Raw genomic sequence first — 57,671 nt, forward strand, 5'->3', positions numbered from 1 at the left:
GGCGCGGGCGCACGAGCTGGCCATGGGGGGCTTCCCCACGCCACGAGCACGGCGAGAGTGTGAGACGAGATGACCAACGCCAACACCGGCCGCGGCAGGAAATCCTCGGGGCGCCTGGACCCGCAGATCTTCTTCTGGCAGCCGGAGACGGGCGCGCGGCACGCCATCACCGGGACGCACGCCGACTACGAACTGGGCGAGATCGGGCAGTCGCTGTGCGGGCAGCCCGTGCGCATCCGCCCGGCCCCCGAGTCGGAGTGGATCGCCTTCCCCACCTGCGACAAGTGTTGGCAGGCGGCGAAGTCGCTGCTCGGTGAGCTCAAGAGCGTCCGCCCCCGCCTCTGGTAGCGGACGCCCCCGCAACCGCCCACGCCCCGATACCCCGGGGCGTTTTTCTTTGCCCGGCCTACCCGCCGCTGCCCGGGTTGGTGCGTCTTCAAGACCCGCGAACCCCCGCCCCAGCGGTCGCTAACCGCGTCCAACCTGCGGGGGGTTGGGGGCGGTTAGCGACGCTTTTGGCGGGGGTGGGGCGTACTTGAAGACCGGCGAACCGCGTCAGCCTACGTGGGTGGCGTCGCGGACCGTGCCGACGTACTCCTCGACGAGGTCCTCCATCGCGACGATGCCCAGGACCTCTCCGGTCGAGGAGACGGCCGTCGCCAGGTGGCTCTGCGCGCGGCGCAGCGCGGCCAGCGCCTCGTCCAGGCCCGCGTCGGCCGGGATGGCGGGCAGGCCGCGGACGCGGTTGACCGGGACCGGGGTCTCCGGGGTCGCGCCCGCCTGGTCCAGGACGTCCTTCACGTGCAGGTAGCCGCGCATCGCCCCGTCCGAGGTGCGCACGGGGAAACGGGAGTACCCGGTGCTCGTCACCGCCTGCTCGACGTCGCCGAGCGTGGGGTTCTCCGGCAGCGTGGTCAGCCGTTCCGTCGGGACGAGCACATCGGCCACGGTGCGCTCCGTCGAGGACAGCGTCTTCGCCAGCCTGCGGTGCTCCGAGGCGTCGAGCAGGCCCTCCCTGCGGGACTCCGCGATCAGGGCTGAGAGCTCGTCGGAGGTGTAGGCGGTGTCCAGCTCGTCCTTGGGCTCCACCCGCATCAGCCGCAGCGTGCCGTTGGCCGCCACGTTGAACAGCTGGATCAGCGGGTTCACCAGCCGGACGAACGCCACGTGCACCGGGACCAGCAGGATCGCCGAGCGCTCCGGGCCCGCGATCGCGATGTTCTTCGGCACCATCTCGCCGAGGACGATGTGCAGCACCACCACGATCGCCATCGCCAGCACGAACGCGAGCGGGTCCAGCACCGCCTGCGGCACGCCGAGCGGGCCCAGCAGCGCCTCCAGCTGGTCGGCGACGGCGGGCTTGCCCAGGTTGCCGAGCACCAGCGAGCAGATCGTGATGCCCAGCTGCGCGCCCGCCAGCATCAGCGAGACCTGCTCGGAGGCCCTGATCACGGTGCGCGCGCCCGCGACGCCCTGCTGGGCGAGGGATTCCAGCCGGTCGCGCCGCGCGCTGATCAGCGAGAACTCCGCGGCCACGAAGAAAGCGTTGGCCAGCAACAACAACAGCGAGATGAACACGGCGAGCGAGTTGCTCATCGGGCCGCCTCCCGCTGTGCGTCCACAGTGGACTCCTGCTCGGGGGCGCGGGAGACCCGCAGCTCGGCGATCCGGTGCCGGTCCATCCGCAGCACGGTCAGCCGCCAGCCGTCGTAGCGCACCTCGTCGTTCACCGTGGGGATGCGGCCCAGCCGGGAGAGCACGAAGCCCGCGATCGTCTCGTAGTAGTCGTCATCGGGGACGCGCAGGCCCGTCGCCTCGTCCACCTCGTCCAGCCGGAGCAGGCCGGAGACCACCCAGCTGAGCTTGCCGAGCGGGCGCACCGGCGCGATCTCGTTGCGGTCGTGCTCGTCGCGGACGTCGCCGACGATCTCCTCGACCAGGTCCTCCAGCGTCACCAGGCCCGCCGTGCCGCCGTACTCGTCGACGACCACCGCGGTCTGCAAACCGGAGCCGCGGAGCCGGTCCAGCAGCGCGTCGCCCTCCAGCGTCTCCGGCACCGTGGGCACCGGGCGGCACAGCGCGACGACCCTGGTGGTCGCGCGTTCCTCGCGGGGGACGCCGAACGCCTGCTTGACGTGCACGACGCCCTGGATCTCGTCCAGATCGCCGGTGTGCACCGGGAAACGGGAGAAACCGGTCCGCCGCGCCACCTCGACCAGGTCGAGCACGGTCGCGTCCGCGCGCAGGGCCTCCACCCGCACGCGCGGGGTCATCAGCTCCTCCGCGTTGCGCTCGCCGAAGCGCAGCGAGCGGTCCAGCAGCGTCGCCGTGCCCTGGTCGATGGTGCCGCCCGCCGCGCTGGAGCGGACCAGCGAGCCCAGCTCGTGCGGGGAGCGGGCCGACCGCAGCTCCTCGGCGGGCTCGACGCCGAAGCGGCGGACTATCCAGTTCGCCGAGCCGTTCAGCGCGGTGATCAGCCAGCGGAAGGCCGAGGAGAACCCGGCCTGCAGGCCCGCGACCATCCTGGCGGTGCCCAGCGGGCGGGCGATGGCCAGGTTCTTCGGCACCAGCTCGCCGAAGATCATCGACAGCGAGGTGGCCAGCAGCAGCGCGATCGCCAGCGAGATGCCCGCGGCCGCGGGCTCGCCGAGGCCGAGGCCGACCAGGCCGGGGGTGATCAGCGCGGCCAGCGCGGGTTCGGCGAGGTAGCCGGTGACCAGGGTGGTGATCGTGATCCCCAGCTGCGCGCCGGAGAGCTGGAAGGACAGCGTGCGGTGGGCCTTCTGCACGGTGTGCGCCCTGCGGTCCTTCACCTGGTGGACGTGGCTGTCGACCTGGCTGCGCTCCAGCGCGGTGAGGGAGAACTCGGCCGCGACGAAGACCGCGGTGCCGAGGGTGAGCAGGACGACGAGGGCCAGTCCGAGCACGCTGAGCACGGGGCCGCTCACGAGGTGCCCCGCAGGGATGGGGCCGGGAACAGATGACAGCCGGGGCTTTCCCCCGGCTCGCTACTACAGGGCTCGCCGCACGGTTCCGAGGAACCGCTCGCGGGTTCGAGCATCCGCTTGGATTGCGGATCTGGCACGGGGGTAGTCACTCCCTTGGTTGAACGGTTACCGACCAGTGTAAGTGCTCGTCAGGCTGCTTGTCGCCGGTCAGCCGGGAATGCCGGTGCTGTCCCGGAGCACGACCTTCGCGGCGACCTCGACCGTGCGCGGTTCCGGCGGCGCCTCGCCCTCCAGCGCCAGCCGGGCGGCCCGCTCGCCGATCTCCTCCAGCGGCAGCCGCACCGTGGTCAGCGCGGGCACTAGGTCGCTCAGCGTGGGGATGTCCCCGAATCCGGCGACCGCCACGTCGTCCGGGGAACGCAGGCCGCGCTCGCGCATCGCGGCCATCGCGCCGACCGCCATGACGTCGTTCACGGCGAACACGCACCGCGCCCCGGTGCCGCGGTCGAGCAGCTCGTGCATGGCGGCGTGGCCGCCGTCCCGGGTGAAGGCGCCGTGCACGATGTTGTGCCCGGCCAGCTCGACGCCGTGCGCGGCCAGTCCCGCGCGGAAGCCGTCGAGCCGGTCGCGCGCGGCGAGCAGCCGTTCCGGACCGGCGAGGACGGCGAACTCGCGGTGGCCCTGCCCGGCGAGGCTGGCGGCCAGGTCGTGCGCGCCCGGGGTGTTGGCGGGCACCACGGTGTCGGCGGGCAGGTGTGCCTGGGACACGCACGCCACCCGGCCGCCCTGGGCCTGGAACGCCTCGATCTCGGCGGCGAGCCTGCGCGTCGCGGCCTCGTCGGTGGTCCTGGTGCCGACCAGCACGACGGCGCGGGCCCGGTGCGCGCGCAGCGTGGAGAGCAGGGCCAGTTCGCGCTCCGGCTCGCGGGTGGTGGTGCCCAGCACCACGATCAGCCCGGCCTCCTCGGCGACCCTGGTCACCCCGGCGGCGATGGAGGAGAAGTACGGGTCGGCGATGTCGTGCACGACCAGCCCGACCAGCGAGCTGGTGTTGCGGGCCAGCGCCTGGGCCGAGGCATTGGGCAGGTAGCCCAGCTCGCGCGCCGTGGCCAGCACCCGGTCCCGCAGCTCCGCGCTGACCTGGCGCGTGCTGCCGTTGAGCACCCTGGACGCCGTGGCCAAGGACACCTTCGCGTGCTTGGCCACCTCGGCCAGCGTCACCTGCCGATGTGTCACCCGCCACCTCCGTACCGGTCGACGGCGCAGCGTATCGGTCCGAACGGCGGACCGGCGCGTTCCCCACCGCGCGTCCTGCCGGAAAGGCGTCGCGAAGTTGTCTCACGTCACATGGATTTGAGTCCTTCCGACTCTCGACGGAAACCGGGACCGAGTCGCTATGGTCCAGACAACAACGGCATCGGGGCCGTCCGGTTCGGCGTGTCCCGAGGCGACCTGCCAGAGGGAGGACGTCGAAGGTGACGGCCACGGAATCCACGAAGCCCGCGCGACAGAAGGGCTTCTTCGGCCACCCGTGGGGGTTGGCCACCCTGTTCTTCACCGAGATGTGGGAACGCTTCTCCTACTACGGGATGCGCGTCCTGCTGATCTTCTTCCTGACCGCCTCGGTCGCCCAGGGCGGCCTCGGGATGGAGAAGGGGCTCGCCTCCTCGCTGGTCAGCGCCTACGGTGCGGCGATCTACATGTCCGCGCTGGCCGGTGGCTGGATCGCCGACCGGCTGCTCGGCGGCCAGCGGTCGGTGCTCTACGGCGGTGTGCTGATCATGGCCGGGCACATCTGCATGGCGATCCCCGCGGGCAGCACGACGATCTTCCTCGGGCTCGCGCTGGTCATCCTCGGGACGAGCCTGCTCAAGCCGAACATCTCCACCCTGGTCGGTGGCCTCTACCCGGAGCACGACGCCCGCAGGGACGCCGGTTTCACCGTCTTCTACATGGGCGTCAACCTGGGCAGCTTCGCCGGGATCACCATCTCCGGCTGGCTCGGCCAGCAGGTCGACTTCCACCTCGGCTTCGGCGCCGCGGCCGTGGGCATGGCGCTCGGCCTGATCCAGTACGTGCTGGGCAAGGGCAACCTGGGTGTGGCGACGGCGGCCCCGGTGAACCCGCTGACCGCCGACGAGCGCGGCAAGGTCTTCGGCCGCATCGGCGCCGGGCTGGCCGCGCTGGTCCTGGTGATCGCGATCTTCTGGTCGATGGACATGCTGGACCTCCAGCTGGTCATCAACGGCATCAGCCTGATGTCGATCCTGCTGCCGATCGGGTACTTCGCGGTGCTGCTGCGCAGCCCGCTGGTCGACGACGACGAGCGCTCCCGGGTCAAGGGCTACATCCCGCTGTTCCTCGCCTCGGTGATGTTCTTCCTGATCTTCGAGCAGGCCGCGAACGTGCTGAACCTCTACGCCAGCGAGAAGGTGCAGAACACCGTGCTGGGCATGGAGTTCCCGGCGTCGTGGTTCCAGTCGGTCAACCCCGTCTTCATCCTGCTGTTCGCGCCCCTGGTGGCCGCGATCTGGATGAGGATGGGCGAGCGGCAGCCCTCGACCGGGCGCAAGTTCGCGATCGCGCTGGTGCTGATCGGCGCGTCCTTCGGGGTGATCGTGCTCGCCGACGCGACCAGCGCGGGTGGCCTGGTCAGCCCGTTGTGGCTGCTGGGGGTCTACGCGGTGCAGACCCTCGGTGAGCTGCTGCTGTCCCCGATCGGCCTCTCCGTGACCTCGAAGGCGGCGCCGAAGGCGTTCGTCTCGCAGATGATGGCGCTGTGGTTCCTGTCCATCGCGGCGGGCCAGGGCATCGCGGCGCAGCTGGTGCCGCTGTACGGCAGCGTTTCGGACGCGGTGTACTTCGGCATGTTCGCCGGTGCGGCGGTCGTGCTCGCGGTGCTGCTGTGGATCAGCGCTCCGAAGATCCGCGTGATGATGCGCGGCGCGGAGTAGCGCTCCTGCCACCGAGCGGCCGCCGTCCACTGTGGATGGCGGCCGTTTGGTTTCGGTTGAACGGTGGTTCCGCAGTTGGCCCGTTCGTACTACGTTGCGCCGCCATGTCGATGAGAACGATCATGGCAGCGGTGGCGTCGCTGGTGCTCGTGGCGGTCGGTGCGGTGCCGGTCACGGGGGCGGTTCAGCAGCGGTGCGCGGACCTGGTGCCGCCGGACCAGAGCGCGGAGAACCCCACCTGGTACGACTTCGTGAACACCTACCGGTCCCGGTGCGCCGCGCAGGACAACCACGGCCGCGAGCTCGGGGACGTCACGCTGTCGGTGCCGCACGGGAAGGTCGAGGTGTCCGTGACGACGTCGACCGCGCTGGCGGGCGCGATCGGCTCGCTGAAGGTCGGCGGCAGGGAGTTCATCGACAGCGGCGGCCACGGAGCGGCGCTGCAGTACGCCTTCCACGCCTGGAAGCGGGGAGCCGAGCCGTCGGAGTGCTACAACCCGACCCAGGCCGGGGCGCGGGTGGACGACGACAAGGCCAGGGCCCCGTTCCACGAGTCGAGCACGAGCAAGGTGACTTCCGTTTCCCCGCAAGGGAAATCGGTCACCTACACCTCGCAGCCCGCGATGTTCGTCACCCGCGGCGACCCGAAGCCGGGCTTCGGCGGCTGCAGGGGCAAGGACCTCCAGCCCGGCGCCGCGCCCTTCACCTCCGGCCTGTCGAAGGCGACCCTCACGTCGTCCGTCCACATGGGACCCGACAACGGATTGTCCGGCCTGGACAACGTGATCCGGCTCGCCGCGACCTACGAGACCAACGACGCGGCCTACGAGAAGTTCGACGGCCTGCTCATCGCCTACCTGCAGAAGGACTTCACCGCGAAGTACACCTACACCGGCGGGGAGCTGACGGAGCGCAAGCAGGACGCGTCGACCGATCCCTCGGTGCGGTGCACCGCGGCCGGGGAGTACTGCCTCGGAATGCACGTCCGGCCGAAGCTCATGTCCGGCGCCTACTACTACACGCTGGACCGGAAGACGCCGGGAACCTTCTCCGAGCAGGCCACCCAGGTCACGTGGGCCGCGGATGACGTTGCCGCCAACGCGAAACTGTCTTACGAGGTCTACCTCGCGGTGGGAGACAAGGCCCTGGTCGCGAAGACCCTCGGAGAACTGTCCCGGCAGCTGCCCTGAAGCTAAGCCAGAGGACGCAGCAACGCGGTCGCGCACCACGTAAACTGTGCCCGTGCACACCACGCGCCCCCAGACCCCACCCAAGGCGCGCGCGAACTAGAGAACCCCGTTTCGTACTCATAACGGGAAAAAGAGCGCTCCAAAAACCCGTTAAGAGTACGAAACGGGTTTTTGGGCTGCGTTGGTGATGTTGAGGGGGACGAGGAACGAGGGTGGGCGCACGATCGGGGTTGGTCTCGTAGGGGATGTGGACGGGGTTACAGCACGGTCGTGCGGCGGCGTACCAGGGAGACCGGGATGCTCTCCAGGGTGGGCAGCAGGCGTGCGTGGTTGCGCTTGACCTGGCCGTCCAGGCGCAGTGCCGGGAAGCGGCGGAACAGCTCGCGCAGCGCGATCTCGCCCTCCATCCTGGCGAGTCCCGCGCCGACGCAGAAGTGCACGCCGCCCGCGAACGCCAGGTGTTCCCTGGCGTTGCGCCGCATGATGTCGAAGCGGTCGGGGTTGCGGAAGACCTTGGGATCGCGGTTGGCGGCGGCCAGCAGCACCGCGACGTGGTCGCCGGGCTTGAGCGTGGTCCCGGCGACCTCGACCGGCTCCAGCGCCGCGCGGACGGTGAAGTGCACGGGCGGGCTGTGCCGCAGCGTCTCCTCGACCACGTTGGCGGCGAGGCTGAAGTCGGCGAGCAGGCGCTCGCGCGCGTCGCGGTTGACCAGCAGCGCCAGCGCGCCGTTGCCGATCAGGTTGAGGGTGGTGCCGAAACCGGCGAGCAGCAGCAGGCCCGCGGTGGCGAGCAGGTCCCTGTCCGCGACCGGCGCTCCGTCCACTTCGGAGTGAACCAGCTGGCTCAGCAGGTCCTCGCCGGGGGAGCGCCTGCGGTAGGCGATCAGCTCGCCGAAGAACGTGTGCAGCTCGGCGATCACCGAGTCCAGCCGCTTCTGCTCGGCCAGCGAGTGCACGCCGTCCAGGGCCGGGCCGACCTGGCGGGCCCACGCGCTGAACCGCTCGTGGTCCGGGGCGGGCACGCCGAGCATGTCGCTGATGACCTGGATCGGCACGCGGTCGGCGAAGTGCGGCACCAGGTCGAACTGGGGCCGCGTGGACAGCTCGTCCAGGTAGCCGGAGACCGTGCGCTCGATCTGCTCGTAGCGGGCGCGCACCGCGCGGGGGGTGAACCACGGCGCGACCAGTTTGCGCAGCCGCGTGTGGTCCGGCGGGTCCATGCTGAGGAAGGAGTCCTCGATGGGGTGCACGGGCTCGGGAGGGCGCGGCGGCAGCGGGATGAGCATGCCCTCGCTCGCCGAGACCTGGCTGACGCCGAACCGCGGATCGCGCAGGATCTGGGTGGCCCACCGGTGCGAGGGCGTGATGTAGAGCTGGAGCTTGCTGCGCACCAGGTCGCCGTCGCGGCGGATGCGCTCGTAGAGCGGGTAGGGGCTGTGCGAACCCCGGCGCAGCAGTTTGGCGCCGTGGTCCCCCCGCGATGAGTAGATGCTCAGAGCCGCGCGTTCCACCAGAAAAGACACCGTCCGCCGTACATCCTCGTTGATGCCCATGGCGAGTCCCTCCCGGGTCGGGCCGCGTCCCGCGAAGAAGTATCGTCCCGGCCTGGCCGGCGCGGGGACTGCCGCCGGGCCCGGATCGGGACGCGGACACATGTTACTCGAAGGTAGCCCCCGTACGACCGAGCTTGACCGACTTTTTTCCGAACTGAAGAATCTTGGTTAACAAGAGGATGGGGGACCGGATGACTCCGGAAGACGGTTCGGCGCTCGTGCGGCGGATTTCCGACGCGGACCGGGAGAACGCCGCGGTCGTGCTGAACCGCGCGGTCGCCGACGGCAGGCTCACGTGGACCGAGCACGCCGAGCGGCTTGAGCAGGTGTACGCGGCGCGCACCGCGGGCGAGCTGAGCCCGCTGCTCGCGGACCTGCACCAGCCCGTGCCGGTCGACCGCGCCCCCAAGCGGCTCAGCGCCGTGTTCAGCAAGGTCATCCGCGCGCCCGAGGGCACGAGTCCGCTGCGCGTGCGCGCGGTGTTCGGCGCGGCCGTCATCGATCTGCGCTCGGCGCGGCCCGGAGAGGAGATCGACCTCGTGGCTTCGTCGATGTTCGGCAAGGTCGTGCTGACCGTGCCCGAGGACGCGACGGTGATCGACGAGGGCGGAGCCGTGTTCGGCAAGCGCCATGTGGCCGCGGGCACGAGTGGTGGTTCCGGCGCGGTGATCCGGCTTTCCGGGCGCAGCGTTTTCGGCAAGCTCGTCGTGCACCGAGGCTAGAATCACCTCGTGCGCCTTGCCCTCCGCCCCCGCTCATCCTCGGCCGAAGCCGTCTAGAGATCTCCCGTTTCGTACTCATAGCGGGAAAAAGAGCGCTCCCATAGGCGGCTATGAGTACGAAACGGGAGAAGCGGGCTCAGGGGCGGTTGCGGTGGCGGCGCACGGTTTCCTCGACGACGTCGAGTACGGGGCCGAGGTCGTCGGCGGGCAGGCCCATCGCCAGGTGTGAGACGAGTCCTTCGAGGACCAGTTCCAGGAACGCGGTCAGGACCTTCACGTCGACGTCGTCGCGGAGGTTGCCGGCGTCGCGCTGTCGCTGCAATCGCGCAGTGGTGGCCTCGGTGAGCTGTTGCGAGCGCTCGGCCCAGCGGGCGCGGAAGTCGGGGTCGGTGCGCAGGCGCCGCGTCACCTCCAGGCGCGTGGCCAGCGAGTGCACCGGGTGCTCGCCGCCGATGTCCTGCGGGGTCGACAGCAGGTCGCGCATCACCTGCACCAGGCCCTGTTCGGCGACGACCTCGGCCATCCGGAGCGCGTCCTCCTCGGCCAGCGCGAGGAACAGCGACTCCTTGTCCCGGAAGTGGTGGAAGATCGCGCCCCGGGACAGTCCGGTGGCTTCTTCCAGCCTGCGCACGGTCGCGCCCTCGTAGCCGTGGCGGGCGAAACAGCTCCGCGCGCCGTCCAGGATCTGGCGGCGGCGGGCGTCGAGGTGGTCCTGGCTGACCCTGGGCACGCCGCAGATGGTGGCAGCCGGTGTGCGTCCAGTGCAATCCGTACGTACGTTTTGGGCGGGACCTCACGCGACGGGGCGAACGGTACCGCCGCTCGCCCCGGATGGCCGAATCCGTTCGGAGGATTTGCGGGAAGCGCTTACCGCGCGCTCTTGTGCGCCGCGCGGGCGCGGTGGTGAGATCTGGCAAGTCTCCTTACTTTTTCACCGGACCGCCGCCGCACCCCTGTAAGCCCTCATCATCTGGAGGCATCGTGGCTGTCCAGTTCAGGTGGCCCGTGGCGTTGGCCGCAGCATTAGTCGCAACGATCATCCCCGTGACCGCGCACGCGGCGCCGACCGACTACGAGGCCGAGGACGCACAGATCTCCCAAGGTGCGGTCGAGTCCAACCACGCCGGGTTCTCCGGGCGGGGATTCGTCAACTACACCAACGTCGCGGGCAGCTACGTCGAGTGGACGGTCTCCGCCGCGCAGGCGGGGACGTACGCGCTGACCCTGCGCTACGCCAACGGAACCGAGGTGAACCGCCCGGTCGACATCCGCGTCAACGGCGCGATCTCCGCGAGCGCGGTGGCCTTCCCTGGGACCGGCGCGTGGACGACCTGGCAGACGAAGACGGTCACCGCGACGCTCGCCGCGGGGCAGAACAAGATCCGCGCGACGGCCACGACGGCTGAGGGCGGGCCGAACGCGGACAAGCTGACCGTGGACGGCGCCGACACCGAAAAGCCGACCGCACCAACGAATCTGCGCTCGAACGGAGCGGCGACACCGACCACGGTCGCGCTCGCGTGGGATGCGGCGCGCGACAACGTCGGCGTTGTCGGCTACGACGTTTACCAGCACGGCCAGCACATGAAGTCGGTTACTGGGCTGTCGACGACGATCGACGGGCTCACGCCGAACACCGAGTACCAGTGGACGGTCTTCGCTAAGGACGCGGCGGGCAATGTCTCCGCGGCAAGCAACGAGGTGGTCATCAAGACACCGCCCGCGCAGCAGGACACCGAGGCGCCTTCGGCTCCGACGAACCTCGCGCGCGGCACGGTCGGCCCGAACAGTGTTGGGCTGCAATGGAGTCCTTCGCAGGACAACGTCGGCGTGACGGGCTACGAGATCCTGCGTGACGGTCAGGTGGCTGCCACCGCAACGGGAACCGCGGGCGAGGTCGGCGGTCTCAGCCCGAGCACGGCCTACAAGTTCACGGTTCGTGCGCGTGACGCTGTGGGCAATCGCTCCGCGAACAGCAACGAGATCACCGTGACGACCGCTCCGCCCGGCGGTGGGGGCGGGGTCGAGCCCGGCCGCGTGACCACGATCGCGTCCAATGTGGACGTTCCGTGGGGTGTGGCGTTCCTGCCCGAGGGATCGGCGTTGGTCAGCGAGCGCAACAACTTCAACGTCTTCAAGCTCACGCAGGGCGGTCAGCGCACCCCGGCGGGCAAGGTGCCCAACGCGGTCACCACGGGCGGCGAGGGCGGCTTGCTCGGGCTTGAGGTGTCGCCGAACTTCGCCTCGGACAAGTGGGTCTACATCTACCACTCGTCCAACCAGGGCAACCGCGTCGTGCGGATGAAGTACGAGAACAACGCGCTCGTCCAGTCCAGCTACCAGGTTCTGCTCGGCAACATCCCGCAGAGCCGGTTCCACAACGGCGGGCGGCTGCGCTTCGGTCCGGACGGCATGCTGTACGTGGCCACCGGCGACGCGCAGGCGCACCAGAACGCGCAGGACCTCGGCTCCACCGCGGGCAAGATCCTGCGGATCACGCCGGACGGCAAGGTTCCCGCGGACAACCCGTTCGCCGGGAATCCCGTGTGGAGCTACGGGCACCGTAACGTGCAGGGTCTCGGGTTCGACTCGCGCGGCCGCCTGTGGGCGACGGAGTTCGGCAACAGCCAGATGGACGAGCTGAACCTGATCGTCAAGGGCGGCAACTACGGTTGGTCCGACTGCGAGGGCACCGCGACCGGGCTCGGCGGCGGTGGCTGCGACAAGCCCGGATTCCGCCGTCCCGCGCGCACTTTCGCTCCTACCGGGTCGAACTCGCCGAGCGGGCTGACCATCGTCAACGACCACATCTTCGTCGCGCAGACCACCGGCGAGCGCGTGTACCGCATGAAGATCAACGGTGACGGCGTCGACACGCCCAAGGCGTACTTCCAGGGCGCGTACGGGCGCCTGCGCACCGTGGAGAAGTCACCGTCCGGCGGACTCTGGTTGACAACAACCACCGACAAGGACGGAACTGCCAACAATGACCGGATCTTCCACATCGAACTGACCGGAGCGAACCCGCGGCCCGGCCAGTTCAAGCTCACGAGTTCGGCGTTCGCGGACAACGCGATGCTCCCGGCGAAGTACACCGGCGCGGGCGATGGCAAGGCGGGACAGGACATTTCGCCGCCGCTGAGCTGGGCGCCCGGAGCCGCGGGCGCGAAGAGCTACGCCATCGTCCTCGCCGACCGCGTCAACAACGGCAACAAGCGGCACTGGGCGATCTGGGACGTCCCGATCCAGAACGCCGTGGTGGCCAACAGTTCCGCGAACGTCGTGCTCAACGGCAGGTCCAACGCGTCCACCCAGTAGCGGCAGTCCCGTTGCGGCATTGGTTGCGCCTGGCGCGACCGGTGCCGCAACGGGATCGGTGCAGAGCGGGGGTGCGGCGGTGCGGGTGACTCGGGGCTGAACGGGTGATGTTGCGCTGGTGAAGGCCGGTTTTCGAGTCGTTCCCCGGGCGGCGGCGGCACGGTCGACGGGGTGCGACTGTCAGAGGGCGTGTGTAGCTTCGGGATGACCCGAGTCACCAGGAGTGATCATCTTGACCACACGCACCGCACCGCCGAGCGCGCAGGTCGTCAGCACCAGGGCGCACGCGGAGGCTTACATCGCCTCGATCTGTTTCAAGACAGGGCCTCCGTGTCTGGTGGGCGTCGAGCTGGAGTGGACCGTCCACCACGCCGACGACCCGCGAAGACCGCTGGAGTACGACCAGCTCGTCGCCGCGCTCGGCGCCCACGCGCCCGCCGAGCTCCGCGGCCCGCAACTGCCCTTGCCCAACGGTTCGATGCTCACCGTGGAGCCCGGTGGACAGGTCGAGGTCTCGACCGCCCCGCAGCCCGAACTGAGCACCCTGATCTCCGTCGCCTCTGCCGACATCGCTTACGTGGTCGAACTCCTGCGTCGTTCCGGGCTCGTGCTCGGCACCCGGGGGACCGATCCGTTCCGCCCGCGGAAGCGCCTGCTGGACACCCCCCGCTACCGGGCGATGGAGCGCGCTTTCGAACCGATCGGCCCGCACGGCCGGACCATGATGTGCAGCACCGCCGGTTTGCAGGTGTGCCTCGATGCCGGGGAACCGCACCGGGTTCCCGTGCGCTGGGCCGCGGTGCACGCGCTCGGGCCGGTGCTGACGGCGGCCTTCGCCAACTCCCCGGAGCTGGACGGGGCGCGCACCGGCTGGGCCTCCACCAGGATGCGCGCGGTGGCCGGGACCGATCCCGTTCGCACCTCGCCCGCGCCAGTCGGGGCCGACCCGGCGCGGCTGTGGGCGCGGCACGCACTGGACGCGCCGCTGGTGTGCCTGCGCAGACCGGGGGAGGACTGGTCGCCACCGCCCGGGGTCACCCTCGGCGACTGGGTGGACGGGGCGATAGCCCCACCGCCGACCACCGACGACATCGACTACCACATCAGCACGCTGTTCCCGCCGGTCCGGCCGCGCGGCTACCTCGAAGTGCGCTACCTGGACGCGCAGCCGACCGGGGAGTGGGTGGTGCCGCTGGTGCTGCTCACCGCGCTGTTCCACCAGGAGTCCACTGTGGACGCCGTACTGGACGTGACGGTGGACGCGGCCGACCGCTGGGAGGCGGCGGCGCGGTACGGGCTGGCCGATCCGGTGCTGGCCCTGGTCGCCGAGCGGGTCTTCGAGCTGGGCGCCCGCGCGATTCCCGCGCTGGGGCTGCCCGCCGAGCTGGCGTCGCTGGTGATCGAATCCCTCGAACACGTGCGGGCGGGTGATCCGGCATGACGACGACCGAGCAGGAGTCCTTGCGCGCCAAGGCCGCGGCCGAACTGGAGCGGGCCAGGCTGCGCAGCGCGGCGCTGACCGACGTGCTCGACGACGACGAGCTGGTGCGGCAGCACTCGCCGTTGATGTCGCCGCTGATCTGGGACCTCGCGCACATCGGCAACCAGGAAGAGCTGTGGCTGGTGCGCGACGTCGGCGGGCTGCCCGCGGTGCGCAGCGACATCGACGAGCTCTACGACGCCTTCAAGCACTCGCGCGCGTCGCGGCCCGCGCTGCCGTTGCTCAAGCCCGGTGAGGCGCGGCAGTACGTGGACCAGGTGCGGCGCAAGACGATGGACATTGTCGACCGAGTGCCGTTGCGGGGGCGCAGGCTGGTGGAGAACGCCTTCGCCTTCGGCATGCTCGTGCAGCACGAGCAACAGCACGACGAGACCATGCTGATCACGCACCAGACCCGCAAGAGCACCGCGGTGCTGCACGCGGAAGATCCTCCCAAAGCGGACGGAACCGTTCTGCCGCACGAGGTTCTGGTGCAGGGTGGACCGTTCACGATGGGCACGTCGACCGAACCGTGGGCGCTGGACAACGAACGCCCGGCGCACCAGGTGCACGTCGACGCGTTCTTCATCGACACCACGCCGGTCAGCTGCGGGCAGTACCAGGAGTTCATGGCCGATGGCGGGTACGAGCGCGCGGAACTGTGGACCGAGGCGGGGTGGGAACACCGCGTCAAGTCCAACCTGCGCGCGCCCCTGTACTGGCGGCGGGACGGGGATCGTTGGCTGCGCGACTGCTTCGGCGTGATCGGGCCGGTGCGCGATGCCGAGCCCGTCGTGCACGTCAGCTTCCACGAGGCGCAGGCGTACGCGCGGTGGGCGGGCAAGCGGCTGCCAACGGAGGCGGAGTGGGAGAAGGCGGCGCGGTTCGACCCGGAGAGCGGTCGCTCGCGCAGATTCCCTTGGGGTGACGAGAATCCCGGGCCACAGCACGCCAACCTCGGCCAGCGGCACCTGCGGCCCGCGGAGGTCGGGAGCTACCCGGCGGGCGCGTCGCCGCTGGGCGTGCGGCAGCTGATCGGTGACGTGTGGGAGTGGGTGGACACCGACCTCCACGGCTACCCGGGATTCACCGCGTTCCCGTACCGCGAGTACTCCGAGGTCTTCTTCGGCCCCGACTACAAGATGCTGCGCGGCGGTTGCTTCGGCACTGACGCGGTGGCCTGCCGGGGCACGTTCCGCAACTGGGACTACCCGATCCGCAGGCAGATCTTCGCCGGATTCCGTTGTGCGCGAACGCCAGGGGGTGGGGAGCCAGGGCGTGTTTCGCAGGTCCGTGTTCGCGATAGCCGGGCCGAGCCCGCCCCTGGCGGCGCCGCCGAAAAGCCCACGTACAACACCGGTACGCGGCCTTCCCGCCGTCTTGCCAGGAACGACCCCGATCCCGACTCTCATCGAACGAGACCTGCGAAACGCGCCCAGGGGTAGCCCCGTGTGCAGACACCTCGGCTACCTCGGCAGGTCGATCCTGCTGGGCGAGCTGCTGTTGCTGCCGCCGCGTTCGCTGATGCGCCAGTCCTGGGCGCCGGAGGACATGCGCGGCGGCGGCACGATCAACGCGGACGGCTTCGGCGTCGGGTGGTACAGCACCCTCCGGCCCGAGCCAACGCGCTACCGCACCGTCCGTCCACTGTGGAGCGACGCGACGTTCGCCTCGCTGGCCGGGACGACGAGCAGCGGCGCGGTGCTGGCCGCTGTGCGCTCGGCGACGGTGGGCATGCCCGTGGTGGAGACCGCGAACGCGCCCTTCGCCGACGGCGAGTGGTTGTTCAGCCACAACGGCCGTGTCGACGGGTGGCCGGTGTCGCTGGCCGGGCTCGCCGCGCGGCTGCCGACCGTGGACCTGATCACCCTGGACGCGCCGACCGACTCGGCGGTGCTGTGGGCGCTCGTGCGGGACCGGCTGCGCGCCGGTGTCCCGCCGAGGGACGCGCTGGCCGAGGTGGTCGCCGAGGTCGACGCGGCCGCCTCGAACTCGCGGCTGAACCTGATGCTCACCAACGGGCGGCAGCTCGCCGCGACCACCTGGGACCACGCGTTGTCGGTGCGCCACACCGGCGACGGCGTGCTGGTCTCCTCCGAACCCATCGACGACAGCCCCGAATGGACAGCGCTGTCGGACAAGCAGCTTGTCGTCGCCAGTGAGTCCACTGTGGACATTGAGAGTCTCTAGGAGCTTTGCCATGCCACAGCTCGTGCTCGACCTGCACCACACCGAGGCCGATGCCGCGCGCTCCCTGCGCGCCGATGTGCTCGCGGGCCTCACCGCGACACCGAAGTGGTTGCCGCCCAAGTGGTTCTACGACGCGCGGGGCAGCGCGCTGTTCGAGGACATCACCCGCCTCCCCGAGTACTACCCGACCCGGGCCGAGCGGGAGGTGCTGGACCGCGAGGCCGACGAGATCGCCAGGGTGACCGGGGCGGAGACGCTGGTGGAGCTGGGATCGGGCTCCTCGGAGAAGACCAGGCTGCTGCTGGACGCGCTGCACCGGCAGGGGCTGCTGAAGCGCTTCGTGCCGCTGGACGTCTCCACCAGCGCGCTGGCCATGGCCGCGTCCTCGATCGCCTCGGAGTACACCGACGTCGAGGTGCACGGCGTGGTCGGCGACTTCACCGCGCACCTCGACGCGATCCCGGCCGTGCCCAACCGCATGATCGCCTTCCTCGGCGGCACGATCGGCAACCTGGAGCCGGAGGAGCGCGCGGTGTTCCTGCGCTCCGTGCGCGACACCCTGGAGCCGGGGGAGTGGCTGCTCCTCGGCGCGGACCTGGTGAAGGACCCCGGCGTGCTGGTCCCCGCCTACGACGACGCCGCGGGCGTGACCGCGGAGTTCAACCGCAACGTGCTGCACGTGCTCAACCGGGAGCTGGGCGCGGACTTCGAGGTCGGGGAGTTCGAGCACGTCGCGCGGTGGAACACCGGGGCCGAGCGGATCGAGATGGTGCTGCGGGCGCGGCGGGCCATGGCGGTGACGGTCGCCGAACTGGGGCTGAACCTGTCCTTCGCCGAAGGGGAGGAGCTGCGCACCGAGACCTCGGCGAAGTTCCGCAGACAGGGGCTGGCCGACGAGCTGCGCGCGGCCGGGCTGGCGCTGCGCCGGTTCTGGACCGACTCGGCCGGGCGGTTCTCCGTGGCACTCGCGCAGGTGACGGCGACTACCGGCGGGTAACCTACGGAACGTGAATCCGATTACCGCGATGGCGCGTCGGCTCGGCCGGAAGAAGTGGTTCTCCGATCTCGGCCGGGCCTTCGTGCCCGTCGACCTGGCCGTGCAGCGCCGGTCCAAGGGCAGGATCAGCCTGCTGGCGCTGCTCGGCCTGCCGTCGATGCTGCTGACCACCACCGGCCGCAAGAGCGGGCAGCCGCGCGCGGTGCCGCTGCTCTACGTGCCGCATCCGCGCGGGTTCATCGTGACCGCCTCGAACTGGGGCGGGCCGAAGCACCCGGCGTGGTCGGCGAACCTGATCGCCAACCCGGACGCCGAGGCCCTGGTGCGGTCGAAACCCCTTGCGGTGCGGGCGGAACTGGCCGAGGGCGAGCTGCGCGAGGAGCTGTGGGGGCGGATCGTCGAGCACTGGCCCGCCTACGAGACCTACGCCGAGCGGGCCGGTTCGCGGCGGATCAGGGTCTTCCTGTTGACTCTCCAGCGCTGAACCGCGCCGTTAGGCTCTTTCAGCAGTTGAACGGCGATGCTGGGGGTGTGACGGTGGAGAACGAGGTCGCCGGGTGCTGGCCGCTGGCCGGGGACGAGGGGCTGAGCACCAGCGAGCGGGTGTACCTCGCGCTGCGCCAGCGCATCGTCTCGGGCCAGCTCAGCGACGGCAGCCGCCTCGTCGAGACCCGGCTGGCCACCCGGTTCAACGTCAGCCGCACCCCCGTCCGGGAGGCGGTCAAGCGCCTGACCGCGGACGGCCTGATCGCCCCCGACGCGCTGAAGGGCCTGGTCGTGGTCGCGGTGGGGCCCGAGGAGGTGGACGAGATCTTCCAGGTGCGCGCGGCGCTGGACGGCCTCGCCGCCGCACTGGCGGCGGAGCGGATCACCGGCGACAACCTCGCCCGGTTGCACCGCGCCAACGACCGGGTGCGGGACGGTCACGCCGCGGGCGACCTGGCCGGGATGGTGAAGGCGAACCTGGACTTCCACGCGGAGATCTACGCGGTCGCCGGTAACCGCACGCTGAGCCTGATCGCCGACAAGCTGAACGCGTTCGTGGTGCGGACGAGCAGTCGAGCCTTCAGCTCGGCCGAGTTCGTCCAGGAGGCGCTGGCCGAGCACGAGGACATCGTGGCGGCCCTGGCCCGCCGCGATGTCGAAGAGGCCGCGAGGCTGTCCCGGGAGCACATGAACACCGCCCGCCGGAACGCGCGGCAGGGCCGCTAGGAGCGCCCAGACCGAGCCTGGTCAAGCCTTTCGGGTTCAGAGATTCTTTGCTTTCGCTGAGTGTATGCAGCTGTATACAGTCGTTGGCCTGAAGCGAAGGAGGTCCGGATGAGCGCCGTACCCTGCGTGGCACCGCCGGTGGTGCCGACCGCGTCACCGCTGGTCAGCTCCGGTGTCTGCCACGGCACCCTCGGCGAGCTGTTCCAGGGGCCGATGACGCGGCACGGGGAGCGCGCGATCGCGCTGGTGTCCTTTCCGGTGGACCGGCACGCCTGGGCCTACTTCACCCCGGACGGCGGCAGCGCCCGGCCGCGGCCCGCGTTCCCGAAATCGGCTCGCGCCGTGGAGCTGTTCCTGTGGCACTACGGGATCGAGCTGCCCGCGGGCACGTGGAGCACCCATTCGGAACTCACGGTCGGCGTCGGCATGGCCAGCTCCACCGCCGACATCGTGGCCACCCTCCGCTGCCTGTTCCGCTTCACCGGCATCCGCTACGACCAGGCCGTGGTGATCAAGATCCTGGCCGCGATCGAGCGCGCCGACAGCGTGTTCCTCGACGAGTTCGCGCTCTACCTCAGTGCGCGGCACGAGGTGGTGCGCACGCTCGGCGCGCGGGTCGGCTTCCACACCTGCTTCGTCTCGGCCGGGGCCGCCGTCGACACCGCCGGGGTCACCCCGTTGCTGCTGGAGCACTACGCGGCGCATGACAAGTCCTATGTGGACTGTCTGGGGGAGCTGCTCGCCGGGTTCTCGGCCGGAGACCACGCGCGGATCGCGCGGGCTTCGACGCACAGCGCGACGCTGTCCCAGAAGGTGCTGCCGAAGGACGGGTTCGCGGAGGTGCTGGCCCAACGGCGGCGCTTCGGCGCGGACGGGATCTTCGTCGCGCACACCGGCTCGCTGCTGGGTTACCTCTTCCGGCGGCGGCCGTCCCGGGTGCTGATGGACGAGCTGTCGTCGTTCTTCCGCATGCTCGGCATGCAGTGCAGTTTCGCCTCCGGAGGGTTCGACCGTGCATGACCACATCGCGGACGCGCTGTCCGTGCCGCGCCTGGTCCGGCTGGCCGAGAACGTCGTGCTGGTCCGGTTCGAGACGATGAAGATCTACTCCGCCCTCGCCGCGGTGCGCTGGCTGCTCGACAACGGGATCGTCCACAGAGGACAGACCTTGGTGGACAGCTCCAGCGGCATCTACGCGGTGTCCCTCGCGCTGGCCTGCCACCGCCACGGGATGCGCTGCCACATCATCGCGTCGACCACAGTGGACGAGACGGTGCGCGCGCAGCTGGACATCCTCGGCGCGACCATCGAGCAGATGCCGCCGTCGGCCGACCTGCGGCAGGACCAGGACCGTCGGGTGGCCAGGGTGCACGAGCTGCTGGCGGAGCGCCCCGACGTGCACTGGATGCGGCAGTACCACGACCAGATCCACTACCTCGGCTACGCGGAGGTGGCCGGGCAGATCCGTGAGGAGCTGGCAGCGGCCGGGCTCGGCGGGCGTCCGCTCGCGGTGGTCGGCGGGGTCGGGTCCGGCGCGTCCACCGGCGGGCTCACGAGTTTCCTGCGCCGCGAGGACGACACGGTCCGGCTGATCGGGGTGCAGCCCTTCGGCAGCGTCACCTTCGGCAGCGAGGCGCACAGCGATCCGGAGGCGATCATCGCGGGCATCGGCAGCGCGATCGAGTTCGGCAACGTCCGGCACGAGCTGTACGACCGGATGCACTGGCTCGGCTTCACCCACGCCATGGCGGGTTCGGTGGCGCTGCTGCGCGAGCACGCGGTGTTCGCCGGGCTCTCCAGCGGCGCGGCCCACCTCGTCGGCCGGTGGGAGGCGGAGCGCGACCCCGACCGCGTGCACCTGGTGATCGCCGCCGACACCGGACACCGTTATGTGGAAAGGGTTTTCGCCCGGCACGCCGAGGCGGTCGACGCGCGCGGACTCGCTCCGGCCGAGATCACCGATCCCGCCGACCTGGTGATGCCGTGGTCGGCGATGTCGTGGAACCGCAGATCGTGGAGCCGCGGCGCACTCATCAGCTCAGGAGCGGCGCGATGACCATCGTTGTGTTGGAGTCACTCACTTTCGGCCTGCGCAGGCTGGTCGAGGCCGCCTCGGATCTCGGTGAGCGGCTGTGCCTGCTCACCCAGGACCCCGACTTCTACCAGCACGAACTGGCTTCCCTGCGGGAGGACCAGCTCGACGTGGTCCTGGTGGACACCTTCGACCAGGACGCGGTGCGCAAGGCGATCGACGCGTTGCCGGGCGTGCGCGGGCTGATCAGCTCGACCGACACGTGGGCGGTCGCCGGGGCCGAGCTGGCCGAGCAGTTCGGCCTCCCCGGCCTCGCGGCCGAGCGCGTCCGCTTCGCCCGTGACAAGTTCGAGGTGCGGAACCTGTTGTGGGAGAAGGGTTTGTCCTCCGGCGCGGCGGAACGCGTCACCGCGGCAGAGCTGGACATCGAGCTGCTGTCCCGGGCGACCGGCCTGCCCGCGGTGGTGAAGGACTCCGCGGGAACGGGCAGTCGCAACGTGTGGCTCGTGCGCGACGCGGCGGATCTGGACGTGCTCCGCGCCGAGGCCGAGGCCGCGACGCTGACCGGAACGCTGCTGGCCGAACCGTTCCTGCACGGGCCGGTGTACAGCGCCGAGACGCTGACCTGGCGTGGGCACACCCGGCTGCTCGGCGTCTCCAGCAGGCTGATGAGCCCGCCGCCGCGGTTCGTCGAGTCGGTGACGGCTTTCCCCGTCGCTTTCCCGCAACACCAGCTCGCCGAACTGTCCGCGTGGGTCGGCAAGGTGCTCGCGGCCGTGGGGTACACCGACCGCTTCGCGCACGTTGAGTTCGCGATGACAGCGACGGGCCCGGAGGTCATCGAGATCAACCCGCGCATCGGCGGGGCTCAGGTGGCGGAGTCGATGTGCCGTGCGTTGGGCTACAACGTTTATCGCGCGGCAGTGCAGCTCGCGCTGGGGGAGCGGCCCGAGCTGATCGGGACCGAGCTTCCCGGCGGTCCGGCCGTCGCGTTCACCCTCAGCTATCCCGAGGAGACGGGGATTTTCACCGAGGTGAGCGGGCTTTCCGGGCTCTACAAGCTACCTGGGGCACCGCAGTGGTTGCCGACCAAGCGGCCCGGGGTTCGGATCGAGCACCTCGGGGATCACCGAGGCTGCGTCGGCATGGTGCTCGCGGAGGCCGAGACCGCGGAGCTGGCCGTGCACCGGGTCGTCGCCGCGGCGGGGACGATTCGGGTGCGCACCAGTGAAGTTTGATCCTTCGGCACGTTTCCTGCTGGTCAGTTCGTTCCTGATCCCGTTGGGCAGCTTCATGGTGCTGCCGTTCATGTCGGTGTTCCTGCACGAGCGCTTCGGTTTGGGGCTGGGCACGGTCGGCGTGGTGCTCGCGGTGGCGTCGCTGGTGCAGTTCTCCGGCGGCATCGTGGGCGGCGTGGTGGCCGAGCGGATCGGTGTGCGGCGCGCGATGGTGCTGGCGCTGGTGGTGCGGACGTCCGGGTTCTGCTGCTTCCTCGCTGGGTTGAGCTGGTCACCGGCCGCGGTGCTCGCGCTCGTGCTCACCTGCTGCGGCGCGGCGCTCTACCTGCCCGCCAACAAGGCTTACCTGGTCGAGGGCGTCAGCGGGGAGCGGCGGCCGCTGTTCCTGTCGGCGAGCAACGCCGCGCTCAACGCGGGCATGGCGGCGGGACCGCTGCTCGCGGGGCCGTTCGTGCTCAGCGCGCCGGGGCTGGTCTTCGCGGTGGTCAGCGGCCTGTTCCTGGCAATGACGTTCGGGCACGCGTTGCTCCCAGAGCGGCCGGTCCCGCAACGACGGGAGGCGTCGCCGTTGGCCGGGCTGAGCCTGCTTCCGTTCTGCGCCACCGCTATCAGCTTCTACCTGTACTTCTTCATGCAGCACTTCCTCGCCGTGTTCGCGGTGCCGAGGACGTCGCCGGAGTTCTACTCGGTGGTGCTGTTGATCAATGCCGGGCTCGTGATCGTGTTGCAGCCGCTGGTCTCCGGTGCGGTGGCGCGCATGCCTTACCGCTACGCGCTGCTGATCGGCTTCGCGGGATTCACCGTGGGCATGGCGGTGCTGCCGCACGCGATCCTGGTCGGAGCCGTGCTGATCACGTTGGGCGACATCGTGTTGTTCCTCAAGAACGAGCTTGTCGCGCTGGACACCACACCGCGGTCGGCCGCTGTGGTTTTCGGCCAGCAACGGCTCGCGGCGGGGCTGGGCGCGTGCGCGAGCGGCTTGGTCGGCGGAGTGCTCTACGACAGCGTCGGCGGCACGACGTTCTGGCTCGTCGTTGCGGCGCAATGCGTCCTGCTGCCGCCGCTACTCCTTTTGGCGCGACGTTTTCGGCGTGGCTCGACGGGGGTCGCGGTGCGCGCGGTACATGACTAGGTTCTGCCTCCCGCATCGCTGATCCGGAGGTACTCGTGCGTCTTCTGCTCGTAGTAGCCCTTGCCGCACTTCAGCTCGGTGTGCCGGAGGAGCCTGTCAGCTACGCGGCCGTGCGCCTGGTGAAAACGACGGCCAGCGCGCCGAGCACGCCGGAGATCACGCTGCCCGCGGGCTACACGATGGTGCCCGGCGAGAAGCACCAGGTGGCGAGCCGCGCCGAGTTCTACTTCTACGTGCAGGGGCCGCGCAGCACCGGCGTGGAGATCTCGATGCGCTGGCCGGGCACTCCGATCAGCGTTGTCGTCGAAGGCAAGAACCGGATCACGCCGGTCGTGGAGCCCGAGCGCGTGCGGTTCACGGTGCCGGTGCTCGCGGCGAGCCCGAACGCGGCCAGCTGGACCGTGCAGGTGTCCAGCTACCTCAGCGGTTCCACCGCGAGCGGCCGCTACTGGCGGGTGGAGCACAACGATCCGGATCGCGTCGCCGGGCCGTGGACTTCGGTGGCGTGGCCCGCGGGGCAGGTGAAGGCGGTGGTGAACCACATGGCCGCCGCCGACGTGGTGCTGCGGGATTCAGGGCTCGTCGAGAAAGCGCGGCAGCGTGGGCACTTCTTCGCGTTGATGGGTTTCGAAACCAACAACACCCTGCACACCGACAATCCGCCGCACTGGCACTTGTCGTACTACCCGGGGCAGACGTTCAGTGCTCCCAAGGCACATGTGCCGCACTTTTGGGTCGACAAGGCGGGCGCGAACTTCTACAACGGCATGGATGTCGTGGGTGAGGGACGGAAGAAGTTCTACGTCGGCGATCCCGCGCCGATTCACGACGCGGAGGGCCAACTCATCGTCACGCTGACCATTCGCGCCGATGGCGGCCTGGACATCGCCGTGCCCAACGGCCCCACGTACGGCGTCCTGCCTGTTCCGGGCGGACTGACCGAGGGCGCACAGGTCCTCCGCGACGGCCAGCCGCTGACGACGGTGCGCGCGACCGACGATGTGCGCGACGGCGTGCTCACCCTGCCCGGCTCCGTGCACCACTACGACCCGCTGACCGGAGCCCTGCTCTGACCGAGTTCGCCGGTCTTCAAGTACCACAGACCCCCTTGTCGATCACCGTAAACCGCCCCCAACCCGGCGCCGGGCGTCAGGGGGTTCAGCGCACTTAACGGTGATCAACTTGGGGGGTGGGGTGTACTTGAAGACCGGCGAACGCCGCTAGAGAATGTTGCGTAGTACGAGAAACGTGGCGCTGACCGCGGCGACGGCGAGGACGGCGTAGCGCAGGCGGGGGCCGCGGAGGAACTTGCGCAGCGGGCTCGACACCGCGAAGCCCGCCAGCATGAACGGCAGCAGCACCGCCGCCGCGCCCAGGTGCTCTACGCGTACCTGCCCGGCGATCCACAGGGTCAGCACGGAGGAAATGGACGCCAGCAGGAAGTAGGCGCCGAGCGTCGCTCGCACGACCGGGCCGGTGGAGTGCTGGTACAGCAAGGCGATCGGTGGCCCACCGATCGAGGACGCCGTGCCGAACGCGCCGCTCGCGGCCCCGGCCACCACCAAGCCTGGCCGCGTCGGCGTGAGCTTCAGCGACAGCAGGGACAGCCCGACGCAGATCAGCACGGACACGCCGATCGCGATGTTGAACTGCGCCAACGGCAGCGCGGCCACCGCGAGCACGCCCAGCACGTTGCCCGGCAGCCTGCCCACCATCGCCCAGCCGACCCCGCGCCAGTCGGTGTGCTTGTGCTCCCGCGCGACGGCGAGCGCGGCTTGAACGCAGGCGATCATCAGGACCGGTACGGGAACGAGCATCGGGTCGATCAACGCCAGCAGCGGCCCGGCGAGCAGGTTCAGCCCGTAGCCGACCGAGCCCTGGACCAGCGCGCCGACCAGCACGACCAGTCCCGCGACCAGCAGGCCGACCCCCATTGCCGCACCTCCGCGTGGTGATGGTGATGCCCACGTTTGCACGCGGAGCGGCTCCGGTTCGCGGTGTCGTGGTTGATCCCACAGAAACCGGCCGCTCTGGCAAACGGGTGGTCTTTTCTGCACTTATGGGCAATTCGCCCTTTCTGGTAGCGAAATAGTGTTGGCGCGGCAGCCCCGGCACTGATGGGCTGCGCCCGGGGGAACGCGCAAGGGGGCCGAAATGCACGATGCACTTTCCTTTGTGGGGCGGCGCAATGCCCTCGCGGAGCTCACCGGGCTGCTGGACCGGGCCGTGGCCGGGCGGGGGTCGCTGGTGCTCGTCGCCGGTGAGGCCGGGATCGGGAAGACGACGCTGGTCGAGCGCTTCGCCACGACGGCGGGCGAGCGGGACGTCCGGGTGCTGTGGGGCGGCTGCTGGCCGGGCCAGGGGCAGTCGCCGTACTGGCCGTTCGTGCAGGTGCTGCGGAGCTGCGTCGCGGATTGGGGCTGGGACAGGGTTTCCGGGCTCGTCGGCGGTGACGCGCGGTACCTGAGCCGCCTGCTGCCCGAGCGCGAGGCAGGCGATCCGGGCGCCAGTGAGGACGAGTCGACGCGCTTTCGCCTGTTCGACACGCTGACCAGGGTGCTGGTCGGGCGCGCGGCCGAGAAACCGCTGGTGGTGGTGCTGGAGGACCTGCACTGGGCCGATGAGGGATCACTGCGCTACCTGGAGTTCCTCGGTCATCTGCTGCGCCAGGCCGGGCTGCTGGTGATCGGCACCTATCGCGACGTGGACGCCGAGGACTCCGCGCTGACCGAGCGGCTGCCGCAGCTGCGCCGCTTCGGGCCGAGGCTGGACATCGCCGGGCTCGACCAGGACGAGGTCGGCCAGTTGATGCGCTCGATCACCGCCACGCGGCCGGATGCCGACCTCGTGACCAAGGTGCACCGCAGCAGCGGCGGCAACCCGTTGTTCGCCGGTGAGGTCGCCAGGCTGCTCGGCGCGGGCGGCTCCGGCGAGGACGTTCCCGCCGCGGTGGAGCACGTGATCGACCGGCGCCTGTCCCTGCTCGGCGCGGACGAGGTGGCGCTGCTGTCCACGGCGGCGGTGCTCGGCGCGGAGTTCGACCCGGCCGAGCTGGCGGATCTGGCGAACCTCGCCGTCGCGGACGTGCGCGGGCGGCTCTCCGAGTCGCTGCGCCGCCGCGTGCTGATCGCGGCGGACGGCGACCGGCTGCGTTTCCTGCACGCCCTGCTGCGCGACGCGCTCTACCGGAGGCTCGACGTCGCCGACCGCGAAGCGCTGCATCGCCGTGCGGGCAAGGTGATCCTCGCGCGTTCCACCGACCAGGGCGCGGTCGCGAGCCGCGTCGCGCACCACTTCAGCCGGGGCAACGGCCCGCAGCAGGCGGTGCAGTACGACGTCCTCGCGGGCAAGCACGCCATGCGCTCGCTCGCCTTCGAGGACGCGGTCCGGCACTTCGCCCGCGCCGCGGCGGCTGTCGCCGAAGGTGAAGGGCCGCAACGCTGCGAGATCCTGATGAACCTCGCGCTCGCCCAGTGGCGCGCGGGCAACGGCAAGCTCGCCGCGCAGACCTACCAGGCCGCGTTCGACCTCGCGAAGGCCATCGGTGACGTGCGGTCCTTGGGCTTGGCCGCGCTCGGGTGCTGCGTGCGGGACGAGCTGTGGGCGAACGAGCCGAAGCTGATCGCCAACCTCGAGTACGCGCTGGACACCTTGGAGGACAAGGACCCCGCGCTCCGCGCCCGGTTGCTCGCGCGGCTTTCCCGGGAGCTGGTCCTGGTGCCGGGGACCGAGGACCGCCGGGCCGTGCTCGTCGCGGAGGCGGAGCAGGTGGCGCGCGCCGTCGACGATCCCGCGACGCTGGCCGAAGTCCTGGGCACGATGCACAACGCGCACTGGACCCCTGACAACGCGGGGGATCGGTTGCGGACCGCCGTGGAGATCATCGGACTGGCCAAGCGGGCGGGTGATGAGAACCTGGTCGTCGACGGCGCGCTGTGGCGGGTGGTCTGCCTGGTCGAGCTGGGCGATCGGGTCGAGGCGGAGAAAGCCCTTGTGGCGTATGGGAGATGCGCCGAGGAACTGCGCGGGCCACTGCGGTTGTTCTACCACCGGTGCATCGCCGCGCACTTCGCCTTCCTCGACGGCAGGTTCGCCGCTTCCGAGGCGTTGATCGAGGAGGCGCTCGCCCTCGGGGAGCGCGCGCACATCGAGGCGGCGGAACACCTCTACCACCAGCACAAGACCTCGGTCGCCCTGGCGCGGGGCGACCGCGCGGAGACCGAGGCCCAGCTCGCCGCGTACGCAAGGCGGATGTCGCAGCGCCCGGAGTTCACCGCGTTCGGCCACTGCGTCAGCGCGCTCGTGCAGGCGAAGCTCGGGAAAACCGCGGAGCCCAAAGCGTTTCTCGACATGGCGATGTCGCAGGGCGCTCCGTCGATCGCCGGGCAGCCGCTGGGGATCTGCCTGCTGACGATGCTTTCGGAGATCGCCTACCGAACCGGCGCTCATGATCACGCCGAGGCGTTGTTCGAGGTGTTGCGCCCCTACGACGGGTGCGTCGCGGTCGGCGCCGGAGTGGTGCACGGCCTGGTGTCGCACGCGCTCGGCCTGATGGCGATGATGTTGTCCCGTGCGGACGCCGATGGCTATCTCACCGCCGCGGCTTCGCAGGCCAAGTCGATGCGCGCGCGTCCGTTGTTCGCCCGCATCAGCCTGGACCACGCGCGGTTGCTGGCCGGGACGGCGCGCGGCGCGGCGTTGGCGGCCGAGGTCCGGGACGAGTGCGCCGAGCTCGGGATGGAGCTGCTGCACGGGGAAGCGCTCGGCCACGTGGCACCGGCCGAGGTCACGCGGTCCGCGTCGCTGCGCCGCGAGGGCGAGTACTGGTCACTCCACTGTGGACAGAGCGTGGTGCGGCTGAAGAACACCAAGGGGATCGGCTACCTGGTACGGCTGCTGTCCCGGCCCGGCGCCGAGCTGCACGTCCTCGACCTCGTCGGAGAGGAAAGCGTTACCCAGCAAGGACTTCCCGTGCTCGACGCGGCGGCGAAGTCGGCCTACCGCGCCCGGCTGGCCGAGCTGCGGGCGGATCGTGACGAGGCGGAGTCCTACAACGACCCGGCCCGCGTCGACAGCGTCCAGGCGGAGATCGACGCGCTGGTCCGGGAGCTCAGCGGCGCGGTGGGGCTCGGCGGGCGGGACCGCAGGACCGGCTCCAGCGCGGAACGCGCCCGGCTCAACGTGACCCGCAGCCTGCGCACGATCATCGCGCGGATCACCGAGGGCGACCCGGAGCTCGGCCACCACCTGGACACCACGATCCGCACCGGCTCCTACTGCGAGTACCGCCCAGGCCCGCGTCCGCCCGTCAAGTGGACCTGGTGACCGTGGTTGGGGCGTCTTCAAGTACACCCCACCCCCGCTGAAACCGTCGCAAACAGCTACATACCCCCGGGGAGCCGCTGCCGGGGTTTGCTGCTGTTAAAGACGGAACTTGCCCGGGTGCGTCGGACTTGAAGACGCCACAACCCGCGGTGAGCAGTGACGAGGGCGCCCCGAGTGATGCGTGTGCGGGGCGCCCTCGTGATGTGCGTCAGGTCAGCTGCGAACCATCTTGCGGAGCACGTACTGCATGATGCCGCCGTTGCGGTAGTAGTCCGCCTCGCCGGGGGTGTCGATGCGGACGACCGCGTCGAACTCCACCTTCTCGCCACCGGACTTGGTCGCGGTGACCTTCACGGTGCGCGGCGTCGAGCCCTCGTTCAGCTCGGTCACCCCCGCCACGTCGAAGGTCTCGGTGCCGTCGAGGCCGAGGGACGCGGCGGTCTGCCCCTGCGGGAACTGGAGCGGGAGCACGCCCATGCCGATCAGGTTCGAGCGGTGGATGCGCTCGAAGGACTCGGCGATGACCACGCGCACGCCCAGCAGGCTGGTGCCCTTCGCCGCCCAGTCCCGCGAGGAACCCGATCCGTACTCCTTGCCCGCCAGCACAACCAGCGGCACGCCCGCCTCAGCGTAGGCCGCCGACGCGTCGTAGATCGTGGTCTGCTCGCCGTCCGCGAGGAAGTTGCGGGTGAAGCCGCCCTGCACGTCGTCCAGGAGCAGGTTGCGCAGGCGGATGTTGGCGAAGGTGCCCCGGATCATCACCTCGTGGTTGCCGCGGCGGGAACCGTAGGAGTTGAAGTCCTTGCGCTCCACGCCGTGCTCGGTGAGGTACTTGCCCGCGGGCGAGTCCGGCTTGATCGAACCGGCCGGGGAGATGTGGTCGGTGGTGACCGAGTCGCCCAGCAGCGCCAGCACCCGCGCGCCGGAGACGTCGGTGACCGGCGTGGTCTCCATCGTCATGCCCTCGAAGTACGGGGGCTTGCGGACGTAGGTGGAGTCGCCGTCCCACTCGAAGGTCTTGCCGGTCGGCGTCGGCAGCGAGCGCCAGCGCTCGTCACCGGCGAAGACGTCGGCGTAGTCCTTGACGAACATCTCCGAGGAGATCGAGCTGGAGATGACGTCCTGGATCTCCTGCGGCGTCGGCCAGATGTCGGCCAGGAACACCGGCTTGCCGTCGGGGTCCTTGCCCAGCGGCTCGTTGTCCAGGTCGAGGTCCATCGTGCCCGCGAGGGCGTATGCCACCACCAGCGGCGGGGACGCCAGGTAGTTCATCTTGATGTCGGGGCTGATCCGGCCCTCGAAGTTGCGGTTGCCGGAGAGCACCGAGACCACCGACAGGTCGTTGTCGTTGATCGCCTGCGAGATCTCCTCCGGCAGTGGGCCGGAGTTGCCGATGCAGGTGACGCAGCCGTAGCCGACCAGGTGGAAGCCGAGCTTCTCCAGGTACGGCAGCAGCTCCGCCTTCTCGTAGTAGTCCATGACGACCTTGGAGCCCGGCGCCAGGGAGGTCTTCACCCACGGCTTGCTGCTCAGGCCGCGCTCGACGGCGTTCTTCGCCAGCAGCGCCGCGCCGATCATCACCGACGGGTTGGAGGTGTTGGTGCACGAGGTGATCGACGCGATCGCCACGTGCCCGTGGTCCAGCGTGGTCTCGGTGCCGTCGGCCAGGGTCACCGGGACGCGCTTGCTGACGCGGCCCTCCGCGCTGGGCAGCGCGTGCGGCTGGTCCTTGCCGTTGGACGTGGTGATCGACGGGGCGTCCGAAGCCGGGAACGACTCCTCGGACGCCTCATCGGCGTTGCCCTGCTCCTCGGCGACGGCGTAGTCGCCGAGCACGCCGCGGAACTTCGTCTTGGCCTCGGCGAGCACGATCCGGTCCTGCGGCCGCTTCGGGCCCGCGATGGACGGGACCACGGTGGACAGGTCCAGCTCGATGTGCTCGGAGTAGTCCGGCTCGGCGGCCGGGTCGTGCCAGAGGCCCTGCTCCTTGGCGTAGGCCTCGACCAGCGCCAGCTGCTCGGCGGGGCGCCCGGTGAGCTTGAGGTAGTTCACCGTCTCCTGGTCGATCGGGAAGATCGCCGCGGTGGAGCCGAACTCCGGGCTCATGTTGCCGATGGTGGCGCGGTTGGCCAGCGGCACCGCGGTCACGCCGGAGCCGTAGAACTCGACGAACTTGCCGACGACGCCGTGCTTGCGCAGCATCTCGGTGATCGTCAGCACCAGGTCGGTCGCGGTGGTGCCGGGGGGCATCTCGCCGTGCAGCTTGAAGCCGACCACGCGCGGGATCAGCATCGACACCGGCTGGCCGAGCATGGCCGCCTCGGCCTCGATGCCGCCGACGCCCCAGCCCAGCACGCCGATGCCGTTGACCATCGTGGTGTGGCTGTCGGTGCCGACCACCGTGTCCGGGTACGCCTGACCGTTGCGGGTCATCACCACGCGGGCCAGGTGCTCGATGTTGACCTGGTGCACGATGCCGGTGCCGGGCGGGACGACCTTGAACTCGTCGAAGGCGCTCTGGCCCCAGCGCAGGAACTGGTAGCGCTCCTTGTTGCGCTGGTACTCCAGGTCCACGTTGCGCTCGAAGGCGTCCGGGCGCGCGAAGACGTCGGCGATCACCGAGTGGTCGATGACGAGTTCGGCCGGGGCCAGCGGGTTGACCTTGGTGGGGTCGCCGCCGAGACCGGTCACGGCCTCGCGCATGGTGGCCAGGTCGACGACGCAGGGAACGCCGGTGAAGTCCTGCATGATCACGCGCGCCGGGGTGAACTGGATCTCCGTCGCCGGGTCGGCCGACGAGTCCCAGCTGCCGAGAGCGCGGACGTGGTCGGCGGTGATGTTGGCGCCGTCCTCGGTGCGGAGCAGGTTCTCCAGCAGGACCTTCAGGCTGTACGGCAGGCGCGCGGCGCCGTCGACGGCGCTCAGGCGGAAGATCTCGTACGAGGCGTCGCCGACGGCCAGTGTGCCGCGGGCACCGAAGCTGTCCTTGCTCGCAGGTGCAGTCACGTGAAACTCCATCACGGGCGGTGAGTCCGGGAACGGGGGCGAGTCTTGCGCACTCTCACGGAGTTCGCTGGCGCACCCCTCACTTGAGGCAAACAGTACGCTTGTCCTGTATTCGCGTTCAACCCGGGTCCCACGTGGCGTCTGGCACTGTGGTTCCCGTGATCGGACTGACCGGCGTCGGCAAGCGCTACGGGCGCGGGCCGTGGGTGCTCAGGGGTGTCGACCTCGACGTGGGGCCTGCGGAACTGGTCGTTCTGCTAGGTGTCAACGGCAGCGGCAAGTCCACGTTGATGCGCGTGCTCGCGGGCATCGTCGCACCCACCGAGGGCGCTGTCGCCGGGAGGAGCGCGGTCGGTTTCGTGCCGGAGCGGTTCCCCGCCGGGCTCAGGCTCTCCGCCCGCGACTACCTCCGCCACCAGTCGGCGATCCGCGGTGCCGCCGACACCGGCATGGAGCTGCTGGAGCGCCTCGGCTTCGCCGGGGACCCCGACCGCCCCATGGCCGAGCTGTCGAAGGGCAACACCCAGCGCGTCGCGCTGGCCCAGGCCGTCGTCGCCCGCCCCGCCCTCCTCGTCCTCGACGAGCCCTTCGCCGGTCTCGACGAGCACTCCCGCGCCGAACTCTGCGCGATGATCAACACCGCCGTCGCGGACGGCGCGGCGGCCGTGGTCACCGATCACACCGGCACCCGCTCCAGGCTTGCCGCGACGCGTACCGTCGCGGTCGCCGACGGCTCGGTGCGCGTGGTCGACACCGACTCCGGCGGCACCGGCGCGGTGGTCCTCGCCTGCCCGCCCGACCTGCACGCCGAGGTGATCTCGCTCCCCGGAGTGCTCCAGTCCTCGCGGGGCCCACTGGTGCGCCTGGAGGTGCTCGGCGCGGAGGTCGACTCCGTCCTCACCGCCGCCCTCGCCCTCGGCTGCTCGGTGCAAGAGGTTCGCCGGACGGAGCAGCCCGCATGAGGCCCCTGGTCCGCTACCTCGCCGCCGAGTTGATCAGCTCCCAGCGGTGGTTCCCGCCGATGGTCGTCTTCGCCGCCGTCTTCGGCATGCTCTACTCCACCGGCGCGGGCCCCGCGATCCCCGCCTATGGCGCCACCGTGATGCTGTTGTTCCCGGTCAGCGCCTGGCTCAGTGCCGTGGTGGCGAACAGCGAGGACCCCGTGACCCGCATGGTCACGATCACCGCCGCCGGTGGTTGGCGCCGCGCGTCCACCGGAGTGCTGCTGCTCGCGGTGCTGTGCAACGCCCTGCTCGTGGTTCTTTCCGTCCTGGTCCCGATCGCGGTGAACCCCGAGCCGTACCCGCTGTCCACCGTGCTGATCGGCCTCGGCGCTCACGTCGTCGCCGTTGCTCTGGGCATCGCCCTCGGCCTGTTGTGCGCGCGTCCCGTGCTGGCCGGTCCCGGGTGGACGATGAGCGCTCTGATCGTCGTGATGCTCGTCGCCGTGGGGTTGGGCCGCGTTCCGCCGCTCGGTGATCTGGTCGGCCAGATGTTCGTCCCGGCTTCCCCGTCCGTGCTCGCCGCTTCGCTCGCGTGGCACATTCCGTTGGCGCTCGCAGTCCTTGGCGCGGCCCAGGTGGTGATCAACCAGATCGGCACTCGGCGCCTCTAGAAGGGCGCGGGTTCTCCGATCGGCTCGATTTCTGATTCGTAGGTCTTGCCTTCTGGTGTGGTCCAGACGTGGCGTCCGTCTTCGAGGTTGTGGCATTGCCAGCTGGTTTCGTGCTTCATGCGGTGGTGCCTGCGGCATTTCGGCCGGAGGTTGTCGACTGACGTGTTGCTTCCGTTGAAGGGGCAGCAGTGGTCGAGGTCGCAGCGGTGCACCGGCTGGCGGCATCCGATCATCGTGCAGTGGGGGTAGCGGGCCGCGATCAGCTCCCGCTGCTTGGTGGTGGGCCGGTAGGTGGTGACATCCTCCGCGATTCCGGTCACCGGGTCGGTGAGGATGCGCTTCCAGATCCCTCCTGCGGCGACATCCCGTGCGATCTTGATGGGCAGCGGCCCGTGCCCCTGGAGGATGGCGGGGTCGTCGTCCATGCCGATGAGTGAGCTGATGGCCATGGTGAGGTTGACCGTCACCTGACCCTGCGGGGCACCGGTTTCCTTACCCAGCAACAGGTCCAGGGCCACGTCGACGCGTTTCTGGTCCAACGCTCGGCCGTCCTTCGGTAGGCCGCGTGCGATGGCGTCGATGTGGTCGAAGGCGAGGGCGGTGTCGAGGGCGGGCATGATCAGGCGGAGTGAGGCCATGCCGTCGTCAAGGTTGGTTTTCTCCACCTTGCGTTGCTCGCGCTTCTCCTGATGGCGGTGTTCGGCGGCGGTGGGGTCGAGTCGGTCGATGTAGCGGCGCGCGTACTGGCGGGTGGCGGAGTAGGCGTTGTTCTCCGCATGGGCCAACAACACTTGTTCGGCGGTGGCGGCCTGCACGGCGGAGAGGGGCTGAAGGAGTTCGACGATCATCAACGCCTTCCCCTCGTCGACGCGGCCTTCGGCCAGCGCCTGCAAGACCACGGGGCGCGCGGTCAAATCTGAGGCTTTCGCTAGCAGTCGTGATGCTTTCTCCTTCGAGATCCGTAACAGCGGCATCAGCAACTCCTCGGCGTACTCACGTTCGGCGGGTCGGAGCTGCGCGACGTACTCCATCAACGCCACCAGGAATTCGACGACGGCTTTACCGATACCGGTGAACGTTGACTTGACTTTCGCGTCAGTAGCATCGAGGGCCATGTCCCCATTTTATCGCATAATAATAGTGGATCATGGCTCTAAAGGATGAATTGCCAGGCGCCCGAAAAGCCCGAAACGCAACCCCCACGAAACAGCAAGCCGCACATGAAAGCGGGTCGGCTTTACCTGGGGTGCGCGTGCCATACGCTTGTCGCGAGGGCCGGGGTTTCATCCCGTGCCCCTGTGAGGCCCAAGGGCACGCGCAAGGGGCCCCCAGGTCAAGCCGACCCCCACGCTGGAAGCCCAGCGCCCCCCCCCCGCTGGAAGTCCAGCCGTCCCCTGCTGGAAGCCCAGCCACACGCCCTGGAAGCCCAGCCCACCAGAGCTGGAAGCCCAGCCACGCAAGCAGGAAGCTCAGCCACACACGCCGGAAGTCCAGCCCACACAAGCAGGAAACCCCCCGAAAGGCACAACGTGAAAGAGCACCTCAAGCAGTACCTCAACGAAGCCCGCCAAGCCATCCTCTGGAAACTGGAAGACCTCGACGACCACCAGATCCGCCAACCGAAAACCCCCACCGGCACCAATCTGCTCGGACTCGTCAAACACCTCACCGGCTGCGAAGCGGGCTACTTCAGTTTCGGCCGCCCCTTCGACATCCCGTGGCTCGACAACCCCGAACCCGGAATCGACATGCGCGCCACCGACGACGAGTCCCGCGAAGAAATCGTCGACCGCTATAAAAGGGCGTGTGCTCATGCCGATGAGACGATCGACGCGCTACCCCTCGATGCGACGACCAATGTCTGGGGTCAGGAAGTCACGCTCCACAAGATCCTCGTGCACATGATCGCCGAAACCCACCGCCACGCCGGGCACGCCGACATCGTGCGCGAGCTGATCGATGGCGCGGTGGGGCGCTTGAAGGACGACTAGGCGGCGTCGGTGGACCGCAACATGGGCACGGAACGATGATCCGGCGAAGGCGGCGCGGGCAGGCGCGATTGGCGGTGCAGCGCGTAGAGCAATCCCAAGCCCACCAACAACAATCCGTGCGACGCGACACGAGCGAACGGCACGGTGCCCACGATGAGGTCGTGCACCGAATACCCGATGAGCATCACGAGGAACCCGGAGAGCACGGCCAGCAGCCCGGCGACGGCGCGCGTGCGGAGCGCGGCCCAGAGCATCCCTACAGCGAGGCCGATGTTCCACGCGGTGCTCTCGTTGGACAGGTGCCCGGACATCAGTCCGCCGTGCGCGGCGTCCACACCGATCAACTGCGCGATGCCGAGAGCCAACTGAGTTGTGGCGACCGCGACGAGCGCCGCGCGGGTCCACCGGCCGGGCTGGCGGGGCGCGGGGGCCGCGGCGAGCACGGCGGGGACGAGGTCGGGCGGGGTCACCGCTGGCCGCACGCGCAGCGTCCTGGTCAGCGCCGATGCCCGCTCCTGCCACGCCTGGCAGTCCGGACAGCCGGAAAGGTGCGCGTCGGGGTCGACGGGCTCCGGCTCGCCGTCCATCCTGGCTGAGAGCGCTTCACGGCAGGTCGCACAGTTCACACTCTGATTGTCGGCCCAGAGCAGGGGTGAGTTCCCACCGGACGGGTGGATTACGCTTGGACGTCGTGACTGTCCCGGAGGGTGACGACGAGCGCGTGACGCAGTGGGCGTTGGACGCGGGTGCGGGCGACCGCGCCGCGCTCGAACGGTTCATCCGCGCCACGCAGCGCGACGTGTGGCGTTTCGTCGCCCACCTCTCCGATGTGCGCTCCGCCGACGACCTCGCGCAGGAGACCTACCTCCGCGCCCTGGGCAGCCTCCACCGCTTCGCCGCCCGTTCCTCCGCGCGCACGTGGCTGCTGTCCATCGCCCGCCGCGTCGTCGTCGACCAGGTCCGCGCGGCCGTGGTCCGCCCGCGCACCGCCGCCGGGGTGGACTGGGTCGCCGAGGCCGACGCCGCGCGGTCCCGGAGCACCGCGGCCGGGTTCGAGGACGTGGTGGAGCTGAACCTGCTGCTCGACGGCCTCGCCGAGGACCGCCGCGAAGCGCTGGTGCTGACCCAGGTGCTCGGCCTGTCCTACGCCGAGGCCGCCGACGTCTGCGACTGCCCGGTCGGCACGATCCGCTCGCGCGTCGCCCGCGCTCGCGATGACCTGCTCGAACTCACCGAGCAGCGCGACACCGGCTGAGCGTTACCGACTCGTCACCAACGCCTGGAACTCCCGCCCGCTGTTCGACGACCACTCGAACATGCGGATCACGCCACAGGCAGGGAAGGCCATGGGTGTCACGGTGACCGGCTTCGACGCCGCCACCGCGAGCGACACCGACATCCGGGCGATCGCCGACGCGGTCTACCGGGACAAGATCGTGCTGCTCAAGGGCCAGGACCTGAGCCCGCGCGAGTTCCTTGACCTGGGCGCCCGCTTCGGCGAGCCCGTCACCTACTACCAGCCGATGTACCGGCACCCGGAGCTGGCGGAGATCTTCGTCTCCGCCAACGAGGGCGGCTACGGGGTGCCGAAGACCGGGAAGTTCTGGCACTCCGACTACCAGTTCATGCCGGAACCGTTCAGCATCACGCTGATCCACCCGCAGGTCGTTCCGAGCAGGAACCGCGGCACGTACTTCATCGACATGGGCAAGGCGTACGAGCGCTTACCCGAGGACCTGCGCAAGGCAATCGTGGGCACGACGAGCTTCCACAGCGCGCGCCGCTACTTCAAGATCCGGCCCGAGGACGTCTACCGGCCGATCTGGGAGGTCATGGAGGACATCGAGCGCGAGACGCCGCCGGTCGCGCAGCCCACGGTCTTCGCCCACCCCGTGACGGGGGAGTCCGTGCTGTTCATCAGCGAGGGCTTCACCTACGCAATCGAAGGCGCTGATGACGGTGTCCTGCAACGGCTGCTGCACGAGACCGGGCAGCTCGACCCGGAGTGCGCGCACCCGAACATCCACCTCCAGACCTACGAGCAGGGCGATCTGCTGATCTGGGACAACCGCAGCCTGATCCACCGCGCGCTGCACACGACCACTCCGGAGCCCACGGTCTCCCACCGCGTCACGGTGATGGACGAGCACAAGCTCTACGCGCGGGCGCTGTGATGGGCGACGTGCTGCTGGAGCGCGTGCTCCGTCCGTACAAAGTGGACTGTCGTTACCTGCTCGCCGCCGACGTGAGCGGGGAAGCCGCCGCGCGCGGTGACTTCGCCATCCCGGAGTCCTGCTACATCGACGACACCGGGCACTTCAACTCGGTCGAGTTCAACATCTGCTACAACCAGCTGGTCTACTACCTGATGGCGCGGGCGGTGCGGGACGGCACGATGCCCGACTTCGCGACGTGGACGATGGAGGACTACTGGCGCAAGCAGTTGCCGGACATCCTCATCGCCTCCTTCGAGTCCCGGTTCAAGCGGCCCATCAACGCACGCCGGTTCTGCGGCGAGGTCACGATCGGCGACATCCGCTACCGCGAGTCGACGCGGCCCATGTTGTTGGCGCACACGGAAGTGCGGTTCTGGGACGACGACGGCGGAGCAGCGCAGGGCAAGGTCCTCCTGGCGATCATGGAGCCGCCGCGTGCTTGAGCGAACCTTGGGCGGTGCCCTGCGCGCACAGGTGTCCGGGCGCACCGCTTTGATCTGCGGGGAAACCAGACTGTCCTATGTGGATCTCGATCGCGAAGCGGACCGCATCGCCAGCCGTCTGAGCGCCGGTCAGCGAGTCGCCTTCCTGGGCAAGGAATCCCCGCTCTACTACGAGCTGCTGTTCGGCTGTTCGCGATCGGGCGCGGTGCTCGTGCCGATCAACTGGCGGCTCACCGCGGCCGAGGTGCGGCACATTGTCGAGGACTCCGGCGCGACCGTGATCTTCGCCGATCGCAGCTGTGCCAAGGCCGTCCCTGAGATGCCCGTTGTGTGGCTGGAGGACTTCGAAGCCTGGAAGGGCTCGGCGCCGGAAGGCAAGCCGGTCGCGTCCGGGCCGGATGACGCGGTGGCGCAGCTCTACACGAGCGGTACCACCGGCCTGCCCAAGGGAGTGGTGCTCGGCCAGCGTGGCTTCTTCGAGGTGCGCGCGGCCCTGGAGGGTAGCGGTCTCGACTGGCTGGACTGGCACTCCGACGACATCAGTCTTGTTGGTGTGCCTGGGTTTCACATCGGCGGGCTGTGGTGGGCGGTGCAGGGGTTGACCGCGGGCATCACCAACGTGATCATGCCCGCGTTCGCTCCTCGTGAGGCGGTCCGGCTCGTGCGCGAGCACGGGGTGACGATCACCTGCGTCGTGCCCGCGATGCTGCGGCTGATGCTCGACGAACGCCGACAGCTGACCGGCCTCCGCAAGATCGTCTACGGTGGCTCGCCGATCTCCGAGGCGTTGCTGTCGCGGTGCCTGGACGAGGTCGGATGCGAGCTGGCGCAGATCTACGGGCTCACCGAGACCGGCAACACCGCGGTCTGCCTGCCGCCGTCCGAGCACGTGCCGGGCGGCCCGCGCATGCAGGCGGCAGGACGGCCGTACCCCGGCTTCGCCGCGGAGATCCGGGACGCTTCCGGGCTGCCGCTCCCGGTGGGCGAGGTCGGCGAGGTGTGGCTGCGCAGCCCGGCGAACATGCTGGAGTACTGGCGCAATCCCACCGCGACGGCAGAGTCCCTTGTGGACGGGTGGCTGCGCACCGGGGACGCGGGATGTGTGGACGAGGAGGGCTACGTCTTCCTCCGCGACCGCATCAAGGACATGATCATCGTGGCGGGGGAGAACGTGTACCCGGCCGAGATCGAGGGCGTGCTCGCCGGGCATCCGGCGGTGGCCGACTCCGCGGTGATCGGTGTTCCCGACGAGCGGTGGGGCGAAGCGGTGCACGCCTTCGTCGTGACGAAGGAGAAGGCCACCGCGCGGGAGCTGATGACTTTCCTCCAGGGCAAGCTGGCCTCGTTCAAGCTGCCGCTGCGCTACGAGTTCGTCGAGGCGATCCCGCGCAACCCGAGCGGCAAGGTGCTGCGCCGAGTGTTGCGCGAGCAGTTCTGGCACGACCGGGAGCGGCAGGTCAACTGACGTGTCCCTGACGCTGAACCAACTTCGGGCCGACATCGCCGAGTTCCTGCTGATGGAACCGGAGGAGCTGACCGACGACCTCAACCTCTACGATGCCGGGCTGGACTCCGTTCGCCTGCTGACGATCGTGGACCGCTGGCGCGAGCACGGCGTGCACGTCAACTTCGCCGAGCTCATGGAGCGGCCCACCGTCGCCGACTGGTGGCCGATGCTGTCGACCACCTCTGAAAGGCCGCAGTCCAAGCAAGCGCTGACCCCGGCACAGCAGGGGATTCGGGCCGCGCAGCTGCTCGATCCGGCCAGTCCGGCGTACAACACCGGCGAGTACGTCGAGATCCGCGGCCCGATCGATTCGGACCTGTTCGAACGCGCTCTTCAGCAGGTGACAGACGACATTGGCAGTCCACAGTGGACGTTTCACCGCGCCAACGCCTCGATGGAAGCCGCGTTGGAGTGGATGCGGCGAGACCTGGCGACGCCGGTCGACATCGAGTCCGGTGCGCTGTTCGGGCACGCGTTGTTCCAGGTAGAAGACGAGATCTTCCTTTGGTACCACCGCGTTCACCACATCGCGCTGGACGGCTACGGGGTCGCGCTCGTCGCCCGGCGGCTGGCCGAGGTCTACACCGCGCTGGCTGAAGGGCGCGTGCCTGACCCGCACAGATTCGGGTCACTGGCGGACATCGTCGAACCGACGACGGACTCACGCCAGTACTGGCTGGACTACCTCGAAGGTTGCCCGCCCGCATTGAGCTTCGCCGAGGGAACGGGGCTGCCATCGCGGGACTTCCACCGGGTTCGCGCGCGGGCGGAGGCGAAGCCGGATCTCGTGGTCGCGGCGGTTGCCTCCTACCTCAGCCACACGAGCGGCGCGGAGGAGGTCGTGCTCGGCCTGCCTGTGCTGAACCGTCCCGACTCGGCGGCGCTGAGCGTCCCGTGCACAGTGCTCAACGCGATTCCGTTGCGGTTGCGGGTTGATACCGACGACCTCACCGTGCTTGCGCACAGGGCGGCCGAGGATCTGCGGCGGAGTTTGCCGCACCAGCACTACCGCTTCGAGCAGCTCCGCCGAGATCTTGGCCTGCACAGGCGATTGTTCGGCCCGGTCGTCAACGTGATGCCGTTCGACTACGACTTCACCTTCGCGGGCGCGGTGTGTCAGGCGCACAACCTCTCCGCGGGGCCGGTTGAGGACATCGCGGTGAACGTCTACGACCGCCGGGACGGCGCTGGCATCGAGGTTGTCGTTGACGGCAACCCAGACCGCTACTCCGTCGAAGACCTCGATCGCCACCTTGACGGCATCCTGGGATTCCTTGGTGGGCAACGATCTGTGCTCGATGGAGGCCCGCTTCCGCCAGTGCGGTCAGTATCGGAGCTGATCCGCGAACAAGATCCACACGCGACCGCGATCGAGTGTGGCGATCAGCGGCTGACCTACGGCGAGCTCACCGGGGCGACCGAGCGCCTGGTTCAGGTCAAGCCCACGCGGGACATCGACACTGTCGCTCGGATCGTTGGCGCGGTGCTCGCGGGCAGCACGTACGCACCGTTCGAAGAACCCTTGCCGGACATGGGTTTTGACGATGCGGCATATGTGATCCAGACGTCGGGGTCGACCGGGGAGCCGCGCAGCGTGGTGGTCGGGCACAGCGCGCTGAACGCCTTCGTCGCCGCCGCGGTGGAGCGCTACGACCTCCGGGAAACCGACCGCGTTCTCCAGTTCGCGCCGCTGAACTTCGACGCGAGCGTTGAGGAGATCTTCCCGATCCTGTGCGTCGGCGGCACGCTCGTCCTGCGCACCGACGAGATGACCGGGTCACCCCAAGCACTTCTGCGGGCGTGCGCGGAGCAGCGGATCACCGTGCTCGACCTGCCCACGGCGTACTGGCACGAGCTGGCGTACGCGATGCCACCGCTGCCGGAGTCGCTGCGCCTGGTGATCATCGGCGGAGAAGCCGTGCTGCCGGAACGCGTTGAGCGCTGGCACAAGGCGCAGCCCGACGCACGCTTGATCAACACCTATGGCCCCACCGAAGCCACAGTGGTCGCCACAGCGGCTGATCTCGTTGCGGGGGGCGGAGTTCCCATCGGACGGCCGTTGCGCGGAGTGAAGGCGATCGTGGCCGACGCAGCCGGGAAGCCGCTGCCGATCGGCGTGCCGGGGGAACTGTGGCTCGCCGGAGCCGGGCTCGCGCTCGGCTATCTCGGTGAGCCCGACCTAACCGCCGAGCGCTTCCGCGAAGTAGACGGCGAGCGCGCTTATCGCACCGGGGACCGCGTCCGGCTCGGCCGGGACGGGCATCTCCACCACCTCGGCCGCCTCGACGACGAGGTCAAGATCAGCGGTCACCGCGTCTCGCCCGGCGCGGTGGAGGCCGCGTTGGTCCGGCACCCGGCGGTGCGGGCGGCGATGGTCACCGCACACGCACGGCCGGACGGCACCAAGGTGCTCACCGCGCAGGTGGTGACCGACCTGCGCGAGCACCTCCGTGAACAGTTGCCCGCGGCCGTCATCCCGAGCGTCATCGAGCTCGTGGATGCGTTGCCCCGCAAACGTTCCGGCAAGCTCGACCGAACGTCCGCGAACGACGGTACGGTGCTCGGCATCATGCGTCACGTGCTGGGCCGACTCGATCTGTCCACTGAGGACGATTTCTTCGAGTCCGGTGGTCAGTCGCTCCAGACGATCCAGGTCGCGAACCGCGTCGGAGCCGCGCTCGGCGTCGAGGTGCCCGCCACCCTGGTGTTCCGGCACCCCACGGCGGGCGGCCTCGCGCGGGCGCTCGACGGCGGTGAGGAGCGGCCGAAAGGAGCGCCGGAGGAGGACGCGGTGCTCGACCGCGACATCCTGCCCGGTCGAACGAGTGTGCGGTCCGGGCGCATCCTGCTGACCGGCGCCACGGGCTTCGTCGGCGGGCACCTCCTGGCCGAGCTGCGCCGCACCACGGACGCGGAGATCATCTGCCTCGCCCGCCCGGAGTACGACCTCACGAAGCCCTGGCTGGGCCTGGACGTGCGGACATGGCAGGACTTGGCGCGGGTTGACGCGATCTACCACTGTGCGGCCGAGGTCAGCCTGCTGCGGGGATACGACAGTGTGCGCGCTGCGAACGTCGAAGGCACTCGTTCACTGCTGCGGCTCGCAGCTGCGGGAGCGCCGTCGCGGTTCCACTACGTGTCCACAGTGTCCGTCCTGACCGAACGCCACACCGGATACCAGCAGAGCAAGTGGGTGGCCGAACAGCTCGTCCTCGAAGCCGGTCGACGTGGGCTCGACACCACGATCCACCGCCTCGGCCGTGTCGCCGGCCCGACCCTCAACCCGCACGACGTGCTGTGGCAGCTGCTGCTCAAGGGGATTCCGGCCGGAGTCGTCCCGAGGCTGCACCACGCCGAGCCGTGGGTCGACGCACGGGACGCCGCCCGCGAGATCTTGGCTCAACACAGCGGAGTTCACACCGTCCTGCCGGAGAGCCGCATCGTGCTCAGCGACCTGTACGCGTGGATCGCCGACTACGGCTACCCCGTGGAGGTGTGCTCGCGTGCGGAATGGCGCGCGCGTGTCACCGACCTCGATCCAGCGACTCTCGCCCTACTCGACCTGTGGTCGGATTCCGAAGAACCCGAGGAGTCCTCCACAGTGGACAAAGAGGTCGTGCACCGACTTCTGGACCACTGCGTCGCCGCAGGTTTGCTTCCCGCCGCCAACTAGGAGAATCAACATGCAGTTCAAGCGCACCGCATTAGCACTGGTGTTCCTCACCGTCGCCGGGTGCGGCACATCGACGGGTGCGGCGCAGCAGCCACCGGCGCCGGGCTACCCGGTGACGGTCTCCAACTGCGGCAAGGACGTCACCTTCCAACGCCCGCCGAGCCGGACCGTGGTGATGAACGGCGGATCAGTCGCCGAAGTGTCCACATTGGTCGCTTTGGGGCTCGGGGACCGCGTCGTGGCCAACTCGCAGTCCTACGGCGCGTCGGACGAGCCGGGTCGTGCCGAGGCCATCGCGAAGCTGCCCACGGGTGGGATCAAGCTCAACGACCAGCTGGACATCCCGCGTGAGGCGATGCTCGGCCTGCGCCCGGACTTCGTGCTCGCGACCTACGGCGGCGGCTTCGACGGCAGTCGCGGCTTCGCCACGCGGGAGGACCTCGGCGCGATCGGCGCGAACACCTATGTGCCCGCGAAGATGTGTGGCACCGGCGGAAAGCAGGCCGTCGAGGACAGTTACGCGATGCTCCGCGACCTCGGCCGGATCTACGGTGTCAGCGACCGCGCCGAGCGGCTGATCGACGACTCGCAGCGGCGGATCGCGCAGGTCGAGGCGCGGGTGAAGGACAAACCCAAGCCGAGGGTCATGCTGATCATCCCGGGCATGGACATGGGTGCCGGTGACTTCAGCTCCGTTGGTGCACAAGGGATCTGGAACGACATCATCACGCGCGCGGGCGGGGTGAACGCGTTCGCCGACAGCGCGCCGCAGCTGTTCGCCAACCTGAGCAAGGAGCAGCTCGCCGCCGCCCAGCTCGACGCCGTGATCATCGTGAACTACCAGAACCCCGACCCCAACGCCTCCGCGACCAAGCTCTACGACCAGTTCCCGCAGTGGGCGGCGGCGAAGGCGAAGCGGCACGTGGTGCTCTCCGACTCCATCTACTTCGGACCGAATAACGCCACGGCGGTCGAGCGCATCGCCGCGTTGCTCCACCCCGTCCAGTGAAGAGCGCTTGTGCGGTGCTGCTCGTTGTGGTCATGGTCGTGGCCACCACGATCGGCTCCGTCGGCATTCCGCTCGGCGACGCGTGGTCGGTGATTATGGGTCACATCACGGGGAACACCGCCGGGCTCGATCCGGTCGCCGACCAGATCCTTTGGCAGTACCGGGTTCCCCGGGTGCTCCTTGCCGCATTGTGCGGAGCCGGACTGTCGGTGGCGGGCGTTGTCCTCCAGGCTCTGGTCGCGAACCCGTTGGCCGACCCCTATGTGCTGGGCATCTCCTCCGGCGCTTCGGTTGGCGCGGTTCTCGTGTTGACCGCCGGAGTTGGAACGCTGGGCGTTTCGTCGGCCGCATTCCTTGGCGCAGCAGTATCGGTGGCGGTTGTGTTCGCGCTCGGCCAGCAGCGCGGAAGGCTCGTGCCGACGCGCTTGGTGCTCGTCGGCGTCGCGGTCGGCTATGTGCTTTCCGCGCTGACGAGCTACATCCAGTTGCGCGCGAACCCGAACGAGCTGAAGTCGGTGATGTTCTGGCTCCTCGGCAGCGTCGCGGGCGCGCGGTGGGATCAGCTTTGGCTGGTGAGTGCCGTGGTGCTGAGCACCGTCGCCGCGCTCATGTTCTACGGGCGGCGGCTCAACGCGCTGGTCACCGGCGAGGAGTCCGCGACTTCGCTCGGCGTGGACGTCCGGCGGGCGCGAATCGGCCTGCTGCTGACGTCCTCGCTGCTGACAGGCACGCTGATCGCGGTGGCGGGCGGAGTCGGCTTCGTCGGCCTCATGATCCCGCACCTGGTCCGGTTGATCGTCGGCGCGGACCACCGCCGGGTGCTGCCCTTGGCCGCGTTGGGCGGAGCCCTCTACCTGGTGCTGGTCGACCTGCTCGCGCGCACGTTGGACAGCCCGAACGAGTTCCCGCTGGGCATCTTCACGGCCGCGTTCGGCGCGCCGTTCTTCCTGTGGCTGCTCCGCCGTGGCCGGACGTTGGTGGAGGCATGAGGCTCGACATCGCCGGAATCGGCGTCACCCTCGACGGCAAGCCGATCTTGGACGGGGTGAGCCTGACCGTCCCGCGGGGCTCGGTGGTGGGGCTGGTCGGGCCGAACGGCAGCGGGAAGTCCACGTTGCTGCGCACCGTCTACCGGTCGCTCCGCCCCTTGACGGGAGTCGTCAAGCTCGACGACGCCGACCTGTGGTCCCTGCCGGTCAGGGAGTCGGCGCGGCGGGTCGCGGCGGTCCTCCAGGAAGGCGGCTCCTCGGCGCTGTCCGTGGCCGAAGTCGTTGAGCTGGGCCGAACTCCGCACCACGGCATGGTTTCCCGGACGACGTCCGCCGACCGCGAAGCCGTCCGCGTGGCGATGGAGCGCGCCGGTGTCACGGCGCTGGCGGAGCGGCCCATGGTGTCGCTGTCGGGTGGTGAGCGGCAGCGCGTGCACCTGGCGCGTGCACTGGCGCAGGAGCCCTCGCTGCTGGTGCTCGACGAGCCAACCAACCACTTGGACATCCGGGCCCGTTTCGCGTTGCTGTCGACGGTGCGCGGCCTCGGCGTGACGACGTTGGCGGTGCTGCACGAACTCGATCTGGCGGTCCGCAGCTGTGACCACCTGGTCGTGCTGGACCACGGCAAGGTCGTCGCGGCGGGGGAAGTCCTCGACGCGCTGACACCAACGATCTTCCGCGAGGTCTTCGGCGTGCACGCCAAGGCCGAGCGGCACAGCGATGGGGTGGTCCGCATAACGTACGCGGCTGACCCACTGGGAGACTTGTAGCCATGTCCCACAGCACTGCCACCGAACTTGAACTCATCATCGGTGGGATGACCTGCGCCGCGTGCGCGAATCGTGTGCAGCGCAAGCTGAACAAGCTCGACGGCGTCACCGCGACCGTCAACTACGCGACCGAGAAGGCGGCCGTCACAGCGCCCGCCGGGACCGATCCGCGCACGTTGATCGAGACGGTCGAGCAGGCCGGGTACACCGCGCGGACTGTCACCCAGGCGCCCCCGGCCCAGGACCCAGTGCGCGCGCTGCGGCACCGGCTGTTCGTCGCGCTGGTGCTCTCCGTACCGCTCTGCGACCTGTCACTGGCGTTCTGGTTGCTGCCAGGACTGCGGTTCCCGGGTTGGCAATGGGTGTCGCTCGCCCTGGCCACGCCCGTCGTGCTGTGGTCGGCCGGGCCCTTCCACCGCGCGGCCTTCAAGAACGCCCGCCACGGCGCCGCGTCGATGGACACCCTCGTGTCGATGGGTGTGCTCGCCGCCTACGGCTGGTCGGTGTACTCGCTGCTGTTCACCACCGGCTCCGAGCTGCACACCGGTTTCGAGATCACCACCGAGGCGGGCGGGTCGGTCTACCTCGAAGTCGCCGCTGGTGTGACCGCGTTCCTCCTCGCGGGCCGCTACTTCGAAGCGCGGGCGAAACGCAGTGCTGGCAACGCTTTGCGCGCACTGTCCACTTTGGGCGTCAAGGACGTCACCGTGCTGCGCGACGGCTCGCAGGTCGTGCTGCCGATCGCTCAGCTCAAGGTCGACGACCTCTTCATCGTGAAGCCGGGGGAGCGGGTCGCCGCCGACGGAGTGGTGCACGAAGGCCGTTGCGCCGTCGACAACAGCATGGTCACCGGCGAATCCGTCCCGGTGCCCGTGGCGCCTGGCGAGGCCGTCATCGGTGGCACGGTCGCGGTGGGCGGGCGGCTCATCGTGCGCGCCACCAAGGTCGGCCCCGACACGCAGCTCGCGCACATGGCCCGGCTCGTCGAGCAGGCGCAGAACGACAAGGCCGACGTGCAGCGCCTCGCCGACCGCGTCGCAGGCGGGTTCGTGCCCGTCGTGCTCGTGCTGTCCGCGTTGACCTTCGGCGCGTGGCTGCTCTTCGGTCAGCCCACCGAACTCGCCTTCACCGCCGCGCTGGCCGTGCTGATCATCGCCTGCCCCTGTGCGCTCGGCCTGGCCACGCCGACCGCGCTGCTCGTCGCGACCGGCAGGGCGGCGCAGCTCGGCATCCTGATCAAGGGCGCCTCCGCGCTGGAGTCCACTCGCGCCGTGGACACCGTCGTGCTGGACAAGACCGGCACGGTCACCAGCGGCAAGATGACCCTTGCCGCCGTCCACCCGCGCGAGGGCGTCGACCGCGCGGAACTGCTCGCCATGGCGGGAGCGGTGGAGGACGCCTCCGAGCACGCCATCGCCCTCGCGGTCGTGACCGCGGCACGCCAGGAGTTGGCTTCGTTGAGCCAGGTCCAGGACTTCGTGGCACTGCCGGGGCTCGGCGCCCGCGGCGTCGTCGACGGTCGCGAGGTCGTCATCGGCCGGACCAGCCTGCTCGCGACGCCGCTCCCCGAGGAGCTGGAAACCCTTCGGCGGCAATGGGAATCCCACGGCAAGACCGTCGTCGCGGTGGAATGGGACGGCTCCGTCGCGGGACTCCTCGCGGTCGCCGACACCGTCAAGCCCACCGCCGCGGCGGCCGTCGCCGAGCTGCGCGCGCTCGGCCTGCGACCGGTGCTGTTGACCGGGGACAACGAGGCCACCGCCCGCGCCGTCGCGCAGGAGGTCGGCATCGACGAGGTGGTCGCCGAGGTGCTGCCGCAGGGCAAGGTCGACATGGTGCAACGGCTGCGGAGCGAAGGCCGCGTCGTGGCGATGGTCGGCGACGGCGTGAACGACGCGCCCGCGCTGGCCACCGCCGACCTCGGCCTGGCGATGGGCAGTGGCACCGCCGTGGCGATCAACGCCGCCGACCTGATCCTGGTGCGCGAGGACCTGCTCGCGGTGCCCGACTCGATCCGGCTCGCACGGCGCACGCTCGGCACGATTCGCGGGAACCTGGTGTGGGCCTTCGGTTACAACGTCGCCGCGCTGCCCCTCGCCGCGCTCGGCCTGCTCAACCCCCTGATCGCGGGCGCCGCCATGGCCCTGTCCTCGGCCTTCGTGGTCTCCAACAGCATGCGCCTGCGGAAGTTCGCCTCCGCCAACCCCTCCGTCGGCCGCCCCGAGGACGACCGCATCACCGGCTGACCCGGGTCTTCAAGTACCCCCGACCCCGTCCCAGCAGATCGCAAACCGCCCCCGACCTCCGGACCACGCCGGGGTTGGGGGCGGTTTGAGACCGTCACAGCGGGGGTTGGGGGTACTTGAAGACGCCCCTTCCCGGGCTGGGAGTTACTTGCCCGCCTTGGCGAGCTCCTCGATGTCCTTGGGTTCGAGGCTGCGCAGGACGGTCAGCATGAGCTCGCTGAAGGTGCGCAGGGGGCTGACGTAGTGCTTGCCGTCGACCTGGGTAGACATCACGCCCGCGTCGAAGAAGTTGCGCACGATCCGCTCGGCGAAGTCCTTCAGCTGCTGCGGCAGCGCCCGGCCGGTGTTGCGCCGGAAGCTCTCCTCCATGCCGGAGGTGAAGTCCGCGACGATGTCCTTCGCGCACGTCTTCTTGACCTGCCCCTGCGGGTCCTGCACCTCGTAGCAGTCCTGCACCCGGCGCATCGAACCGCGCTGGCCGTTGACCTCGACCACCGCCGACTCCAGGCCGACCCTGGTGCCGCCGTTGACCTCCTTGCGGGTGGTCTTCAGCTCGACGATCCGCAGGCCGAAGTCCGTCTCACCCGCCTGGACCTCGCTGAGCAACAACGGCCCCAGGTCGTGCAGCACGCCCATCTCGTCCGGCGCCAGCAGCTCGAACGCCCGTCGCGGGTTGCCGGAGAACGCGGCCTGCACCAGCTCCCTGACCGCGGTCTCGGGGTCGGCGGCGCCGTTGGCCGGGATCGACTGCTTCGGCCAGGCGATCTCCTCGGCGGCAAGGATGTTGTCGGCGATCGTGTAGAACATGCTCGCGTACCAGGAGCCGTCCACCTTCACCGAGGCGATCCGCACCGGCCCGCCCAGCCCCCGCACCACGTCGGCGATGTCGATGGTCTGGGTCATCCGCTGGTCGATCCGGCCGTTCGGGAAGGCCAGGTCGACGAACTTGTCCGCCAGCGGCAGCTTCGCGGTGTCCGAGGTGACGGTGATCTTGCCCGCGACCAGCTTCGCGACCGCCACGTGGTCGTTGAGCTGCTCCTCACCGGCCTCGTCGAAGCGCAGGCCCTCGGCCTTCAGCTCCACCCCGGCCAGCTGGTCGGGGTTGGCGTCGGGCTTCATCACCTCCAGGCGCTTGAGCTCGTTCATCGACGCCGCGGTGTAGTCCAGGCTCAGCTTCGCCTCGGCGGGCGCCAGGCTGGTCATCATCCCGGCGATGTCGCCCTTGCCCAGCGCCTCCACCAACCGGGTCGCCGCCGCGGTCGGGGTGTTCGCGCCGGCGCCGGAGAAGGCGAAGATCGCCGTCACCCCGGCGGCCACCAGCGCCAGCACGCCGACGATGACGCCGACCACCACGCCGGTGCGCTTCTTCTTCGGCGGCGCGTAGCCGGGCGGCGGGCCGTAACCGGGCGGCACCTGCCCCGGCGGGAACTGGCCCTGCTGGAACTGTCCAGGCTGGGGCTGACCTGACTGGAACTGACCGGGCTGGAACTGACCGGGCTGGAACTGGCCCGACTGGGGCTGGCCGGGCTGGGGCTGGGGCTGGGCAGGCACGCCCATCGGCGGTGTCGTCATGTCCGGCCCGTCCGGTCGCGGCGGCTGCTGCTGGGGGCCGGGCCCCTCGGCCGGGCCGGGCTGAGCGGGTTGGCCCGAATCGTTCCCGCCCGAATCGTTCCCGGGAGTGCTCACGGTGTCCCCTCCTGCGGTTCTGCTGCGCGCTTCGCACGGCGACCCTAGGTCGTCGCGGGGCCGTTTGGACCGGCGGCCCTACCGTGGGGTTCCCCGAACGGGCGAAAAAGAAAGGGCCGCCCGGGTGTTTCCGGGCGGCCCTCACGATCACTCCAGGTCAGCGACCGCCGAGCTGCGCCAGCTCGGCCAGCGACTTGGCGTCCAACCCGCGCAGGAAGGTCAGGAACAGCTCGTTGACCGTGCCGGTCGGGCTCAGGTAGTGCTTGCCGCCCTCCTCGACGGTGGCCACGCCGATGTCGAGCACGTTGCGGCCGATGTTCTGGAAGGTCCGCAGCGCCGCCTCGGACAGCTGGACGCCCTCCTCGGCCGCGGCCTCCTCGACACCGGCGAGCATCTGGTCCAGGCACGCGACCCGCTTGCCTTGGCCCGCGTCGATGTTCACGCAGTCGCCGTCCCTGGCCAGCGAGATCCGCATGCCGCCGGTCTCCAGGACGATCTTGCGCGGGCTGATCCGCTTGCCGCCGGGGATGTCCTTGGTCTCGGTCTGCAGCTCGACGAGCTTAGTGTCCGAGGGGACCTCGCCGCTCATCTGCACCACGAGGGCGTTGCCGACGTCGTGCGCGACGGCCATCTCGGTGGGCGGCAGCAGTTCGATCACCCGGCGGAGGTTGCCGTCCACCGCGGCGGTCACCAGCTCGCGCACGGCCTGCTCCGGGGAGGCGGCGCCGACGGCCGGGACGGTCTCCTTCGGCCAGGACCGCTTGGTCATCTGCAGCACGAAGTCTGCGAGCGAGTAGTAGAGGCTGGGGTACCAGGAGTCGCCGACCTTCACGGTGGCGATCCGGACCGGCTTCCCGGTGCGCCGCACCACATCCGCGATGTCCACAGTGGACGTCTGGCTGACCGAGGCGCCCGGGGTGCCCTCCATCAGCTTGAGGAACTTCTCGGTGTAGGGCGCCTGCGCCGGGTCGCTGGTCAGCGAGACGCGGCCCTTGACCAGCTTCACCACGCTGATCCGGTCGGTGACCTTCTCCTCGGGCTCGTCGGCGAAGCCGATCTCCTCCGCCTTCACGCCGCCGCTCATCTTCAGCGCGTCGGCGTCGGCGCGCAGCACCTCGAGGCGCTTCATCTCCGCGGCCGAGGAGAGTGCGAGGTCGCGGAACGCCTTGGCCTCCGCGGGGTGGACGCGGTCGAGCACGCCCACCGTGTCGTTCTTGTTCAGCGCGTCCACCAGCCCGGACACCGCGCCCTGCGGCGACGAGCCGGGCGCGTCCGGGCCCTGCATCGCCACGGCCAGCGTGACGCCCCCGCCGACGAGCGCGAGCACGCCCACGATCACCCCGGTGATCAGGCCGGTCCTGCGGCGCGGCTGCGGTTCCTGAGGCTCAGGAAGCTCGGGAACCTGGTAGCCCTCGGTGCTGCTCAATGTCACTCCCCTGTGTGAAAGGTCCAGGGGCGCCCACGAGTACGCCGATCGCGCCGAGCAGCGCCAGCACGGCGCCGACCAGCACGAATACAGGTCCCGTCCAACTCAGGCCGACCAACGATCCCCCGGAGTCGGCGTGGACGGACGCGAACACCCCCACTGCGCCGGTTATCGCCGAGAGGAGCAGATTCGCTACAGCCGCGACGCGGGGAAGGCCCAGGAGGTAACCGGCGACGCACACCGCCGCCAGCGGGCCGACCGCGGGCCAGGCCACGAGCAGTGCCCCGCCCACCCCCGAGTCCAGCCCGAGCAGGCGTCGTAGCAGGTCAGCTGCCTCGTAGCTGTTGCGCTGCACCGAGCCCGAGTAGAGCCAGGGCAGGAAGGTGCCCACGACGGTGATGACGAGGCCGAGGATGGCGAGCCCGATGCCGAGCCGCCGCAACTGGTGTCGCACGACGCGCATCCTGGCACTCCCGTCCCGCCGCCCTCCGTTCGGCCGCGTGCGTTCGCCCGGCCGCCAGAAGGGTGAGTCATGCCGGGGGTGCCTGTCGCCCGCCGGTAGCCCTCAGTACCCTTCCGGCCACTCGGTGTTTCCGGCCCTGGAGGTACGAAGACCATGCGGGTCCCGCTTACCGTCGCCGACTTCGTGGATCGAGCCGAATCCGTCTGGTCCGGTTCGACCGCCATAGTCGACGAGCCCGACCAGCCCGCGGCGGCGGTGCCGACGACCACCTACGGCGACGTCGCGGCGCGGGTGCGGGCCTGGCAGGCGGGGTTCGACGCGCTCGGGGTGGGCGAGGGCGAACGCGTCGCCGTCATCAGCCACAACTCCAGCCGCCTGCTCGAACTGCTCTACGCGGTCCCGGCGAGCGGCCGGATCTGCGTGCCGGTCAACTTCCGGCTGCGCGCGGAGGAGATCGCCTACATCGTCGAGCACTCCGGCGCCTCGACCGTGCTGGTCGACCCGGAGCTGGATGCGGACCTGAGCGGGATCACCGCGCGGCACCGCTTTGTGCTCGGCGAGCAGACCGAGTCGGAGCTGATGCGCTTCGGCGTCGAGCCGCGCGCGTGGGCCGAGCCGGACGAGGACGCCACGGCCACGATCAACTACACGTCGGGCACCACGGCGCGGCCGAAGGGCGTGCAGATCACCCACCGCAACATCTGGATCAACACGATGACGTTCGGTTTACACGTGCGAGCGTGGGAGCGGGACGTCTACCTGCACACGCTGCCGATGTTCCACTGCAACGGCTGGGGCATGCCGTTCGTGCTGGCCGGTCTGGGCGCCAAGCAGGTGGTGCTGCGCAAGGTCGACGGCATGGAGATCCTGCGCCGGGTCGAGCAGCACGGGGTCACCCTGGCCTGCGGCGCGCCCGCGGTCTGGAACATGGTGCTCGACGCCGCCCAGGACTGGCGGGGCGAGATCCCCGGCCGCGGCTCGATGCGCATCGTCTGCGCGGGCGCCCCGCCGCCCACCCGCACCATCGCGCGCATCGAGGACGAGCTGGGCTGGGAGTTCCAGCAGCTCTACGGCCTGACCGAGACCTCGCCGACGCTGACCTTCAACCGCACCCGGCCGCTGGACGTGGACCTGCCCGCCGAGGAGCGCGCCCGCAAGCTCTCCCGCGCGGGCTCCCCGGCCATCGGCGTGCGGCTCACCGTCTCCGGGACCGGGGAGGTGCTGGCCCGCTCCAACACCGTGCTCGAGGGCTACTGGAATAACAAGGAGGCCACCGACGACGCTCTGGACGGCGGCTGGTTCCACACCGGTGACGGCGGCACCCTGGACGACGAGGGCCACCTGACGATCTCCGACCGGAAGAAGGACGTGATCATCACCGGTGGCGAGAACGTGTCGTCCATCGAGGTGGAGGACGCGGTGTTCAGCCACCCCGCGGTCGCCGAGGTCGCGGTGATCGGCGTGCCCGACGAGAAGTGGGGCGAGACGATCAAGGCGCTGGTGGTCACCGCCGAGGGCGCGGAGGTCTCCGAGCAGGAGATCATCGCGCACTGCAAGCAGCGGCTGGCCGGGTACAAGGCGCCCACCTCGGTGGAGTTCCGCGAGTCCATCCCGCGCACGGCCACCGGCAAGATCCAGAAGTTCAAGCTCCGCGAGCCCTTCTGGGCGGGCCGGGAGCGCGCCGTGAACTAGCAACGCGTGCGAATGGCCCCTTTGCCCGGAGCGAAGGGGCCATTTTGCTGCCGATCACACGTCGCGCTGCGTAAGGTTCTGCCCAGCGGAGGCCGGGGGCACCGTGACTGATTTGTGCCCCTTTGTGACACGAGTGAGGGACGAGGCGCGTGTTTCTGCTGCTACAAGTGGCAGGAGTTGATGTCGGGGTGCACAGTTGCGCTGCGTGTTCGGCGGGTAACGCCAGGTCGGACCGCTCAGCGGGACCGGGGAGCACCGCGGTCCGCCCGTGGGAGGTGAGTTGATGTCGACTCGACGGAGCGGCAGCACGCTCGTCAGCGTGGCCCTCGCGATGGTCACCGCGGTCGGGATCGCGGGCACGGCCCAGGCCGTCCCCCCACCGCCGCCCAACCCCAGCGACACCGAGCTGCAGCAGGGCCGGGTGGACGTCGACTCCAAGGCCGGTGAGGTCGGCAAGCTGACCAACCAGCTGACCCAGGCCGAGACCAAGCTCCTGGAGCTCTCCGCAGAGGTCCAGCTGAAGATGGAGGACGCCAACAAGGCGCAGGTCGACCTGGACGAGGCCGAGGCCGCCGCGGTGGCGGCCAAGCGCGACGCGGACGGCGCCAAGGCCGAGGCCGAGGCGGCCGGGCGGGCCATCGAGGAGGTCCGCAAGCAGGTAGACGCGTTCGCCAGCAGCAGCTACCAGCAGGGCAGCACGGTCGGTTCGATCCGCGCGCTGATGGGCGTGCGCAGCGCCGACGAGCTGCTGGAACGGCTGCGGATGCTGGACGCGGCCAGCGGTTCGCAGCTCACCGCGCTGGACAACATGCAGCGGGCGCGCACCGACAAGGCCAACAAGGACTCGCTGGCGCGCAAGGCGCTGGAGATCGCCAAGCAGAAGGAAGACGCGGCCGAGGCGGCCAAGCGCGCCGCCGACGTCGCCCGTGCCGCCGCGGTGACCGCCAGGGCCGGGCAGGAGCGCCGGGCCGAGCAGCTGGAGAACGAGCGCAGCTCGGTCGAGCGGCAGCTGGAGGAGGCCCGCAACCGGGTCAGCGGGCTGCAGAACCAGCGGCGCACCTTCGAGAACTGGCAGGAGGCCAAGCGGCGCGAGGAGGCCGAGCTGGCCCGCCAGGCCGCCGAGGCCGCCGCTGCCGCCGCCTCCGAGGAGCGCAGGCGCACCGGCGGCGGTGGCACCAGGGGCACCGTGCAGCGGCCGACCAGGGTCGCGGGCAGCGGCGCCGTGCAGATCGTGATCAACCGGGCGCTCTCGCAGCTCGGCGTGATCTACGCGTGGGGCGGCGGCAACGGCAGCGGCCCGACGCGCGGCATCCGGGACGGCGGCGTCGCGGACGTCTTCGGCGACTACCGCAAGATCGGCTTCGACTGCTCCGGCCTGATGATCTACGCCTTCGCCGGGGTCGGCATCAACCTGGCCCACTACAGCGGCTACCAGTACAACGCGGGCCGCAAGGTGCCGCTGTCGCAGATGCAGCCGGGCGACATGCTGTTCTGGGCCCACAGCGGCGGGCGCATCCACCACGTCGCCATGTACATCGGCGGCGGGCGGATGGTCGAGGCCCCGTTCTCCGGAGCCAGGGTCCGGGTCACGTCGGTGCGCTACGGCGGCATCATGCCGTACGCGACCCGCCTGCTCTGACCGCGCTCAGACCGGGGGCAGCCGCTGCTCGACGACGCGGGCGAGGTCGAGCGCCTTCGCGCAGAGCGCGGGCAGCGGGTCGGACTTGGTCTCCACGGACACGTTGACCAGCTCGTCCCACGTGTCGTTCCACGCCGCCTTCTTGTTGTACTTGCGGTTCACGATCTGGACGGTGCAGACGTCGGCGTCGTCGTTGCCCGCCTTGCTCGTCTCGACGAACGCCTCGCGCGAGCCGACCCTGACCAGTTCGCCGTCCCCGTCCGGCCGCGGCCCCGGGGTCAGCTGCCAGCTGCGGGCGAACGCGACCTCGGCCTCGACCGGGCCCTTCTCCCAGTAGCAGGTCCAGTTGCCCAGCTTGGGATCGACGGGCATGCCGGGGACGCCGAGCACCTTGGTGAGGTCGGCGTCGCCGAGCAGCGCGCACGCGTCCAGCAGTCCGGTCGACCCCTTCGGGAACGGGTCGCGGCGGCGTGGGATCTCGTCGCGCAGGAGCATGGCCAGCGCGTTGCTGAACGCCGCCTCGGCGACCGCGCACAGCGGCGCGGGCTTCTCCTGGCGGTGGTTGGTGGTGATCGTGATCTGGCCGACGTCGGGCAGCGCGACCGCCCGGAGGCACCGGTTGTCCTTCTCCGGTGGGCGGTGCGGATGGCCGAGCCTGCCGGGCGTGTACGGGTGCTCGCCGTAGTCCTCGCGGGGGTCGAACGACAGCCCCAGCACGATCAGGTCCTGGTCCTCCCGGCTCTGCTTGATGTACAGGCCGCAGCGGGTGTATTCGCCGTACTCGGAGTCCGAGGTCACCTCGCCGAAGGAGGCCACCACCGCCGCGTCGAGCAGGGCGCACGGGTCGGCGGTGCGCGGATCGCCCAGTGAGCCGGGAACCGTGGTGTCCCTCGTGAGGTACACCGCTGCTCCGGCGGCCAGCGCGACGGCGACAGCCGCGGCCCCCAGTGCGAGCGTGCGACGCTTTCGCTTGCGGGGCAAGGAGAACACCGGTGTCGACTCGCCGGAGACCTTGTCCAGGAGCTCCTTCGCGCGCGATGCGGTCGGGCGGTCGGCGGGCGTTTTGTCGAGCATCTGCGCCAGCACCGGCTCCAGTGGCCCGGCCCGCTTCATCGGCTCGGTGACCCCGGAGGCGGCACGGCGCAGCTGGGCGAACGGGCCCCGGGTCGAGTCGCCCCAAGGAGAACCGCCCTCCACGGCGGCGAACAGCGTGGCGCCGAGGGAGAACACGTCGGAGGCGGCCTTGGCGTCGTGCCCGTCGGCCACCTCCGGGGCGAGGTATCCGGGCGTGCCGCCGATCTGGCCGCTGCTGGTGTGGGTCACCTCCGCCCACTGCGCGATTCCGAGGTCGGTGAGCTTCGCGGTGCCGTCCTCGCCGACCAGCACGTTGCCCGGCTTGATGTCGCGGTGCACCATGCGGCGCTCGTGCATCGCGGTGAGCGCCGCCGCGAGCTGGGCCCCGATCCGCGCGGTCGTGACGGGGTCGAGCGGCCCGTCCTCGTCGAGGATCTCGGCCAGGGTGCGCGCGGGCAGGTACTCCATGACAAGCCAGCGCTCGCCGTCGTCGACCACGACGTCGAAGACGGTGACCACGTGCGGGTGGTGCAGCCCGGCGCCGATCCTGGCTTCCCGCCGAATCTGGCCGTTGTCGCCCTCCTGCGAGTGCTTGAGCGCGACCACCCGCCCCAGCTCGGTGTCGGTGGCCCGCCAGACGACGCCCATCGCCCCTGAGCCGACCCGTTCCTCCAGCCGGTAGCGCCCGGCGACCAGTCGCTCACTCCCCATGGGCCGGAATACTAGGGCCGCGAGAGATTTCGCGGGAGGCCGAAGGTTTTCCTTGGGTTTTGTGCACTTGCTTTTGTTTTGGGGCGTGGTCGCGGCGATTGTCTTGTCCGCGCAGCGCGGTCGGCGGAGCATCGGGCGCCGTTCCGGCCCGCCACACACAGTTCCAGTTCCTGTACGGAAGGTGTTCCCGATGACAACCGACCTTCCCGCTTTTCCGGCCAACGAGCCGGTGCTCGACACGTGCAACCGCCTCCGCGAAATCGGCCCCGTTGTCAAGGTCGCCTACCCCGGCGGCGTTCCCGCGTACATCGCGTTGTCGCAGGCCGCGGCGCGCGAGATCATCGCGGGCGACAACAAGGTCTTCGTCCGCGGACCGGAGCACTGGCCCGCCCTGCACGACGGCTCGATCGCCGCGGACTGGCCGTTGCGGGCCATCGTCCAGGGGCAGCACATGTCCACCACCGACGGCTCGCAGCACCGGCGGCTGCGCGGCCTGATCGCCAAGGCGTTCACTCCCGCCCGGGTGCAGGCGCTGCGGCCCCGGGTCCAGGCGATCGTCGACGAGCTGATCGACACCGTGGTGGCCGGGGGTGACGGTGTCGACCTCGTGCCGACCTTCACCGAGGCGCTGCCGATGTGGGTGATCTGCGAGCTCTTCGGCGTGCCCAGGTCGGAACGGGCACAGGTGCGGAAGTGGACCACCCTGCTGCTCTCGCACACGACTCCGCCCGAGGAGGCGTTCGCGACGCAGAACGCCTACCTGGCGTACCTGAACGAACTGGTGGAGCGCAAGCACAACGAGCCCGGTGAGGACCTCACCTCGGGTCTCGTGCAGGCCCGCGACGAGGGCGACAAGCTCACCACCGACGAGCTGGTCGGCGTGCTGTGGCTGATGGTGCTCGCCGGGCACGAGACCACGGTCCACATGCTCGGTCACGCCATCGTCGCGCTGTCCCAGAACCCCGACCAGCTGGAGCTGGCTAAGTCCGGGGACCGGTGGGCCGACGTGGTCGAGGAGACCCTGCGGTACCGGCACTCGGTGATGTGGACCAGCTTCCGGTACGCCCTTGAGGACGTCACGGTCGACGGCGTGCACATCCCCAAGGGCAGCGCGGTCGGCGTCTCCTTCCAGGCCGCGGGGCAGGACCCGGCCGTGTACGGGGAGACCGCGAACGAGTTCGACCTCACCCGGGACCAGGCCGGGCACCCCGGATTCGGCTTCGG

At 69.9% G+C, this 57,671-nt stretch carries 46 protein-coding genes (2 of these 46 only partly in view); 33 read left to right on the plus strand and 13 right to left on the minus strand.

Annotated features, from left to right (window positions below):
• Window positions 1–73, plus strand: the end of a protein-coding gene (locus tag NLX83_RS23090) for an amidase (RefSeq protein ID WP_254237207.1). Its footprint begins 1,478 nt before the window's first position; 73 of the gene's 1,551 nt are visible here — the last part of the coding sequence; the start codon falls outside the window, past its left edge; its stop codon occupies window positions 71–73.
• Window positions 70–348: a zinc finger protein gene (locus NLX83_RS23095; protein WP_254237208.1), complete on the plus strand. Its 279-nt coding sequence runs from the start codon at window positions 70–72 to the stop codon at window positions 346–348. Before NLX83_RS23090 ends, NLX83_RS23095 begins: the two co-directional genes overlap by 4 nt.
• A 207-nt stretch (window positions 349–555) precedes the next feature.
• Here NLX83_RS23095 and NLX83_RS23100 read toward each other — a convergent pair whose 3' ends face one another.
• The 3 genes from NLX83_RS23100 to NLX83_RS23110 form a co-directional block, all read right to left on the minus strand.
• A complete protein-coding gene (locus tag NLX83_RS23100; protein WP_254237209.1) occupies window positions 556–1,596 on the minus strand; it encodes a hemolysin family protein in 1,041 nt (346 codons plus the stop codon).
• Window positions 1,593–2,948, minus strand: a complete 1,356-nt coding sequence (locus tag NLX83_RS23105) for a hemolysin family protein (protein ID WP_254237210.1) — start codon at window positions 2,946–2,948, stop codon at window positions 1,593–1,595. Before NLX83_RS23105 ends, NLX83_RS23100 begins: the two co-directional genes overlap by 4 nt.
• A gap of 207 nt (window positions 2,949–3,155) precedes the next feature.
• Window positions 3,156–4,184, minus strand: coding sequence for a LacI family DNA-binding transcriptional regulator (locus NLX83_RS23110; RefSeq protein ID WP_254237211.1), 1,029 nt, complete (start codon window positions 4,182–4,184; stop codon window positions 3,156–3,158).
• A 239-nt stretch (window positions 4,185–4,423) separates the two neighbouring features.
• On the opposite strand from NLX83_RS23110, the gene NLX83_RS23115 reads away from it, so the two are divergent.
• Window positions 4,424–5,902 carry a peptide MFS transporter gene (locus tag NLX83_RS23115; RefSeq protein ID WP_254237212.1) on the plus strand — a complete coding sequence of 493 codons (1,479 nt, stop codon included), beginning with the start codon at window positions 4,424–4,426 and terminating at the stop codon, window positions 5,900–5,902.
• A gap of 104 nt (window positions 5,903–6,006) precedes the next feature.
• A complete protein-coding gene (locus tag NLX83_RS23120) occupies window positions 6,007–7,092 on the plus strand; it encodes a hypothetical protein (protein WP_254237213.1) in 1,086 nt (361 codons plus the stop codon).
• A 257-nt stretch (window positions 7,093–7,349) separates the two neighbouring features.
• On the opposite strand, the gene NLX83_RS23125 is transcribed toward NLX83_RS23120, so the two are convergent.
• Window positions 7,350–8,645: a cytochrome P450 gene (locus tag NLX83_RS23125; protein ID WP_254237214.1), complete on the minus strand. Its 1,296-nt coding sequence runs from the start codon at window positions 8,643–8,645 to the stop codon at window positions 7,350–7,352.
• A 191-nt stretch (window positions 8,646–8,836) separates the two neighbouring features.
• Between NLX83_RS23125 and NLX83_RS23130 the strand changes: the two genes are divergently transcribed.
• Window positions 8,837–9,367 carry a DUF1707 SHOCT-like domain-containing protein gene (locus NLX83_RS23130; protein ID WP_254237215.1) on the plus strand — a complete coding sequence of 177 codons (531 nt, stop codon included), beginning with the start codon at window positions 8,837–8,839 and terminating at the stop codon, window positions 9,365–9,367.
• A 136-nt stretch (window positions 9,368–9,503) separates the two neighbouring features.
• On the opposite strand, the gene NLX83_RS23135 is transcribed toward NLX83_RS23130, so the two are convergent.
• The gene (locus NLX83_RS23135) at window positions 9,504–10,097 is read right to left on the minus strand and encodes a TetR/AcrR family transcriptional regulator (protein WP_254237216.1); all 594 of its coding nucleotides are present in this window, start codon (window positions 10,095–10,097) and stop codon (window positions 9,504–9,506) included.
• Window positions 10,098–10,411: 314 nt separating this feature from the next.
• Between NLX83_RS23135 and NLX83_RS23140 the strand changes: the two genes are divergently transcribed.
• From NLX83_RS23140 to NLX83_RS23195, 12 genes are all read left to right on the plus strand, one after another.
• Window positions 10,412–12,685 carry a PQQ-dependent sugar dehydrogenase gene (locus NLX83_RS23140; RefSeq protein ID WP_254237217.1) on the plus strand — a complete coding sequence of 758 codons (2,274 nt, stop codon included), beginning with the start codon at window positions 10,412–10,414 and terminating at the stop codon, window positions 12,683–12,685.
• 223 nt (window positions 12,686–12,908) lie between these two features.
• Window positions 12,909–14,126, plus strand: coding sequence for an ergothioneine biosynthesis glutamate--cysteine ligase EgtA (gene egtA / locus NLX83_RS23145; protein ID WP_374118796.1), 1,218 nt, complete (start codon window positions 12,909–12,911; stop codon window positions 14,124–14,126).
• A complete protein-coding gene (egtB, locus tag NLX83_RS23150; protein ID WP_254237219.1) occupies window positions 14,123–15,610 on the plus strand; it encodes an ergothioneine biosynthesis protein EgtB in 1,488 nt (495 codons plus the stop codon). Before egtA ends, egtB begins: the two co-directional genes overlap by 4 nt.
• 4 nt (window positions 15,611–15,614) lie before the next feature.
• On the plus strand, window positions 15,615–16,355 hold the full coding sequence (gene egtC, locus NLX83_RS23155) for an ergothioneine biosynthesis protein EgtC (RefSeq protein WP_254237220.1): 741 nt from the start codon (window positions 15,615–15,617) through the stop codon (window positions 16,353–16,355).
• A 10-nt stretch (window positions 16,356–16,365) separates the two neighbouring features.
• The gene (gene egtD / locus NLX83_RS23160; protein ID WP_254237221.1) at window positions 16,366–17,352 is read left to right on the plus strand and encodes an L-histidine N(alpha)-methyltransferase; all 987 of its coding nucleotides are present in this window, start codon (window positions 16,366–16,368) and stop codon (window positions 17,350–17,352) included.
• 10 nt (window positions 17,353–17,362) lie between these two features.
• Entirely contained in the window at window positions 17,363–17,836 is a 474-nt protein-coding gene (locus tag NLX83_RS23165) for a nitroreductase family deazaflavin-dependent oxidoreductase (protein ID WP_254237222.1), read from the plus strand.
• Between the two features lie 47 nt (window positions 17,837–17,883).
• Window positions 17,884–18,564, plus strand: coding sequence for a GntR family transcriptional regulator (locus NLX83_RS23170; RefSeq protein WP_254237223.1), 681 nt, complete (start codon window positions 17,884–17,886; stop codon window positions 18,562–18,564).
• Between the two features lie 108 nt (window positions 18,565–18,672).
• Window positions 18,673–19,584 carry a GHMP family kinase ATP-binding protein gene (locus NLX83_RS23175; RefSeq protein ID WP_254237224.1) on the plus strand — a complete coding sequence of 304 codons (912 nt, stop codon included), beginning with the start codon at window positions 18,673–18,675 and terminating at the stop codon, window positions 19,582–19,584.
• A complete protein-coding gene (locus tag NLX83_RS23180; protein WP_254237225.1) occupies window positions 19,577–20,620 on the plus strand; it encodes a pyridoxal-phosphate dependent enzyme in 1,044 nt (347 codons plus the stop codon). The genes NLX83_RS23175 and NLX83_RS23180 overlap by 8 nt, the downstream gene beginning before the upstream one ends.
• A complete protein-coding gene (locus tag NLX83_RS23185) occupies window positions 20,617–21,834 on the plus strand; it encodes an ATP-grasp domain-containing protein (RefSeq protein ID WP_254237226.1) in 1,218 nt (405 codons plus the stop codon). Before NLX83_RS23180 ends, NLX83_RS23185 begins: the two co-directional genes overlap by 4 nt.
• Complete coding sequence (locus NLX83_RS23190; protein ID WP_254237227.1) at window positions 21,824–22,966, plus strand: MFS transporter; 1,143 nt, start codon at window positions 21,824–21,826, stop codon at window positions 22,964–22,966. Before NLX83_RS23185 ends, NLX83_RS23190 begins: the two co-directional genes overlap by 11 nt.
• 35 nt (window positions 22,967–23,001) lie before the next feature.
• On the plus strand, window positions 23,002–24,039 hold the full coding sequence (locus NLX83_RS23195; RefSeq protein ID WP_254237228.1) for a hypothetical protein: 1,038 nt from the start codon (window positions 23,002–23,004) through the stop codon (window positions 24,037–24,039).
• A 147-nt stretch (window positions 24,040–24,186) separates the two neighbouring features.
• On the opposite strand, the gene NLX83_RS23200 is transcribed toward NLX83_RS23195, so the two are convergent.
• Window positions 24,187–24,900 carry a sulfite exporter TauE/SafE family protein gene (locus NLX83_RS23200; protein WP_254237229.1) on the minus strand — a complete coding sequence of 238 codons (714 nt, stop codon included), beginning with the start codon at window positions 24,898–24,900 and terminating at the stop codon, window positions 24,187–24,189.
• A 220-nt stretch (window positions 24,901–25,120) separates the two neighbouring features.
• On the opposite strand from NLX83_RS23200, the gene NLX83_RS23205 reads away from it, so the two are divergent.
• On the plus strand, window positions 25,121–28,291 hold the full coding sequence (locus NLX83_RS23205; protein WP_254237230.1) for an ATP-binding protein: 3,171 nt from the start codon (window positions 25,121–25,123) through the stop codon (window positions 28,289–28,291).
• A gap of 213 nt (window positions 28,292–28,504) precedes the next feature.
• On the opposite strand, the gene acnA is transcribed toward NLX83_RS23205, so the two are convergent.
• The gene (acnA, locus tag NLX83_RS23210) at window positions 28,505–31,309 is read right to left on the minus strand and encodes an aconitate hydratase AcnA (protein WP_374118798.1); all 2,805 of its coding nucleotides are present in this window, start codon (window positions 31,307–31,309) and stop codon (window positions 28,505–28,507) included.
• Window positions 31,310–31,455: 146 nt separating this feature from the next.
• On the opposite strand from acnA, the gene NLX83_RS23215 reads away from it, so the two are divergent.
• Together NLX83_RS23215 and NLX83_RS23220 are read left to right on the plus strand one after the other, a co-directional pair.
• Window positions 31,456–32,259, plus strand: a complete 804-nt coding sequence (locus NLX83_RS23215; RefSeq protein ID WP_254237232.1) for an ATP-binding cassette domain-containing protein — start codon at window positions 31,456–31,458, stop codon at window positions 32,257–32,259.
• A complete protein-coding gene (locus NLX83_RS23220) occupies window positions 32,256–32,912 on the plus strand; it encodes a hypothetical protein (RefSeq protein ID WP_254237233.1) in 657 nt (218 codons plus the stop codon). The genes NLX83_RS23215 and NLX83_RS23220 overlap by 4 nt, the downstream gene beginning before the upstream one ends.
• Here the strand turns inward: NLX83_RS23220 and NLX83_RS23225 are convergent.
• Window positions 32,909–34,027 (minus strand): HNH endonuclease signature motif containing protein, encoded by a 1,119-nt coding sequence (locus NLX83_RS23225; protein ID WP_254237234.1) that lies wholly within the window; start codon window positions 34,025–34,027, stop codon window positions 32,909–32,911. The genes NLX83_RS23220 and NLX83_RS23225 overlap by 4 nt on opposite strands.
• A 414-nt stretch (window positions 34,028–34,441) precedes the next feature.
• Here NLX83_RS23225 and NLX83_RS23230 point away from each other — a divergent pair, with 414 nt between their 5' ends.
• A complete protein-coding gene (locus tag NLX83_RS23230) occupies window positions 34,442–34,903 on the plus strand; it encodes a DinB family protein (RefSeq protein WP_254237235.1) in 462 nt (153 codons plus the stop codon).
• Here the strand turns inward: NLX83_RS23230 and NLX83_RS23235 are convergent.
• Window positions 34,900–35,529, minus strand: coding sequence for a zf-HC2 domain-containing protein (locus tag NLX83_RS23235; RefSeq protein WP_254237236.1), 630 nt, complete (start codon window positions 35,527–35,529; stop codon window positions 34,900–34,902). The two genes, NLX83_RS23230 and NLX83_RS23235, sit on opposite strands and share 4 nt — an antisense overlap.
• A 65-nt stretch (window positions 35,530–35,594) precedes the next feature.
• Between NLX83_RS23235 and sigC the strand changes: the two genes are divergently transcribed.
• The 9 genes from sigC to NLX83_RS23280 all read left to right on the plus strand — a co-directional run bounded on the left by sigC (window position 35,595) and on the right by NLX83_RS23280 (window position 47,756).
• Window positions 35,595–36,158 (plus strand): RNA polymerase sigma factor SigC, encoded by a 564-nt coding sequence (gene sigC, locus NLX83_RS23240; RefSeq protein ID WP_254237237.1) that lies wholly within the window; start codon window positions 35,595–35,597, stop codon window positions 36,156–36,158.
• A 61-nt stretch (window positions 36,159–36,219) separates the two neighbouring features.
• Entirely contained in the window at window positions 36,220–37,077 is an 858-nt protein-coding gene (gene scoE / locus NLX83_RS23245) for a (3R)-3-[(carboxymethyl)amino]fatty acid oxygenase/decarboxylase (RefSeq protein WP_254237238.1), read from the plus strand.
• Window positions 37,077–37,562, plus strand: a complete 486-nt coding sequence (locus tag NLX83_RS23250) for an FcoT family thioesterase (protein WP_254237239.1) — start codon at window positions 37,077–37,079, stop codon at window positions 37,560–37,562. Before scoE ends, NLX83_RS23250 begins: the two co-directional genes overlap by 1 nt.
• Entirely contained in the window at window positions 37,555–39,027 is a 1,473-nt protein-coding gene (locus NLX83_RS23255; protein WP_254237240.1) for a long-chain-fatty-acid--CoA ligase, read from the plus strand. Before NLX83_RS23250 ends, NLX83_RS23255 begins: the two co-directional genes overlap by 8 nt.
• A 1-nt stretch (window position 39,028) precedes the next feature.
• Window positions 39,029–42,742 carry an AMP-binding protein gene (locus NLX83_RS23260; protein ID WP_254237241.1) on the plus strand — a complete coding sequence of 1,238 codons (3,714 nt, stop codon included), beginning with the start codon at window positions 39,029–39,031 and terminating at the stop codon, window positions 42,740–42,742.
• Between the two features lie 10 nt (window positions 42,743–42,752).
• The gene (locus tag NLX83_RS23265; RefSeq protein WP_254237242.1) at window positions 42,753–43,751 is read left to right on the plus strand and encodes an ABC transporter substrate-binding protein; all 999 of its coding nucleotides are present in this window, start codon (window positions 42,753–42,755) and stop codon (window positions 43,749–43,751) included.
• 14 nt (window positions 43,752–43,765) lie between these two features.
• Window positions 43,766–44,740, plus strand: a complete 975-nt coding sequence (locus tag NLX83_RS23270; protein WP_254237243.1) for a FecCD family ABC transporter permease — start codon at window positions 43,766–43,768, stop codon at window positions 44,738–44,740.
• Window positions 44,737–45,510, plus strand: a complete 774-nt coding sequence (locus NLX83_RS23275) for an ABC transporter ATP-binding protein (protein ID WP_254237244.1) — start codon at window positions 44,737–44,739, stop codon at window positions 45,508–45,510. Before NLX83_RS23270 ends, NLX83_RS23275 begins: the two co-directional genes overlap by 4 nt.
• A 2-nt stretch (window positions 45,511–45,512) precedes the next feature.
• A complete protein-coding gene (locus tag NLX83_RS23280) occupies window positions 45,513–47,756 on the plus strand; it encodes a heavy metal translocating P-type ATPase (RefSeq protein WP_254237245.1) in 2,244 nt (747 codons plus the stop codon).
• 144 nt (window positions 47,757–47,900) lie between these two features.
• On the opposite strand, the gene NLX83_RS23285 is transcribed toward NLX83_RS23280, so the two are convergent.
• The 3 genes from NLX83_RS23285 to NLX83_RS23295 all read right to left on the minus strand — a co-directional run bounded on the left by NLX83_RS23285 (window position 47,901) and on the right by NLX83_RS23295 (window position 51,331).
• Window positions 47,901–49,442: a flagellar basal body protein FliL gene (locus NLX83_RS23285; protein ID WP_254237246.1), complete on the minus strand. Its 1,542-nt coding sequence runs from the start codon at window positions 49,440–49,442 to the stop codon at window positions 47,901–47,903.
• 157 nt (window positions 49,443–49,599) lie between these two features.
• Window positions 49,600–50,868, minus strand: coding sequence for a hypothetical protein (locus NLX83_RS23290; RefSeq protein ID WP_254237247.1), 1,269 nt, complete (start codon window positions 50,866–50,868; stop codon window positions 49,600–49,602).
• Entirely contained in the window at window positions 50,828–51,331 is a 504-nt protein-coding gene (locus tag NLX83_RS23295; RefSeq protein WP_254237248.1) for a hypothetical protein, read from the minus strand. The genes NLX83_RS23290 and NLX83_RS23295 overlap by 41 nt, the downstream gene beginning before the upstream one ends.
• A 153-nt stretch (window positions 51,332–51,484) precedes the next feature.
• Here NLX83_RS23295 and NLX83_RS23300 point away from each other — a divergent pair, with 153 nt between their 5' ends.
• Both NLX83_RS23300 and NLX83_RS23305 read left to right on the plus strand, forming a co-directional pair.
• On the plus strand, window positions 51,485–53,023 hold the full coding sequence (locus NLX83_RS23300; protein WP_254237249.1) for an AMP-binding protein: 1,539 nt from the start codon (window positions 51,485–51,487) through the stop codon (window positions 53,021–53,023).
• Between the two features lie 283 nt (window positions 53,024–53,306).
• Window positions 53,307–54,662 (plus strand): NlpC/P60 family protein, encoded by a 1,356-nt coding sequence (locus NLX83_RS23305; RefSeq protein ID WP_254237250.1) that lies wholly within the window; start codon window positions 53,307–53,309, stop codon window positions 54,660–54,662.
• A 6-nt stretch (window positions 54,663–54,668) separates the two neighbouring features.
• Here the strand turns inward: NLX83_RS23305 and NLX83_RS23310 are convergent, their stop codons facing one another.
• Window positions 54,669–56,447 (minus strand): serine/threonine-protein kinase, encoded by a 1,779-nt coding sequence (locus tag NLX83_RS23310; RefSeq protein WP_254237251.1) that lies wholly within the window; start codon window positions 56,445–56,447, stop codon window positions 54,669–54,671.
• Window positions 56,448–56,637: 190 nt separating this feature from the next.
• Between NLX83_RS23310 and NLX83_RS23315 the strand changes: the two genes are divergently transcribed.
• Window positions 56,638–57,671, plus strand: the 5' portion of a protein-coding gene (locus NLX83_RS23315) for a cytochrome P450 family protein (protein WP_254237252.1). The gene runs 184 nt beyond the window's last position; 1,034 of the gene's 1,218 nt are visible here — the first part of the coding sequence; the start codon lies at window positions 56,638–56,640; its stop codon lies beyond the right edge, outside the window.

Origin of the sequence: Allokutzneria sp. A3M-2-11 16, assembly GCF_024213555.1 — a bacterium.
Classification (GTDB): domain Bacteria; phylum Actinomycetota; class Actinomycetes; order Mycobacteriales; family Pseudonocardiaceae; genus Allokutzneria.

Bases quoted from the DNA above. Each gene is read 5' to 3' on its own strand.
- NLX83_RS23310 (WP_254237251.1), bottom strand. From the start codon at position 56,447: ATGGGGAGTGAGCGACTGGTCGCCGGGCGCTACCGGCTGGAGGAACGG.
- NLX83_RS23095 (WP_254237208.1), top strand. From the start codon at position 70: ATGACCAACGCCAACACCGGCCGCGGCAGGAAATCCTCGGGGCGCCTG.
- NLX83_RS23185 (WP_254237226.1), top strand. From the start codon at position 20,617: ATGACCATCGTTGTGTTGGAGTCACTCACTTTCGGCCTGCGCAGGCTG.
- NLX83_RS23205 (WP_254237230.1), top strand. From the start codon at position 25,121: ATGCACGATGCACTTTCCTTTGTGGGGCGGCGCAATGCCCTCGCGGAG.
- NLX83_RS23100 (WP_254237209.1), bottom strand. From the start codon at position 1,596: ATGAGCAACTCGCTCGCCGTGTTCATCTCGCTGTTGTTGTTGCTGGCC.
- NLX83_RS23295 (WP_254237248.1), bottom strand. From the start codon at position 51,331: ATGCGCGTCGTGCGACACCAGTTGCGGCGGCTCGGCATCGGGCTCGCC.
- NLX83_RS23275 (WP_254237244.1), top strand. From the start codon at position 44,737: ATGAGGCTCGACATCGCCGGAATCGGCGTCACCCTCGACGGCAAGCCG.
- NLX83_RS23300 (WP_254237249.1), top strand. From the start codon at position 51,485: ATGCGGGTCCCGCTTACCGTCGCCGACTTCGTGGATCGAGCCGAATCC.
- scoE (WP_254237238.1), top strand. From the start codon at position 36,220: ATGCGGATCACGCCACAGGCAGGGAAGGCCATGGGTGTCACGGTGACC.
- NLX83_RS23130 (WP_254237215.1), top strand. From the start codon at position 8,837: ATGACTCCGGAAGACGGTTCGGCGCTCGTGCGGCGGATTTCCGACGCG.
- NLX83_RS23265 (WP_254237242.1), top strand. From the start codon at position 42,753: ATGCAGTTCAAGCGCACCGCATTAGCACTGGTGTTCCTCACCGTCGCC.
- NLX83_RS23125 (WP_254237214.1), bottom strand. From the start codon at position 8,645: ATGGGCATCAACGAGGATGTACGGCGGACGGTGTCTTTTCTGGTGGAA.
- NLX83_RS23120 (WP_254237213.1), top strand. From the start codon at position 6,007: ATGTCGATGAGAACGATCATGGCAGCGGTGGCGTCGCTGGTGCTCGTG.
- egtD (WP_254237221.1), top strand. From the start codon at position 16,366: ATGCCACAGCTCGTGCTCGACCTGCACCACACCGAGGCCGATGCCGCG.
- NLX83_RS23175 (WP_254237224.1), top strand. From the start codon at position 18,673: ATGAGCGCCGTACCCTGCGTGGCACCGCCGGTGGTGCCGACCGCGTCA.
- NLX83_RS23225 (WP_254237234.1), bottom strand. From the start codon at position 34,027: ATGGCCCTCGATGCTACTGACGCGAAAGTCAAGTCAACGTTCACCGGT.
- NLX83_RS23250 (WP_254237239.1), top strand. From the start codon at position 37,077: ATGGGCGACGTGCTGCTGGAGCGCGTGCTCCGTCCGTACAAAGTGGAC.
- NLX83_RS23220 (WP_254237233.1), top strand. From the start codon at position 32,256: ATGAGGCCCCTGGTCCGCTACCTCGCCGCCGAGTTGATCAGCTCCCAG.
- acnA (WP_374118798.1), bottom strand. From the start codon at position 31,309: ATGGAGTTTCACGTGACTGCACCTGCGAGCAAGGACAGCTTCGGTGCC.
- NLX83_RS23280 (WP_254237245.1), top strand. From the start codon at position 45,513: ATGTCCCACAGCACTGCCACCGAACTTGAACTCATCATCGGTGGGATG.
- NLX83_RS23305 (WP_254237250.1), top strand. From the start codon at position 53,307: ATGTCGACTCGACGGAGCGGCAGCACGCTCGTCAGCGTGGCCCTCGCG.
- NLX83_RS23200 (WP_254237229.1), bottom strand. From the start codon at position 24,900: ATGGGGGTCGGCCTGCTGGTCGCGGGACTGGTCGTGCTGGTCGGCGCG.
- egtB (WP_254237219.1), top strand. From the start codon at position 14,123: ATGACGACGACCGAGCAGGAGTCCTTGCGCGCCAAGGCCGCGGCCGAA.